The sequence below is a fragment of the Streptomyces sp. NPDC058701 genome (assembly GCF_042715295.1).
GTDB lineage: Bacteria > Actinomycetota > Actinomycetes > Streptomycetales > Streptomycetaceae > Streptomyces.
Genome location: NZ_JBHXSY010000002.1, coordinates 1 through 57,671, shown reverse-complemented (window position 1 = coordinate 57,671; position 57,671 = coordinate 1). Strand labels below are relative to the sequence as shown.

44 protein-coding genes (1 of these 44 running past the window's edge) are annotated in these 57,671 nt (G+C 71.8%); 19 read left to right on the top strand and 25 right to left on the bottom strand.

The genetic code is table 11. The features are described from left to right. From ACFWW8_RS02040 to mce, 4 genes are all read right to left on the bottom strand, one after another. On the bottom strand, positions 1-162 hold the 5' portion of the coding sequence (locus ACFWW8_RS02040; RefSeq protein WP_386522350.1) for an ABC transporter ATP-binding protein. 867 nt of this gene lie to the left of the window's left edge; the window shows 162 of its 1,029 coding nt (coding positions 1-162); the start codon lies at positions 160-162; its stop codon lies beyond the left edge, outside the window. A 113-nt stretch (positions 163-275) separates the two neighbouring features. Next, positions 276-1,214 carry a cellulose-binding protein gene (locus tag ACFWW8_RS02035; RefSeq protein WP_267838814.1) on the bottom strand — a complete coding sequence of 313 codons (939 nt, stop codon included), beginning with the start codon at positions 1,212-1,214 and terminating at the stop codon, positions 276-278. A gap of 195 nt (positions 1,215-1,409) precedes the next feature. Continuing rightward, a complete protein-coding gene (scy, locus tag ACFWW8_RS02030) occupies positions 1,410-5,846 on the bottom strand; it encodes a polarized growth protein Scy (protein ID WP_386522347.1) in 4,437 nt (1,478 codons plus the stop codon). 182 nt (positions 5,847-6,028) lie between these two features. After that, on the bottom strand, positions 6,029-6,457 hold the full coding sequence (gene mce, locus ACFWW8_RS02025; RefSeq protein WP_386522346.1) for a methylmalonyl-CoA epimerase: 429 nt from the start codon (positions 6,455-6,457) through the stop codon (positions 6,029-6,031). Positions 6,458-6,594: 137 nt separating this feature from the next. Here mce and ACFWW8_RS02020 point away from each other — a divergent pair, with 137 nt between their 5' ends. Further along, the gene (locus ACFWW8_RS02020) at positions 6,595-7,794 is read left to right on the top strand and encodes an acetyl-CoA C-acetyltransferase (protein WP_386522344.1); all 1,200 of its coding nucleotides are present in this window, start codon (positions 6,595-6,597) and stop codon (positions 7,792-7,794) included. Between the two features lie 110 nt (positions 7,795-7,904). Beyond that, positions 7,905-8,867 (top strand): methylmalonyl Co-A mutase-associated GTPase MeaB, encoded by a 963-nt coding sequence (gene meaB / locus ACFWW8_RS02015; RefSeq protein WP_386522342.1) that lies wholly within the window; start codon positions 7,905-7,907, stop codon positions 8,865-8,867. Between the two features lie 108 nt (positions 8,868-8,975). Here the strand turns inward: meaB and ACFWW8_RS02010 are convergent, their stop codons facing one another. The 4 genes from ACFWW8_RS02010 to ACFWW8_RS01995 all read right to left on the bottom strand — a co-directional run bounded on the left by ACFWW8_RS02010 (position 8,976) and on the right by ACFWW8_RS01995 (position 11,658). Continuing rightward, positions 8,976-9,479 (bottom strand): MarR family winged helix-turn-helix transcriptional regulator, encoded by a 504-nt coding sequence (locus tag ACFWW8_RS02010; protein WP_386522974.1) that lies wholly within the window; start codon positions 9,477-9,479, stop codon positions 8,976-8,978. Positions 9,480-9,554: 75 nt separating this feature from the next. After that, positions 9,555-10,358, bottom strand: a complete 804-nt coding sequence (locus ACFWW8_RS02005) for an AIM24 family protein (RefSeq protein ID WP_386522971.1) — start codon at positions 10,356-10,358, stop codon at positions 9,555-9,557. Between the two features lie 11 nt (positions 10,359-10,369). Further along, positions 10,370-11,020 carry an AIM24 family protein gene (locus ACFWW8_RS02000; RefSeq protein ID WP_386522340.1) on the bottom strand — a complete coding sequence of 217 codons (651 nt, stop codon included), beginning with the start codon at positions 11,018-11,020 and terminating at the stop codon, positions 10,370-10,372. Continuing rightward, positions 11,020-11,658: an AIM24 family protein gene (locus ACFWW8_RS01995; protein WP_386522337.1), complete on the bottom strand. Its 639-nt coding sequence runs from the start codon at positions 11,656-11,658 to the stop codon at positions 11,020-11,022. Before ACFWW8_RS01995 ends, ACFWW8_RS02000 begins: the two co-directional genes overlap by 1 nt. A 185-nt stretch (positions 11,659-11,843) precedes the next feature. On the opposite strand from ACFWW8_RS01995, the gene ACFWW8_RS01990 reads away from it, so the two are divergent. Both ACFWW8_RS01990 and ACFWW8_RS01985 read left to right on the top strand, forming a co-directional pair. Next, positions 11,844-12,188: a DUF3817 domain-containing protein gene (locus tag ACFWW8_RS01990; RefSeq protein ID WP_386522335.1), complete on the top strand. Its 345-nt coding sequence runs from the start codon at positions 11,844-11,846 to the stop codon at positions 12,186-12,188. Next, on the top strand, positions 12,185-12,481 hold the full coding sequence (locus tag ACFWW8_RS01985; protein ID WP_386522333.1) for an MTH1187 family thiamine-binding protein: 297 nt from the start codon (positions 12,185-12,187) through the stop codon (positions 12,479-12,481). Before ACFWW8_RS01990 ends, ACFWW8_RS01985 begins: the two co-directional genes overlap by 4 nt. Positions 12,482-12,594: 113 nt before the next feature. Here ACFWW8_RS01985 and ACFWW8_RS01980 read toward each other — a convergent pair whose 3' ends face one another. Continuing rightward, entirely contained in the window at positions 12,595-13,593 is a 999-nt protein-coding gene (locus ACFWW8_RS01980) for a DUF5937 family protein (protein WP_386522330.1), read from the bottom strand. Between the two features lie 544 nt (positions 13,594-14,137). On the opposite strand from ACFWW8_RS01980, the gene ACFWW8_RS01975 reads away from it, so the two are divergent. From ACFWW8_RS01975 to ACFWW8_RS01960, 4 genes are all read left to right on the top strand, one after another. After that, complete coding sequence (locus ACFWW8_RS01975) at positions 14,138-15,412, top strand: MFS transporter (RefSeq protein WP_386522328.1); 1,275 nt, start codon at positions 14,138-14,140, stop codon at positions 15,410-15,412. A 21-nt stretch (positions 15,413-15,433) separates the two neighbouring features. After that, entirely contained in the window at positions 15,434-15,943 is a 510-nt protein-coding gene (locus tag ACFWW8_RS01970; protein ID WP_386522326.1) for a MarR family winged helix-turn-helix transcriptional regulator, read from the top strand. Between the two features lie 85 nt (positions 15,944-16,028). Next, positions 16,029-16,361: a DUF3817 domain-containing protein gene (locus ACFWW8_RS01965; protein ID WP_386522323.1), complete on the top strand. Its 333-nt coding sequence runs from the start codon at positions 16,029-16,031 to the stop codon at positions 16,359-16,361. A 96-nt stretch (positions 16,362-16,457) separates the two neighbouring features. Further along, positions 16,458-18,158, top strand: a complete 1,701-nt coding sequence (locus ACFWW8_RS01960) for a methylmalonyl-CoA mutase (protein WP_386522321.1) — start codon at positions 16,458-16,460, stop codon at positions 18,156-18,158. A gap of 294 nt (positions 18,159-18,452) precedes the next feature. Here ACFWW8_RS01960 and ACFWW8_RS01955 read toward each other — a convergent pair whose 3' ends face one another. Next, positions 18,453-19,097, bottom strand: a complete 645-nt coding sequence (locus ACFWW8_RS01955; RefSeq protein ID WP_386522318.1) for a TetR/AcrR family transcriptional regulator — start codon at positions 19,095-19,097, stop codon at positions 18,453-18,455. A 237-nt stretch (positions 19,098-19,334) separates the two neighbouring features. Here ACFWW8_RS01955 and ACFWW8_RS01950 point away from each other — a divergent pair, with 237 nt between their 5' ends. From ACFWW8_RS01950 to ACFWW8_RS01935, 4 genes are all read left to right on the top strand, one after another. Beyond that, complete coding sequence (locus ACFWW8_RS01950; RefSeq protein ID WP_386522315.1) at positions 19,335-20,336, top strand: tetratricopeptide repeat protein; 1,002 nt, start codon at positions 19,335-19,337, stop codon at positions 20,334-20,336. Positions 20,337-20,965: 629 nt separating this feature from the next. Next, on the top strand, positions 20,966-21,610 hold the full coding sequence (locus ACFWW8_RS01945; RefSeq protein ID WP_386522313.1) for a DUF6230 family protein: 645 nt from the start codon (positions 20,966-20,968) through the stop codon (positions 21,608-21,610). Between the two features lie 102 nt (positions 21,611-21,712). Beyond that, positions 21,713-22,279, top strand: a complete 567-nt coding sequence (locus ACFWW8_RS01940; protein WP_386522311.1) for a DUF6114 domain-containing protein — start codon at positions 21,713-21,715, stop codon at positions 22,277-22,279. After that, positions 22,269-23,624, top strand: a complete 1,356-nt coding sequence (locus tag ACFWW8_RS01935) for a hypothetical protein (protein ID WP_386522309.1) — start codon at positions 22,269-22,271, stop codon at positions 23,622-23,624. Before ACFWW8_RS01940 ends, ACFWW8_RS01935 begins: the two co-directional genes overlap by 11 nt. 63 nt (positions 23,625-23,687) lie before the next feature. Here the strand turns inward: ACFWW8_RS01935 and ACFWW8_RS01930 are convergent, their stop codons facing one another. The 7 genes from ACFWW8_RS01930 to pta form a co-directional block, all read right to left on the bottom strand. Further along, positions 23,688-24,245 (bottom strand): hypothetical protein, encoded by a 558-nt coding sequence (locus tag ACFWW8_RS01930; protein ID WP_386522307.1) that lies wholly within the window; start codon positions 24,243-24,245, stop codon positions 23,688-23,690. Further along, positions 24,242-24,940 (bottom strand): hypothetical protein, encoded by a 699-nt coding sequence (locus ACFWW8_RS01925; RefSeq protein WP_386522304.1) that lies wholly within the window; start codon positions 24,938-24,940, stop codon positions 24,242-24,244. Before ACFWW8_RS01925 ends, ACFWW8_RS01930 begins: the two co-directional genes overlap by 4 nt. Further along, positions 24,897-26,108 (bottom strand): hypothetical protein, encoded by a 1,212-nt coding sequence (locus ACFWW8_RS01920; protein WP_386522302.1) that lies wholly within the window; start codon positions 26,106-26,108, stop codon positions 24,897-24,899. The genes ACFWW8_RS01925 and ACFWW8_RS01920 overlap by 44 nt, the downstream gene beginning before the upstream one ends. 337 nt (positions 26,109-26,445) lie before the next feature. Then, entirely contained in the window at positions 26,446-26,847 is a 402-nt protein-coding gene (locus ACFWW8_RS01915) for a hypothetical protein (RefSeq protein ID WP_386522299.1), read from the bottom strand. 319 nt (positions 26,848-27,166) lie between these two features. Beyond that, positions 27,167-28,597, bottom strand: coding sequence for a pyruvate kinase (gene pyk, locus ACFWW8_RS01910; RefSeq protein WP_386522296.1), 1,431 nt, complete (start codon positions 28,595-28,597; stop codon positions 27,167-27,169). 63 nt (positions 28,598-28,660) lie between these two features. Further along, positions 28,661-29,875, bottom strand: coding sequence for an acetate kinase (locus ACFWW8_RS01905; RefSeq protein WP_386522294.1), 1,215 nt, complete (start codon positions 29,873-29,875; stop codon positions 28,661-28,663). Positions 29,876-29,911: 36 nt separating this feature from the next. After that, the gene (gene pta, locus ACFWW8_RS01900; protein WP_386522291.1) at positions 29,912-31,996 is read right to left on the bottom strand and encodes a phosphate acetyltransferase; all 2,085 of its coding nucleotides are present in this window, start codon (positions 31,994-31,996) and stop codon (positions 29,912-29,914) included. 356 nt (positions 31,997-32,352) lie between these two features. Between pta and ACFWW8_RS01895 the strand changes: the two genes are divergently transcribed. Next, a complete protein-coding gene (locus ACFWW8_RS01895) occupies positions 32,353-33,378 on the top strand; it encodes an ATP-dependent 6-phosphofructokinase (RefSeq protein ID WP_386522289.1) in 1,026 nt (341 codons plus the stop codon). Between the two features lie 159 nt (positions 33,379-33,537). On the opposite strand, the gene ACFWW8_RS01890 is transcribed toward ACFWW8_RS01895, so the two are convergent. After that, entirely contained in the window at positions 33,538-34,230 is a 693-nt protein-coding gene (locus ACFWW8_RS01890) for an XRE family transcriptional regulator (protein WP_386522286.1), read from the bottom strand. A 236-nt stretch (positions 34,231-34,466) separates the two neighbouring features. Here ACFWW8_RS01890 and ACFWW8_RS01885 point away from each other — a divergent pair, with 236 nt between their 5' ends. Then, positions 34,467-34,889 carry a MerR family transcriptional regulator gene (locus tag ACFWW8_RS01885; protein WP_386522284.1) on the top strand — a complete coding sequence of 141 codons (423 nt, stop codon included), beginning with the start codon at positions 34,467-34,469 and terminating at the stop codon, positions 34,887-34,889. A 29-nt stretch (positions 34,890-34,918) separates the two neighbouring features. Further along, positions 34,919-35,275 (top strand): thioredoxin family protein, encoded by a 357-nt coding sequence (locus tag ACFWW8_RS01880; protein WP_386522281.1) that lies wholly within the window; start codon positions 34,919-34,921, stop codon positions 35,273-35,275. On the opposite strand, the gene glgB is transcribed toward ACFWW8_RS01880, so the two are convergent. The 4 genes from glgB to ACFWW8_RS01860 form a co-directional block, all read right to left on the bottom strand. Then, on the bottom strand, positions 35,265-37,553 hold the full coding sequence (gene glgB / locus ACFWW8_RS01875) for a 1,4-alpha-glucan branching enzyme (RefSeq protein ID WP_386522279.1): 2,289 nt from the start codon (positions 37,551-37,553) through the stop codon (positions 35,265-35,267). The two genes, ACFWW8_RS01880 and glgB, sit on opposite strands and share 11 nt — an antisense overlap. Next, positions 37,550-38,995 (bottom strand): maltokinase, encoded by a 1,446-nt coding sequence (locus ACFWW8_RS01870; RefSeq protein ID WP_386522276.1) that lies wholly within the window; start codon positions 38,993-38,995, stop codon positions 37,550-37,552. Before ACFWW8_RS01870 ends, glgB begins: the two co-directional genes overlap by 4 nt. A 171-nt stretch (positions 38,996-39,166) precedes the next feature. After that, positions 39,167-40,888 carry a maltose alpha-D-glucosyltransferase gene (gene treS / locus ACFWW8_RS01865; protein WP_386522273.1) on the bottom strand — a complete coding sequence of 574 codons (1,722 nt, stop codon included), beginning with the start codon at positions 40,886-40,888 and terminating at the stop codon, positions 39,167-39,169. After that, positions 40,885-42,879: a maltotransferase domain-containing protein gene (locus tag ACFWW8_RS01860; RefSeq protein WP_386522272.1), complete on the bottom strand. Its 1,995-nt coding sequence runs from the start codon at positions 42,877-42,879 to the stop codon at positions 40,885-40,887. Before ACFWW8_RS01860 ends, treS begins: the two co-directional genes overlap by 4 nt. Positions 42,880-43,696: 817 nt before the next feature. Here ACFWW8_RS01860 and glgP point away from each other — a divergent pair. Beyond that, positions 43,697-46,333, top strand: a complete 2,637-nt coding sequence (glgP, locus tag ACFWW8_RS01855; protein WP_386522270.1) for an alpha-glucan family phosphorylase — start codon at positions 43,697-43,699, stop codon at positions 46,331-46,333. A gap of 106 nt (positions 46,334-46,439) precedes the next feature. Here glgP and ACFWW8_RS01850 read toward each other — a convergent pair whose 3' ends face one another. Further along, the gene (locus ACFWW8_RS01850) at positions 46,440-47,975 is read right to left on the bottom strand and encodes a nitronate monooxygenase (protein WP_386522268.1); all 1,536 of its coding nucleotides are present in this window, start codon (positions 47,973-47,975) and stop codon (positions 46,440-46,442) included. Between the two features lie 246 nt (positions 47,976-48,221). Beyond that, positions 48,222-50,489, bottom strand: a complete 2,268-nt coding sequence (locus ACFWW8_RS01845) for a M4 family metallopeptidase (protein WP_386522266.1) — start codon at positions 50,487-50,489, stop codon at positions 48,222-48,224. 382 nt (positions 50,490-50,871) lie between these two features. On the opposite strand from ACFWW8_RS01845, the gene ACFWW8_RS01840 reads away from it, so the two are divergent. Further along, positions 50,872-52,347 (top strand): sugar transferase, encoded by a 1,476-nt coding sequence (locus ACFWW8_RS01840; protein ID WP_386522263.1) that lies wholly within the window; start codon positions 50,872-50,874, stop codon positions 52,345-52,347. Between the two features lie 18 nt (positions 52,348-52,365). Here the strand turns inward: ACFWW8_RS01840 and ACFWW8_RS01835 are convergent, their stop codons facing one another. Next, positions 52,366-53,310, bottom strand: coding sequence for a GDP-L-fucose synthase family protein (locus ACFWW8_RS01835; protein WP_386522261.1), 945 nt, complete (start codon positions 53,308-53,310; stop codon positions 52,366-52,368). A 239-nt stretch (positions 53,311-53,549) separates the two neighbouring features. On the opposite strand from ACFWW8_RS01835, the gene gmd reads away from it, so the two are divergent. Both gmd and ACFWW8_RS01825 read left to right on the top strand, forming a co-directional pair. Beyond that, positions 53,550-54,563, top strand: a complete 1,014-nt coding sequence (gene gmd / locus ACFWW8_RS01830; RefSeq protein WP_386522258.1) for a GDP-mannose 4,6-dehydratase — start codon at positions 53,550-53,552, stop codon at positions 54,561-54,563. A gap of 246 nt (positions 54,564-54,809) precedes the next feature. Next, the gene (locus ACFWW8_RS01825; protein ID WP_386522255.1) at positions 54,810-57,593 is read left to right on the top strand and encodes a LamG-like jellyroll fold domain-containing protein; all 2,784 of its coding nucleotides are present in this window, start codon (positions 54,810-54,812) and stop codon (positions 57,591-57,593) included. Positions 57,594-57,671: the final 78 nt, after the last annotated feature.

Genomic DNA, 57,671 nt, shown 5'->3' with positions numbered 1-57,671 from the left:
GGTCGGGTTGTCGAGATCGAGCATCATGCGCATGGTCGTGGACTTCCCCGCCCCGTTGGGGCCGAGGAAGCCCGTCACCACCCCCGGTCTGACCTGGAAGCTGAGGTGGTCCACGGCGGTTTTCGCGCCGAATCGTTTCGTAAGGCCCTCAAGCTCGATCATGCCGCCACGCTAGAACGCCGAAGGGCCGTACGCCACCTCATACAGGGGACATACGGCCCTCAAGCGTCACGACGCCGCATCGTGCGTGCCATCAGCGCCTGGACGGCTGCGTTCTAGCGGCTCTGCTGCGCCGGAACCCCGCGCGAGACCGGCTCGTCGTCGACGATCGGGGTGGCCGCCGCGACGGCCGCACCGGTCAGCGTCGCCAGCATCTCGCGGACGTTGGTCAGCTGCGCGTTGATGGAGTCGCGGCGGTTGGTGAGAGCCGCCAGCTCGCGCTCGGACTCGCTGCGGATGCGGTCCGCCTTGGCGTTGGCGTCGGCGACGATGTCCTCGGCCTGGCGCTGCGCGGTCTCCACGGTCTGGCGGGCGCGGCGCTCGGCGTCCGTACGGAGCTTCTCGGCCTCCAGGCGCAGCTGCTCCGCGCGGTGCTCGATCTCCGCGAGGCGCTTCTCGGCCTTGGCCTGACGGCCGGCCAGGTCACGCTCCGACTGCTCGCGGCGCTTGGCCAGGTTGGTCTCGAAGTCCGCGGCGGCCTGGGCGGCCTTGGCGCGGGTCTCCTCGAAGAGGGCGTCTGCCTCCTCGCGCTTGGAGGCCGCGTCCTTCTGTGCCTCGGTGCGCAGGGCGGAGGCGTCGCCCTTCGCCTTCTCGACGATCCGGACACCTTCGTCCTCGGCCGTCGACTTCCGGTCGGCGGCGAACGACTCGGCGTCGTTGCGCACCTGCTGAGCGGCCGACTCGGCCAGCTCGCGGTGCTGCTCGGCCGCGCGACGGGCCTCCTCGCGCAGGTCCTTCGCCTCCTCCTCGGCCAGCCGCAGGATCTTCTCGACCCGGGCACCGAGGCCGGCGTACGACGGCTCGGCGTCGTTCACCTGGGCCTGGGCGTTCTGCGTCTCGAGGTGTAGTTCCTCGATCCGCTTTTCCAGAGAGTTGATACGTCCAAGGGCGCTGTCGCGGTCGGAGACCAGCTTGGTAATGCGGTCGTCCACCTGACCACGGTCGTAACCACGCCGCACGAGCTCGAAGCCGAAGGGGGAGGAAGTGTCGCTCATGGGGTTCCTGTCGAATGAGACCGATGAGGTGCTACGTGAGGTGTTAAGGGGAATCCTAGGCGCCCGGACGGCGTGTCATCGAGTCAATCCGCGTTTGATCCGGACAATGACACCCCTTTTGAGTGGCAAGGCGACAGAATGCTTGTCACTCGTTCGCCTGAACCTCCATCAGGAGCACACGTCACAGGGCCTTGGCTAGCTCTCTGACGTCTTGCCACCCGAACGATTCGATCCCGCCGCCGCTCCGGCCTTCACGCCCCCCGCACCCTGGCCGCCGATCACGGGCTTCCCGCCGCCCGAAGGCGCCTCGAATGATTCCAACGCCTCAAGAACGTCCTGGACACGGGAGATCTCCGCCTGAATGTCCTCGCGCCTGCGCACCAGGACCTCCAGCTCGCGGCGGCCCTCGTCGACGAGCCGTTCGGCCTCCGCCTTCGCCTCCGCGAGCGTCTTGTCGGCCTCGCGGGACACCTCGGCCTTCTTCTGCTCGGCCTCCTTCAGGAGCGCCTCGGCCTTGCGCACCGCGGCGATGCGGACCTTGCTCGCCTCGCTGCTCGCGTCCGACACCAGCTCCTTGGCCTTCGCCTCGGCCTCGACGCTCTGCTCGGTCGCCGCCCGCACCAGCTTGTCCACGCGCTCGCCGGCCGACTTCATCTGCTCGGCCGACTCCCGGCGGGCCCGCTCGTGCAGTTCCTCGACCTCCGCCTCGACCCGCCCGCGCAGTTCCTCCGCCCGCTCCCTTATGGCCGACGCGTCCGTACGCGCCCCGACCAGCAGTTCGTTCGCGTCCGTACGGGCCTTCTCCACGAGGGAGTTGCCCTCGACGGTCGCCTCCGAGGTGATGCGCGCCGCCTCCTTGCGGGCGGCGTCGACCATCGCGTCGGCCTGCTCCTCGGCCGCCGTGGTGGCGGCGAGCGCCTGCTTCTGGGCGTCGGTCGTGAGCTTCTCGGCTTCCGCGAGGGCCTCGGTGACGAGCCGGTCGACCTGCTCCGCGGCCTCGCTGCGGCGCTTGTTGCCCTCCTCGCGGGCCTCGTCCAGGACGCGCTCGGACTCCGTACGGGCCTCCGACCGGATGCGCTCGGCCTCGTTCGCCGCCTCCGCCTTGACCCGCTCGGCCTCCGAGCGGGTGCGCGTCGCGTGTTCCTGCGCCGAGGACAGCGCCTGCGCCGCCTCCGTGCGCAGCCGCTCGGCCTCGTTCGCGGCCTCGCCGACCGTGCGTTCGTTCTCCTTGCGGGTCCGCTCGGTGAGCTTCGCCGCCTCCGCCCTCGCCTCCGCGACGAGCCGGTCCGCCTGCTCGGCGGCGTCGCCGCGCAGCCGGTTCGCCTCGGCGCGCGCCTCGTCCCGGGTCTGCTCGGACTCCCGTTCGGCGCTCGCCAGCGTCTCGTTGGCCGCGACCGTGACGCGGTCCGCCTCCGCGGTGGCCTCGCCGATGATCCGGCCGCCGTCCGCCCGGGCCTCGTCCAGGACCCGGGCCGCGTCGGCCCGCAGCCGCTCGGCCTCGGCCGCGGCCTCGCCGACGGTGAGTTCGTTGGCCGCGCGGGTCTCCTCGACGAGCCGGTCGCCCTCGGTACGGGACTCGACCAGGATCCGGGTCGCGTCCCGCTCGGCGCCGGCCAGGGTCTCGGCCGCCTGCGCCGTGAGCTTCTCCGCCTCCGACGCCGCCTCGCCGATGAGCCGGTCCGCCTGCTCGGCCGCCTCGCCGCGCAGCCGGTTCGCCTCGGCGCGCGCCTCGTCCACGGTCGTCGCGGCCTCGGTGCGCAGCGCCTCCGCCGCGGCCTCGGCCTCGGCGACCGTGACGGCGTTCGCCGCGCGGGTCTCCTCGGTGACGAGCTCCGCCGCCGCCGTCGCCTCGGCGGCGATCAACGCGGCCTCGGCGCGGGACGCCTCCAGGGCCTCCGCCGCCTCGCCGCGGATTCGGTTGGCGTCGTCGCGGGCGTCCGCCCGGGTCCGGGCCGCGTCCCGCTCGGAGGCCGCCAGGGCGTCCGTGGCCTCCGTACGCACCCGCTGCGCGTACTCGGCGGTGTCGGTGCGCAGCTGCTCGGCCTCGGCGATGGCGTCGCCGACGGTGCGCTCCGCCAGCGCCTTCGCCGCGTCCGTCTCGGCCCGCGCCTCGGTGCGGATGCGCAGGGCGTCCGCGGTGGCCCGCTCGCGCTCCTCGTGGGCGTCGGCGCGGACGCGCGACGCCTCCTCCTCGGCCTCGGTCCTCGTCCGCTGCGCCGCGTGCTCGGCGGCGCTGCGCAGTCCGGCGACCTCCTCCTCGGCCTGCTCGTGCAGCCCGGCCACCGCGTCCCGTACCTGCTGCGCGGTGGCCTCCGCCGCCGCCACGACCTCCGACGCGCGCCGCTCCGCCTCCTCCGTGAGCCAGACCGCCTCGGCCTGCGCCTCCTCGGAGCGCTTGCGGGCCTGCGCCAGCAGCTCTTCGCTCTCCTCGCGGGCCTGGGCCCGCTCGCTCTCGGCGTCGGTCCGCGCCGACGCCAGGGTCTCCTCGGACTCCCGGCGGCGCCGGGCCGCCTCCTCCTGCGCGGCGGCCAGCGCCTCGGCGGCCTCCGCGGCGACCCGCTCGGCCGCGGCCTTCGCCTCCGCGCGCAGCCGGTCCGCGGTCTCCTGGGCCTCGGAGCGCACGCGCTCCGCCTCGGCCTCGGCCTCGCCGCGCAGCCGCACGGCGATCTGCTCGGCCTCCGCGCGCACCCGCCCGGCGTCCTCCGCCGCCTCGTCACGCAGTTGGTCGGCCTCGGCCTCGGCCTGCGCCTGGAGGGCGCGGACGCGCTCCGCCGCCTCCGCGCGCAGCCGGTCGGCCTCCTCGGCGGTCTCCCGCCGGACGGCCTCCGCCGCCGTGCGGGCGTCGCGCAGCGTCTGCTCGGCCGTGGTCAGCCGGCCCTCGGCGTCCGTGTGCAGCCGTACGAGCTCCTCGTCGGCCTCCGCCCGCTTCGCGGCGAGCGCCTGCTCGGTCTCCTCGCGCCGCGCACGGGCCGCGGCGTCCGCCTCGGCGCGGACGGCCTCCGCCTCCTCCTCGGCCTCCGCGCGCAGCCGCTCGGCCTCGGCGCGGGTCCGGTCCAGCGTCTCCTCGGCCTGCTTGCGCAGCGTGGTGGCGCGTTCCACGGCCTCGCTGCGGACCCGCTCGCTCTCGGCGGTGGCGCTGCCGCGCACCTCGTCCGCGTCGGCCCGGGACTTGCCCAGCAGCTCCTCGGCGGTCCGGGCCGCCTCCTCGATCTGCTGCACGGCCTCGCGGCGGGCCTCGCCGCGGATCCGCTCGCCCTCGGCGACGGCCTCGGCGCGCAGCTGCTCCGCCTCGCCGCGCAGCCGCCGGGCCTCCTCCTGGAGTTCGACGGTGCGGGCCCGGTACTCCTCGGTGTCGTCCTTCGCGGCGCCCTTGAGCTCGTCGGCCGTGGTCGCCGCCTGGAGGCGCAGCCGGTCGGCCTCCGTCTCGGCCTCGCGGCGGATGCGCTCGGCCTCCTCGGACGCGGCCCGGGTGGTGGCGCGGGCGTCCTCCGACGCCTTGGTCAGTACGTCCTCCGCGGTGCGGGCGGCCTTCGCCAGCTGCGCCGCCGTGTCCTCGGCCGCGGCCGTACGAGCCTGCTCGCCGGCCTCGGCGCGCAGCCGCTCGGCCTCGGCGCGGGCGTCGGCGAGCGCCTGCTCGGCCTCCGCCTTGAGGGCCTCGGACTCCTTGGTGGCCTCGCCGACGAGACGGGCGACCTGCTCCTTGGCGGTGCGGGTGCGCTGTTCGTTGACCGACTCCGCCGACGCGAGCTGGCGGGCCGCGCTCTCCTTCGCCTCGGCGAGGACCTTCTCGGCTTCGGCGCGGGCCGCGCGCAGCGCGCTGTCGGCCTCCTGCACGCGGGACTCGGCCACCCGGCCGAGGTCCATGGTCTGCTGCCGGGTCTGCTCGGCCTCGGCGGACGTGCTGGAGCGCAGCCGCTCCGCGTGCTCGGTGGCCTCCTGGGCCTGTGCGGACGCGGCGCCGAGCAGCCGCTCGGCCTCCTTGCGGGCGCGCAGCAGCGTGGCCTCGGCCTCGGCGCGGCCGGCCTCGGAGGCCTCCGCGAGCCGCCGGCGGGTCTCCTCGGTGATGCGCGCGGCCTCGGCGCGGGCCGCGTTCAGGGACTGCTCGGCCTCGGCGCGGGACTCCTCCATGAGCCGGCGCGCCTGGGACTCCGTACGGGCGCGCAGCTGCTCGGCCCAGGCCACGTTCTCGTTGACGTGGGCCTCGACGGTCTGGCGCCGCTCGCCCAGCTCCTGGTCCAGGCGCTGGCGGCGGTTGACGGCCTCGGCGTGCAGTTCGGCCTGCAGGCGCGCCTGGTGCTCGGCGTGCTCCTGGAGGATGCGCTGGGTCTGTGCCCGGGCGTCACGCAGCTCCCGCTCGGCGTCGGAGCGCATCTGGTCGGCCTGGATCTGGGCATTGCGGAGCAGCTGCTCCGCCTGGTAGCCCATGTCCGCGCCGTCGTAGGCGGGGCGGGACGCCAGAGACCGGCGTACCTCGTGGAGCTTGGCGCGCAGCACCTCGACCTGGTATCCCAGGTCCTCGGCGTGCTGGACGGCCTTCCCGCGTTCCTTCTTCAGCCGCTCCATCTCGGCTTCGAAGAGCGAGAGATGGTCGGCCTCCGCCTGATGGCTCTCCTGGCTTTCGTAGCCCCGCACAGCGCGGTCCCATCCGTCCCCTGGTCGCAAGCTCATTCCCAAATGAGCATCGTCCGCCCGCTGAACGACGCCCCCGGGGAATGGTGTCAGATACCGGGGCAGGGGTCACAGGCCCCGACCCCGTCTCCGCACCGAAACCCCGGCCGAGCCATGGCCACTGTACCGGCCGGGGAATCGGGACATCAGTGCTCAGGGTGGGAGGTGACGAGTTCGGTGAGAACGCCCCCGCAGTCCTTGGGGTGCAGGAAGGTGATCCGGGAGCCCATCGAGCCGGTGCGGGGCTGGTCGTAGAGCACGCGGACGCCCTTGCCGCGGATGGCCTCCGAGTCGCCGAGGACGTCCTCGGTGCCGAAGGCGATGTGGTGGACGCCCTCGCCGTTCTTGGCCAGCCACTTGGCGACCGTGGAGTCCTCGCGGGTGGGTTCCAGGAGCTGGAGGTACGAGGCGCCGCCGTCGGACGTCTCGTTGATCTTGAGCATGGCCTCGCGCACGCCCTGTTCTTCGTTGATCTCGGTGTGGAACACCTCGAATCCGTACGTGGCACGGTAGAACTCGACGGTCTTGTCGAGGTCGAAGCAGGCGATCCCGATGTGGTCGATCCTTGTCAGCATGGGACCAGTGCACCGCCCCGAGGGGTGGTCACGCAACGTGCCAGCGATCACACCCACAGCCCGGTGACGGCGCCGGTACCGCTCAGTACATTCAGGTAAACCCTCGTTCACTCCTCATCCTCAAGGGGCTGTGCCTCATGTCCGGATCGAACAACACCACCTCAGTGATCGTCGCCGGGGCCCGCACGCCCATGGGACGGCTGCTCGGCTCGCTCAAGTCCTTCTCGGGCGCCGACCTCGGCGGTTTCGCCATCAAGTCCGCGCTGGACCGGGCCGGGATCTCCGGCGACCAGGTGCAGTACGTGATCATGGGCCAGGTGCTCCAGGCCGGCGCGGGCCAGATCCCCGCCCGCCAGGCCGCCGTCAAGGCCGGCATCCCCATGAACGTGCCCGCGCTCACCATCAACAAGGTGTGCCTCTCGGGCCTGGACGCGATCGCTCTGGCGGACCAGCTCATCCGCGCCGGGGAGTTCGACATCGTGGTCGCGGGCGGCCAGGAGTCCATGACCAACGCACCGCACCTGCTGCCCAAGTCGCGCGAGGGCTACAAGTACGGCGCGATCGAGATGCTCGACGCGATGGCCTACGACGGCCTCACCGACGCCTTCGAGAACATCGCGATGGGCGAGTCCACGGAGAAGCACAACACCCGCCTCGGCATCGAGCGCGCCCCGCAGGACGCGTTCGCGGCCACCTCCCACCAGCGGGCCGCCGCGGCGCAGAAGAACGGCGTCTTCGAGGCCGAGATCGCCCCGGTGGAGATCCCGCAGCGCAAGGGCGACCCGGTGGTGTTCTCGCAGGACGAGGGCATCCGCCCGGAGACCACGGCGGAGTCCCTCGGGAGGCTGCGCCCGGCCTTCGCGAAGGACGGCACCATCACCGCCGGTACGTCCTCGCAGATCAGCGACGGCGCGGCCGCCGTGGTCGTGATGAGCAAGGCCAAGGCCGAGGAGCTGGGCCTGGAGTGGCTCGCGGAGATCGGCGCCCACGGCAACGTGGCCGGCCCCGACAACTCCCTCCAGTCGCAGCCGTCCAACGCGATCCGGCACGCCCTGGGCAAGGAGGGCCTGGACGTCTCCGACCTGGACCTCATCGAGATCAACGAGGCCTTCGCCGCGGTCGCCGTGCAGTCAATGAAGGACCTCGGCGTGACCCCGGAAAAGGTGAACGTGAACGGCGGCGCCATCGCCCTCGGCCACCCGATCGGCATGTCCGGCGCCCGTGTGGTCCTGCACCTGGCGCTGGAGCTCAAGCGCCGCGGCGGCGGGGTCGGCGCGGCCGCGCTGTGCGGCGGCGGCGGGCAGGGCGACGCGCTGATCGTGCGCGTTCCCCGGTAGGAGCGGCTCGGGCGCGGGGCCGGGTCCCCGGCCTCCGCGCCCCCGCCCGACCGCGTTCGTACCCGTACCCGTACCCGTACCCGTAGCGAGATCCGAGGAGTGCAGCACGTATGACGGCGGTGGACGTCCCCCAGCTGGTGGCCCAGGCGCGTGAGGGCCGGCCGAGAGCGGTGGCCCGGCTGATCTCGCTGGTCGAGGGGGCGTCCCCGCAGCTGCGCGAGGTGATGGCGGCGCTGGCACCGCTGACGGGCGGGGCGTACGTGGTGGGGCTGACGGGCTCGCCCGGCGTCGGCAAGTCGACCACGACCTCGGCGCTCGTGACCGCGTACCGCAAGGCGGGCAGGCGCGTCGGGGTCCTCGCCGTCGACCCGTCCTCGCCGTTCTCGGGCGGCGCGCTGCTCGGCGACCGGGTGCGGATGTCGGACCACGCCGGCGACCCGGGCGTGTACATCCGGTCCATGGCCACCCGGGGCCACCTGGGCGGGCTGGCGTGGGCGGCGCCGCAGGCGATCCGGGTGCTGGACGCGGCCGGCTGCGAGGTGGTCCTGGTCGAGACGGTCGGCGTCGGGCAGTCGGAGGTGGAGATCGCCTCCCAGGCGGACACCTCGGTGGTGCTGCTGGCCCCGGGCATGGGCGACGGCATCCAGGCCGCCAAGGCGGGGATCCTGGAGATCGGCGACGTGTACGTGGTCAACAAGGCCGACCGGGACGGTGCCGACGCGACCGCCCGTGAGCTGAACCACATGCTCGGCCTGGGCGAGGCGCGGGGCCGGGACGACTGGCGGCCGCCGATCGTCAAGACGGTCGCGGCCCGCGGCCAGGGCATCGACGAGCTGGTCGAGGCGCTGGAGAAGCACCGGGCGTGGATGGACGGGCGGGGCGTGCTGGCGGAGCGGCGCGCGGCCCGGGCCGCGCGCGAGGTGGAGACCATCGCGATCACGGCCCTGCGGGCGAGGCTCGCGGACCTGCACGGGGACGCCCGGCTCGACGCGCTGGCGGTACGGGTGGCCGCCGGAGAGCTGGACCCGTACGCCGCGGCCGACGCGCTGCTGGAGAGCCTGACGGAGGGCTGAGGGCCTGCTCCCGGCCCGGAACCCGTCCTCCGGAGCCGTCCGGGGCGGGTCCAGGGGTGCGTGCGGCCCCCCGGACCCGCCCCGGACGGGTGTCCGCGGGGTCCCGTGTCAGGCCTTGCCGCGGTTCTCCCGCAGGTGCTCGGCGACCGGGCGCAGGGACGCGCGCAGCGCCGCCAGGGCCTCCGGCGGCAGCAGGTCGATGAAGTGCCGGCGGACGGACGCCACGTGGTGCGGGGCGACCTTGCGCATCGTCTCCATGCCCTCGTCCGTGAGCACCGCGTACAGGCCGCGGCGGTCGGACTCGCAGTTCACCCGGGTGACCAGGCCGGCCGCCTCCATGCGCGTGATCTGGTGGGAGAGGCGGCTTTTGGACTGCAGGGTCGCGGTCGCGAGGTCGCTCATCCGCATCCGGTGCTCGTCCGACTCCGAGAGGTTCACGAGGATCTCGTAGTCGTTGTTGGTGAGTCCGAAGGGCTGGAGGTCCTTTTCCAGCTGGTGCATCAGCAGTCGGCTGACGTCCAGGTGGGTGCGCCAGGCGCACTGCTCGGATTCGGTCAGCCAGGGGGTCTCCTCGGACGGGGTCCGGGGGATCGCGGCCGTCTGGGTCTCCATGGTCTCCATGAATGAACTCTACCTAAAAAGTTGAATTGCGTACAAAGATCGGGCGTACGGGACGGGTCCCGCGGGTCACAGTCCGAAGCGGCGCTGGAGATCACCCAGCTGCCCCGGCATCCGTGGCACGCCCACCTGTCCCGGCGGGCCCTGGCCGGCCCCGGGGACGCCCTGGGCGTTGCCCGTGGCCGCGCCGGCGCCGACCGCGCCGACCGCCTTCTCCGCCATCAGCATCTCGGACGACTGGAGCAGCACCGTGCCGGCCCCGACGAACTCGAACTGGTGCTCCTCGCCCGAGGTGCCCCCGATGCCGGTCAGCGAGCGCAGCCCGCCCATCACGCCCGACATGTAGGCGTGGTCGTAGTGGTGGCACGGCGACGGGCAGTCCGCCCAGCCGACCAGCGCCTGCGGGTCCACGCGCAGCGGCGGCTCCATGAACACCACCGGGCCGTTGGACGCCGCCACGAACTTGCCCGTCCCGATCAGCGTCAGGAACCCCGGGACGATCGACTGCTTCAGCGCCAGGGTGGGCTGGTACGCGAGCAGGTTGCCCGACCGGATCGTCAGGTTCCCCTTGTCCAGGTCGAACGAGTTCACGTCGAAGGCCCGGTCGGCCAGCAGCATCTTGCCCTGGCCCTCGGCCACGACCCAGTCGGCGGCGTGCAGCGGCGAATGGAAGCTGGTGCGCAGCAGCCGGTCGAAGCGGCCGTTGCCGACGCCGTTGAACTCGATGCTCCCGTAGTAGGAGATCATCTTGCCCTTCTGCAGGAACCACTGGCTCCCCTTGAGCTCCACGCAGAAGGTGTACGGGTTCACGTTGTCGTCGGAGGGCAGGGTGTACGGGTCGAAGACCGTCGGCCCGCCGGGTCCGCCCGTCACGGGGCCAAAGTTCACAGCTTCTCCTCCGAGGCCTGTACGTACACCGCGCCCTGGCCGGACAGCTCCAGCTGGAACGCCTCGCCCGAGCCGCGCCCCACCATGTCCCGCCAGCCGAGCGCGGCGGAGAGCTTGTTGCGCACGTCGCCGTAGTGGGCGACGTACGCCTGCGGGTCCACGTGGATCGGGCGCTGGGGGGTGATGGGGAGCTCGATGACCCCGCCGTGGGCCATCACGGCGACCGAACCGTGCCCCTTGAGGGTCGTGGTGAACAGGCCCTGGCCCGACACCTGGCCGCGCACCATGCCCATGACCCCGCCCTGCGAGCCCATGAACATCGTGCCCTGCTGCAGGGTGCCGTCGAAGGCGAGCAGCCGGTCGGCCTCCACATAGAGGGTCTCGCCGGTCAGGTTGACGACCTGGATGTGGTGGCCGCCGTGGCCGAACATCACGGTGCCGCTGCCCTCGACCGACATCAGCGGGGTCTGCTCGTTCGCGACCCGGCGCCCGATCATGCCCATGACCCCGCCCTGACCGCCGGTCAGGCTGGGGGTGAAGGAGACCTCGCCGCGGTAGGCGAGCATCGCGCCGCGCTGGCTGTACATCTTCTGCCCGGGGAGGATCTGGGCCTCCACCATCTTGGAGTTAATCTCGCGGAACGGCATCAGACGTCGCCCCCGACGGTGTTGCGCTCGCTGGGCTGCACGTACACCAGGCCCTCGCCCTCGAAGCGGATCTGGAACGCCTCCCCGGAGCCCTCGCCGATCAGCGTGCGGAAGTTCACACCCGACTGGAAGGACTGCTGCAGGTTCCCGGTGTGCGCGATGTACGCCCCCGGGTCGACGGAGAGCGGGTACTGGGCGCTGACGCGCAGCACCACGGCCGGACCGTCGGACGTGATCGCCGCCTGGCCCGAGCCCTCGACGGTCGTGGTGAACAGGCCGTTGCCCGACGTGGCGCCGCGCAGGCCGGTGAAGGTCGTGCCGGTGCGCAGACCCGCGTCGGTGCACAGCAGGTTGCTGGACTCGACGTAGAGCTTCTCGCCGCGCAGACCGACCAGATTGATCTCGCTCGCGCGGTCGGCGAAGAAGCAGGTGCCGTGCCCCTGCACTTCCATCACGGTCATCTGCTCGCCGGTCAGCCGCCGGGTCACCATTCCGCGGAGGCCTTCGCCGCCGCCTGTCATCTTCTTGAAGGCCACTTGGCCGTCGTACGCGACCATGGAGCCGTTCTTCGCTTTGACGGCGTCCCCGGTCAGGTCGACGGCGAGCACCTTGCTGCCTTGGAGTCGGAACTGAGCCACGGGATGACGTTATCCGCAGCGGCCGTGCCCGAGAAGGGCCTGGTGGCCGATATACGCCACACTGCGGTCTTGGTGACGTCATGGCGCCGCTCCCGTGACGTGCCGGTGGCGGGCACCCGGGTCAAGATCCCGCAATGCGGCTGAGACACTGGGACCGACCCTGGCCTCCACCCCGAAGGTTCCACGTGGACATCAAGACCGCCTCCGCCCTGCACCGGCTGCGCCTCATCTCCGTACCCGAGGCACTGTCGTTCCCGGCCCTGCTGATCTTCGGCTCGCTCCTGAAGCGGACGACGGACATCGACTACCTGATGCCGCCGCTCGGCGCCCTCCACGGGATCCTGTTCGTCATCTACGTCGTCTTCCTGCTGGACGTGTGGCACAAGGCGAAGTGGCCGCTGAAGAAGGTCGCCCTGTTCTTCGTGCTCTCGCTGATCCCCTTCGGCGGGCTCTACGGCGACAAGCTGCTCAAGCGCGACGAGGCGGACAGCGTGCTGGCGGCGCGTGCGCGCCAGGCGGCCCAGGCGTGATCGTCGCGTTCTCGGTGACGCCGCTGGGAGTCGGCGAGGAGGTCGGCGCGTACGTGGCGGACGCGGTCCGCGTGGTGCGCGAGTCGGGCCTGCCCCATCGCACCGACGCCATGTTCACCACCGTGGAAGGCGAGTGGGACGAGGTGATGGACGTGGTCCGGCGCGCGGTGGCCGCCGTGGAGGCACGGGCGCCCCGGGTCTCCTTCATCCTCAAGGCCGACATCCGCCCCGGGGTCACCGACGGCATCACGTCGAAGGTCGAGACGGTCGAACGCCACCTCGCCGAGGGCTGAGCCGGGCGGTCGGCCGGGCCGGCGGGCGTGCTGCGGGCCCGGGCGGGCTGCGGGCCCGGGTGTTCGGCGGGCCCGGCCCGACGGGGGCCGGGCCCATCGTGAGCCCGGCCCGCTCATCGGGTGGCGGGCTCGCCCGTGGTGAGGGCGAGGGCCAGCGGGGTCCGCTCGTACAGGACCTGGCGGCCGTGCCGGGCGGAGACCAGCAGGCCCGCCGCGTGCAGCACCCCCAGGTGCGCCGAGACCGTGGACGGGGCCAGGCCCAGGCGGTGGGCCAGCGCCGTGGTGGAGGCCGGCTCGTCCAGGGCGCACAGCACCTCGGCCCGGGCCGCGCCCAGCAGCCGCGCCAGGGCCTGCGGAGCGGGTCCCGCCGAGGCGGTCCACAGCCCGCCGACGCCGCGCGCCGGGTACACGAGCGTCGGCTGCCAGGGCGGGTCGTAGCCGCCGACCACCTGCGGCCAGACGAACGCGCTCGGCATCAGCAGCAGCCCCTGCCCGTCCAGCGAGCGGTGGTGGTGCGCGGACCGCTCGATGGTCAGGGTGTCGCTCTCCCCGTACCAGCGCAGCTCCGGGTGCAGCCCGTCGAACAGCGCCTCCAGCCCGCCCGCCGCGAGCCGCCGGGAGTGGAACAGGATGTCCGCCTCCAGCAGGGCGCGCAGCCGAGGCCAGTGCGGTTCGACCAGCGCATGCCAGGCCCGCTCCGTGAGGTCGGCCAACTCCCGTACGGCGCGCGCCGGATCGGCCATCATCCGCTGCCCCGCGTCGCTCTCCAGGGCGCCCGGGGTGCAGACCAGCGAGAGCCGCAGGTCCTCGCGGGCCGCGTCGGGGTCGGCGGCCCGGACCCGCGCCATCTCCTCCTCGAAGGTGACGGAGGGGCCGAGGGGCGGCGGGCTGAGGAAGTCCGGATGGTGCCCGGCGCGGGGCATCAGCAGCCACAGCGGACGCAGGTCCAGCCCCTCGGCGGCGGCCCTCGCCTGCCGGAGCCACGGGAGGTGGTAGGCCTGCCGGTGCGGTGACAGCAGGACCCGTACCGCTTCCTGGGTCTCCCAGCGGGGGGAGAGCGAGAACCGGCACCGCAGCAGGTCGCCCGGCCCGAAGCGGAAGTGAAACCCCACGCCGCCCACCCCTTCCCGTGCCGTGCCGTGCCCGTGCCGTGCCCTTGCGGTGCCCGTGCCCGTGCCGTGCCCATTTCCGGGCTCGTTTCCGTGCCTGTTTTCGTGCTCGGCCATCGGCTGCCCTTGCGCTGGCGGCGTCTCCCGGCGCCCGTCCGCCCGTATCCGTCCGCCGTCCGCCGTCCGCCGTCCCCGGTCCGCCGTCCGCCGTCCGCCGGTGTGGCGTGGTGGCGCTCGGCGGTGCGGTATCCGGGCGGCCGGCCGCCGGTCCGCCCGGTGCTGCGGTACGACCCGGCTCCCGGCCCACCGGTCTGCCCTGATGGTGCCGCCGGGCGTTCCCGGCTGCCGTCCGGGCGTCCGCCGGCCGCGCCCGCGGTCGCGCCGGCGTCCGACGCTACGTCATCCGGGGCGGCAGCCGCTCGGGCGGTGGCCGGGCGGAGCCGGGGGAGGCGTATGCGGCTCCGCCGCCCCGGCCGGGGCGGGCGCGGTGGATTCGGGTCACGGCGAATCGTTACAGCCGCCGCGCCGGGCGGGACAGGCTGCCGTCATGTCCACCCTCACCCCGGCCGCCGGCCCCGCCCCGGATCCCTCCGGCCCGGCGTCCGCCGGATACCGCTCCGTCTTCCGGGTCCGGGAGTTCCGGCCCGTCTTCGCCGCCCACCTGCTGTCCGTGCTCGGCGTCGTCGTCGCCGAGATCTCCCTCACCGTCCTCGTCTACCGGGCCACCGGCTCCCCGCTGATGAGCGCGCTCACCTTCGCTCTCGGCTTCCTCCCGTACGCCCTCGGCGGCACCCTCCTCGCCGGGATCGCCGACCGGCACCCCGCCCGGCGGGTGCTCGTCGGGTGCGACCTGGTCTGCGCGGCCTGCGCCGCCGCCATGGCCCTGCCCGCCAGCCCCGTCGCCGTGCTCCTCGTGCTCCGCTGCGCCATGGCCTTCGTCGCGCCGCTGTTCCAGGGCGCGCGCAGCGCCTCCCTCGCCGACATCCTCGGCTCCGGCGACCGCTTCGTCCTGGGGCGCTCGCTCCTGCGCATGGTGGCCCAGAGCGCCCAGCTCATCGGCTTCGGCCTCGGCGGCCTGCTCCTCACCGTGCTGGCGCCGCGCGGAGCCATCGCCCTCACGGCCGCCGGATTCCTCGGCTCCGCGCTCCTGCTGCGACTCGGCACCCGCGCCCGCCCCGCCCGCGCCCCCGCCGCCCGCACCTCCCCGCTCGCCGGTATCCGCGCGGTCCTCGGGAACCGCCGGCTGCGCGCGCTGACCCTTCTGTTCTGGCTGCCGCCCGCCTTCGTCGTGGTCCCGGAGGCGCTCCTCGCCCCGTACGCCGACCGCATCGGCGCCGGCACCGTCGCGCTCGGGCTGCTGATGTGCGCGCTGCCCGTCGGCACCATCGCCGGGGAGATCTGGGCCGGTTCCGCGCTCACCGCCCGAACGCGTTCGCGGATCGTGGCCCCGCTCGCCGCCGTCGCACCGCTGCCGCTCCTCGTGTACGCCGTGCGCCCCGGCCCGTACGCCGTGTTCGCCGCCCTGCTGCTCGCCGGGCTGGCCCAGGCACACACCCTCGGCCTCGACCAGTGGTACGTGGACGCCGTCCCCGACGAGCTGCGCGGCCGCGCGATGACCCTGCTCGGCACCGGCCTGATGACGCTCCAGGGCGTCGGCATGGCGCTCGCCGGTCTCGCCGCCGAGTTCCTTCCGGTCCACGCCGTCGTCGCCGGCGCCGGGACCCTCGGTACGGCGGTCGTCCTGCTGCTGCTCGCCGCACTGCGGTCGGCCGCCCCGGGGGAGGAGGGGCCGAAGTATGAGACGGGGCCCGCCGCCAAATGACCGCCCGGTAGGGTCGGACGCGTGCCCAAGCCGCTCAGCCTTCCCTTCGATCCCATCGCCCGTGCCGACGAGCTCTGGCAGCAGCGCTGGGGTCCGGTGCCCTCAATGGCCGCGATCACCTCGATCATGCGGGCGCACCAGATCCTGCTCGGCGAGGTCGACGCGGTGGTCAGGCCGTACGGACTGACCTTCGCACGGTACGAGGCGCTGGTGCTGCTCACCTTCTCCAAGGCCGGCGAGCTGCCGATGTCGAAGATCGGCGAGCGTTTGATGGTCCACCCGACGTCGGTGACGAACACCGTCGACCGGCTGGTCCGGTCCGGGCTCGTGGACAAGCGCCCCAACCCGAACGACGGCCGCGGCACGCTCGCCTCCATCACGGACAAGGGCCGGGAGGTCGTGGAGGCCGCGACCCGGGACCTGATGGAGGTCGACTTCGGTCTCGGCGCGTACGACGCCGAGGAGTGCGGGGAGATCTTCGCCCTGCTCCGTCCCCTGCGGGTGGCGGCCGCGGACTTCGACGAGCGCTAGGCCGCCTCTTTCGGATCGTGCCGGGTCCGCCCCCGGTCCGGGCCCCGGTCAAGATCGCGCAAAGCGGACGGTTAGGCTCGACGCCATGAAACGCAGTGTGCTGACCCGCTACCGGGTGATGGCTTTCGCGACCGCCGTGATGCTGCTGGTGCTCTGCACCTGCATGGTCTTCAAGTACGGCTTCGACAAGGGCGCCGATCTGACCTTCGTGGTGTCCCAGGCCCACGGCGTGCTCTTCATGATCTACCTGGCCTTCGCCTTCGACCTGAGCTCCAAGGCCAAGTGGTCCTTCGGCAAGATGCTCTGGATCATGATCAGCGGCACCATCCCGCTGGCCGCGTTCTTCGTCGAGCGCACGGTCCGTGCCGAGGTCGAGCCGCTGATCGCCGACGACCGGATGGCGACCGCCAAGGCGTAGGCGGCACCACCCCCGCGGCGCAACCGCGACCACCCCCGGGCGACTCCCCGGGGTTTGCCATCGACATTTACTAGGACGTCCTAGTAAATTGGAGTCATGGACGCTGACGCCATCGAGGAGGGCCGCCGCCGCTGGCAGGCCCGTTATGACAAGGCCCGCAAGCGCGACGCCGATTTCACCACGCTCTCCGGCGATGAGGTCGATCCGGTCTACGGGCCGCGGCCCGGCGACGCGTACGAGGGATTCGAGCGCATCGGGTGGCCGGGTGAGTACCCGTACACCCGCGGTCTGCACGCCACCGGCTACCGGGGGCGGACCTGGACCATCCGGCAGTTCGCCGGGTTCGGGAACGCCGAGCAGACCAACGAGCGCTACAAGATGATCCTGGCCGCGGGCGGCGGCGGGCTCTCCGTCGCCTTCGACATGCCCACCCTCATGGGACGGGACTCCGACGACCCCCGCGCACTCGGCGAGGTCGGGCACTGCGGGGTCGCCATCGACTCCGCCTCCGACATGGAGGTCCTGTTCAAGGACATCCCGCTCGGCGACGTCACGACCTCCATGACGATCTCCGGCCCCGCCGTCCCCGCCTTCTGCATGTACCTGGTCGCCGCCGAACGGCAGGGCGTGGACCCCGCCCTCCTCAACGGCACGCTGCAGACCGACATCTTCAAGGAGTACATCGCCCAGAAGGAGTGGCTCTTCGAACCCGAGCCGCACCTGCGCCTCATCGGCGACCTGATGGAGTACTGCACCAAGGGCATCCCCGCCTACAAGCCGCTGTCCGTCTCCGGCTACCACATCCGCGAGGCCGGGGCCACGGCCGCGCAGGAGCTGGCGTACACCCTCGCCGACGGCTTCGGATACGTGGAGCTGGGTCTCTCCCGCGGCATGGACGTGGACCACTTCGCGCCCGGCCTGTCCTTCTTCTTCGACGCGCACCTCGACTTCTTCGAGGAGATCGCCAAGTTCCGCGCCGCCCGCCGCATCTGGGCCCGCTGGATGAAGGAGGTCTACGGCGCCAAGAGCGACAAGTCGATGTGGCTGCGCTTCCACACGCAGACCGCCGGCGTCTCGCTCACCGCGCAGCAGCCCTACAACAACGTCGTGCGCACCGCCGTGGAGGCCCTCTCGGCCATCCTCGGCGGCACCAACTCCCTGCACACCAACGCCCTCGACGAGACCCTCGCGCTGCCCAGCGAGCAGGCCGCCGAGATCGCCCTGCGCACGCAGCAGGTGCTGATGGAGGAGACCGGCGTCGCCAACGTGGCGGACCCGCTGGGCGGTTCCTGGTACGTCGAACAGCTCACCGACCGCATCGAGGCCGACGCCGAGAAGATCTTCGACCAGATCAAGGAGCGGGGGCTGCGCGCCCACCCGGACGGGCAGCACCCGATCGGACCGATCACCTCGGGCATCCTGCGCGGCATCGAGGACGGCTGGTTCACCGGCGAGATCGCCGAGTCGGCCTTCCAGTTCCAGCGGTCGCTGGAGAAGGGCGACAAGCGGGTCGTCGGCGTCAACGTCCACCACGGCTCGGTCACCGGCGACCTGGAGATCCTCCGGGTCAGCCACGAGGTGGAGACCGTCCAGGTGCGCGAGCTGGCCGCGCGCAAGGCGCGGCGCGACGACGCGAAGGTGACGTCGGCGCTGGACGCCATGCTGGCGGCGGCCCGTGACGGGTCGAACATGATCCCGGCCATGCTGGACGCCGTGCGGGCCGAGGCCACCCTCGGCGAGATCTGCAACGTGCTGCGCGAGGAGTGGGGCACCTACACCGAGCCGCCCGGCTTCTGACGGGGCCGGCCCCCTCCGGGCCGCGCACCACGGCCGGTCGCGGTCCCCGCCGGGGGCGCCGCGACCGGCCGTTCGCGTTTCCGTGCGGGGGCCGGCGTGCGCGGTGGCGTGCGCGGCGGAACCAGGTCAGGCCTAGGCCGTGTCTTTCGGATCATGGCGGGCCCGGGGTGTCCGGCACCGCGCCTCGCGGCGTTCTCGTCGGTCGCCGACACACCACGTCGGCTCCCTCCTCGGCCTTGCGATGCACGGCACCGGACACCCCGGGCCGATCCACCCTGATCCGAAAGACACGGTCTAGGAGGGGCCGAGGAGGCCGTGCATCAGCAGGGCGGTGAAGGTGGCCACCCAGCACTCGTCCACCGGCTCGGAGCTCACCAGCGCCCGGTGCACCACCGTGCCGGCGATCACGTCGAAGATCAGGTCCGTGGTGCGGCCGGTGAGGGCCTCGTCCTCCTCGTAGGGGAGTTCGCCGCGGGCCTGGGCCCGCTCGCGTCCCAGCACGACGAGACGTTTCTGCCGGTCCACGATCGCCGACCGGATCCGGTCGCGCAGGGCCTCGTCGCGGGTGGACTCGGCGACCACCGCCATCAGCGCCGTACGGGCCTCCGGGCGCCGCAGCAGCTCCGCGAACTGCAGGACCACGTACTCGATGTCGGCTTCCAGCGATCCCCGGTCGGGCAGTTCGAGCGCGTCGAAGAGCTCCGCGACCGCGTCCACGACCAGTTCGTTCTTGCCCGCCCAGCGCCGGTACAGGGTGGTCTTGGCGACTTTGGCCCGGACCGAGACGTCGCTCATGGTCAGCTTCGACCAGCCGAGTTCGACCAGCGCGTCCCGGGTCGCCGCGAGGATCGCGGTGTCGGCGGCGGCGCTGCGGGGGCGGCCCGTGCGGCCGTGCGTCGCGCCGGTGGTGGTGTCGGGGCCGGGGCCGGGGTTGCGCATGGCCGAGACCATACCCGTCAGTAGCCAGGACGCCCGGTGCCCTCGCGGTGTGGTTCAGATCACGCGGACCGGGGGGCCGGGAGGAGTTACGCTACGGGTCGTAGCGTAAGAGCGGCAACCACGCGAAGAGCTACCGGCGCCAGGTGGGGACCCGGCGCCACCCGCACGGTATCGCGAGGATCGGCGAATTCACGCGATCCTTTTCGTCGGCGCGCGCACTCGGGGGAGGATGTACGCATGCAGCCCAGAAACATGTCCATGAGCGGCGTCGTCGACCTCGCCGCGGTGAAGGCGGCCGGCGAGGCCAAGGCCAAGGCCGAGCAGGCCCGCGCCGAAGCGGCCCGGCAGAGCGCCCAGGGCGGTGGCGCCGGTCCGTCCGCCGGCGCCCTGCCGCCGTCCGCGCTCGTCATCGACGTAGACGAGGCCGGTTTCGAACGCGATGTCATCCAGCTCTCCGCCGAGGTCCCGGTCGTCCTGGACTTCTGGGCCGAGTGGTGCGAGCCGTGCAAGCAGCTCAGCCCGCTCCTGGAGCGGCTGACCGTCGAGGCCAACGGCCGCCTCGTGCTCGCCAAGGTCGACGTCGACGCCAACCAGACGCTGATGCAGCAGTTCGGCATCCAGGGCATTCCGGCCGTCTTCGCCGTCGTCGCCGGCCAGGCACTGCCGCTGTTCCAGGGCGCGGCCCCCGAGCAGCAGATCCGCGAGACCCTCGCCCAGCTGGTCCAGGTCGCCGAGGAGCGCTTCGGGATCATCGGCGTCGAGGTCGATCCCGCCGCCGAGGGCGCCGCCCCGGAGCCCGCCGAGGCGGGGATCCCGGCCGGCCCGTACGACGCCCTGCTGGAGGCGGCCGTCGTCGCGCTCGACGCGGGCGACCTGGGCGGCGCGGTGCAGGCGTACAAGAACGTGCTCTCCGACGACCCCGGCAACAGCGAGGCCAAGCTGGGCCTGGCCCAGGCCGAACTGCTCGTGCGCGTCCAGGACATGAACCCGCAGGCGGTGCGCGCCGCGGCCGCCGCGAACCCGCGCGACCCGGCGGCGCAGATCGCCGCGGCCGACCTCGACCTGGTCGGCGGGCACGTCGAGGACGCCTTCGGGCGGCTGGTGGACACCGTGCGCGTGACGTTCGGTGAGGACCGGGACGCCGTACGGGTGCGGCTGCTGGAGCTGTTCGAGGTCATCGGCGCCGACGACCCCCGGGTCTCCGCGGCCCGTACGGCGCTGGCGCGGGTGCTCTTCTAACCGGGCTCCGCGGCCTGCCCCGGTGCCTGCTCCGGGGCGGGGCGCGAAGGGCCTCCGGATGCCTGAGGTCCACCGGCGATTTGTTGTCATGGAGATAAACAGCGGCCGCGCTTTGCCAAAACTTGGTAATCACGGCCGCTGTTACTCGTAGTAAGTCGAACACCGTGAACTGTCCGGTGTATTCACATTTCCCCCGTTCTGTCGTGGCCCTTGGTGACACCCTGTGTTGCCGCCCGGCGGCGCCGGGTGGACCCCCGGTTATCTGGCCGTTACCCGCCAGTAACGAACCCCCTTGTGCCCCGGCCGGGAATGGACCACGATCGGCGACGCTCGGTCCTTCCCGCAGAGCCGCTCATCCGGAGCCGCGGTGGAGGGTCCCCACCGAGCCGGTCGGTGGCAGTGGCACCGTCCGTGGGACAGGGGGGTCCCTGCCGTACGGCAGGGCCTGTCCTCCAGGTTGCGCGAACGCGTGGCCCAGTGGTTGTCGCTCGGGGGTGATCGCCGGTGTTCCGGACACGGCTCTGCCGCAGCCCGGCCGCCTGCGCTCCTTCCCGAGGACGTAGCACTTCTCCCATCCCAGGACGGGCACGGCCCGGACCGGAGATGTACGTCCGAGAAGGAGGAACGACATGAGTTCTCAGGTTCGTACCAGATGGAAGCGTTTCGCGCTCGTCATGGTGCCGAGCATCGCGGCCACGGCCGCGGTCGGTGTGGGTCTGGCGCAGGGTGCCCTCGCGGCGTCCTTCAGCGTCTCGGGCCAGGACTTCAAGGTTTCGGCCGACTCACTCGTCGGCGAGGACCTGATCCAGTACGGCAGCATCTCGAAGGGTGCCGTGCTGGGCCAGCCCGGCAAGGAGACCGGTCACCCGGTCACCATCTCCGGCTTCAGCCAGGCCAAGATCACCAACATGTGCCAGTCCCTGGTGACGCCCACCCCGCTCGGCAACATCACGTTGCAGCTGCGGACGGGCAACAAGGGCGAGCCGGCCGTCGCCAAGAACATCTACCTCGACGTCGCCGAGCTGGACGCGGACGCCGAGTTCACGGACCTCGACATCGGTGTCGCGGTCGGTGACGGCAGCCACACCACCAAGCCGAAGCCCGGCACGGTGGCGGACGGTGCGCTGTTCTCGCAGCGTGCCAAGACCGCGAAGCTGACCAAAGTGAAGCAGAAGGCCTGGGCAACGACGGCGGGCACCTTCACGCTGCCGGACCTCAAGCTGCGCCTGCTCAGCGGCGACAAGCCGTGCTACGAGGACTCCGAGGTCAAGTAGTCGGGCCCCGGTGCGTGACCGGGCGGGCGGGCAGCTGCCGTCGCCGGCCCTCCCGGTCACCACACAGTTTTCCGTACCACCGTTTCCAGGGAGCTGTTGTCCATGAACGCCGAGGCCCCGGTTCGCTCCTCAGACGAGCACTGGCTCACCGTGGTGCGCCACCGCTTCCGTGACTGGAGGGGTAACCGTCCCTTCTGGGCCGGACTCCTCATCGTCTTCGGGGGCTTCCCGATCGCGTACTTCCCTTACGCGGACCTCCGGTTGGGCAATGTCACGCTCGCCATGGCGACCACCGCCGGCGCGGGCTCGCTGATCATCGGCGTCCTGCTGATGACGCTCGGCATCACCCTCTGGTTCCAGCAGAACATGCGGGTCTTCGCCGGGATCGCCTCGATCCTGCTGGCCCTGGTGTCGCTGCCGGTCTCCAACCTCGGCGGCTTCTTCATCGGCTTCCTCTTCTCCCTGCTCGGCGGTGCCCTCGCGCTCTCCTGGGCGCCAGGCAAGCCGGCCGAGGCGGACGAGCCTGCCGAGGTAGCGCCGGTCACGGACAAGGGCGACGCACTCGCGGACGGTCCGTACCTGGCCGTTCCCGGCCCCCGGGGCACCGAAACGACGTACGCGACAGAGACGACTGCCCACGCCGATGGCGGGAGGAACAGTGCGGGGTGACGAGACGCGCCGGGGTGTGGCCCCGAACGCGGAGTCCCGTGAAGTAAAGGGCCCGCGGCACGCGGCGCCCAGGAAGTCGCTGCTGACCAAGTTCCAGATACCCGTCGGCAAGACGATGGCCCTGGCGGCCATGCCGACCGCCGTCTTCGTCGGGATGGGCATGGCGCCGAAGCTGGCCCTGGCCGACGAGAAGGACATCCCCTTCGCGCCCGGACCGTGCGTGACACAGTCCGACGAACCCGCGGAGTCGGCTTCCCCGAGCCCGTCGAAGTCGCCTTCACCGAGCGCGAGCACTTCGCCCACCGCGACCCCGTCGCCCGGTGCGAGCGTGGCGCCCAAGCCCGGTACCACGCCCTCGGCACCGAAGCCGGAGTCCAAGCCGGCCGAGGAGTCGAAGGCCGCAAGGCAGAGCTCCCCGGCGGCCACCCCGTCCACGGGCGCGAGTGCCTCGCCGTCCGCCTCCAAGACCCCGAACCCGCTCGACCCGCTGGGCGTCGGCGACAAGGTCAAGGAGTTCTTCGACGAGCTCGGCAGGCCCCTCAAGGACGCGCAGAAGCCGGACACCCCGGCGCCCTCCACGTCCACGGCGCCCACCCCCGACCCGTCGGCCGACGCGATCCGCGAGGCGGCGAAGACGGCCGGCGCGAAGGTCGAGGAGCTGCCCCAGGACGTCAAGGACACCACGGCGAAGCCGAAGGACGAGACGGGCAGGGCGACCGACAAGGCGACCGACAAGGACAAGGCCGCCAAGGACGAGGCGGAGAAGGAGAAGAAGGACGAGGACGAGGACGAGGACAAGACCTCGCCGTCCCCTTCTCCCTCGGCCTCGGCGAGCAAGGACGCGAACGGGAAGAAACCCTTCCCCTGTCCGACCCTCGACGCCAAGGCCCTGGCCGACGCCAAGCTGGAGCCGGGCATCCCGCTCCTGCCCGACCAGCCCTGGTACCTCGACAGTTCCCTGCTGACCCTCTACGGCCTGGACTACCACGGCATCGTCGAGGTGAAGACGGGGAGCGGCAAGATCAAGAAGGTCCTGAAGTTCACCGCGGACTCGCTGGACATCAAGGACCTGTATCAGACGGTGGGCAAGGAGGGGAACGTCGCGCACCTGAAGTCCCGTCCCGGCTCCACGTCCAAGATCCGCGGCGGCACGGTGACGATGTACACCGAGAGCCTCAAGGGGAACCTGTTCGGGCTGATCCCGATCGAGTTCACCCCGAACAGTCCGCCGCCCCTGAACGTCCCGTTCGCGTTCTTCACGGACGTCAAGGTCGTCCAGGCCGGCCAGTTCGGCGGCACCCTCACCGTCCCGGGCCTCAAGAACTACATCGGCCCGCCGGAGTAGTCTGCACGCACGACGAAGCTCCCGGCAGCATCCGCTGCCGGGAGCTTCGTCGTTCACCGCGGGTTACGCGGTCCAGACGTACTCGCGGACCGGTCCCGCGGACTCGGGGCGCTCTCGCACCTCGCGGAGCCAGCGCTCGTAGGCACCCGCGCCTTGGAGCCGGACGCCCCAGGGATAACTGGGGTCAATGAAGAGCCGCTCCTTGTTGTGGAACTCGAACTCGGCGCACCGCACGGTGGCCAGCGCCGGGTCGGACTCGCTGTTGAGGGCGTAACGGATCGTGACGATCCGCTGGGGAACCGCGTCGTCACCGAGGAAGTGCCCGCGGCAGGAGGACAGGGAGAACTCGTCGGCGTCCTCGTCCCGCAGCTCGTCCGGGAACTCGACCTCGCCGACCAGCCGCAGGGACAAATGTCCCAGGTCCCCGGAGGGCCCCATCCGCAGGTAGCCTCCGCTGTCCAACGCCAGGTAAACGGTGCGCCCCAGCGGCTCGAACCGTGGAACCCTGCCTTCCCGGTCGAGGTACCCCGGGATCTGTACGTCCCAGACGCTGTCCCCTCGCAGGGGGGCGAAGAGGTTCTCGTAGACCCGTGCCGCGTCGGTCCCCATGTCGTCGTTCACATCCCTCCCGACAGCCACTGGAAGTCATTCGGGTTCATACCGCCGCCGTCCTGCAGGAAGGTCCAGAAGGTGCCGTCCATCTGGAGGACCAGGGTATGGCCGTTGTAACGGAAGATCAGGCCGGGGTCGTGGTCCTTCTTGATCGTCGCGATGCCCTTGAACTCGAACCGGCCGTCACGGATCATCTCGAACCAGTCGTTGAGCAGCTCGGCGCCCTCGTCGTCCTTCCACTTCGGGTACTTCTTGCCGAGGAGCTTTTCCATCATCGGCTTCTTGGATGTCCAGTGCGCTTTCCAGGTCTTCGGGTTGAACCCGACCTTGGTGAGGCAGGGGGGCTTCACCGGGTCGGCCGCAGCCGAGAGGGCACGGGAGGAGCCGGTCCCCGGGGTCGCGGAGAACGCGGCGAAGGAGGCTGCGGACTTGGACTTGCCGGGAATCGGGCAGAAGGACGGCAGCTTGCCGCCGTTCTTGCGCGCCTTCTCGACGATGCCGTTGAGCCGCTTGAGGGCGCGTGCCCCCGCCTCCGCCGCGTCGAAGAACTTCGCGACGCGGCTGACCACCTTGTAGATGGCCTCGATGACATCGACGATCTTCTTGGCCGGAATCAGCGCGCTCGCGACGTCGAACAAGGCCCACAGGCAGCTCTCGATGTCACGGGTGGCGAAGCAGGCCTTGATGTTGTCCAGGCCGAGCATGGCGATGAGGATGTCGGCACCGTTGGCCTTGATCCAGTCGATGATGCTCGCCCCGACGGCGGCCTGGGCGGCGCGGTACTCGTCGACGCAGGTCTGGCCGCACTCGGCCATCAGGATGGCTTCGGTTCCGCCTTCTGCACCTCCTCCCAGGCCGTCGCCACGGACCCCCCTGTGCGGCGGTACGCGCGTGCCCTGCCGTCTCCCGCTCGTTCGCCGCGCGTTGCTCGGCCGCCTGGGCCTTGACGCGTTCGGCAGCGGCCTTCTGGCGCTCCGACGCCGCGGTGGCCTTCTCCTTCTCGGCCTTCGCGCGCTCGGCCTTGGCCGTTCCCGCGGCCTGACGCGCGATCTCCTGCGCGGTCTCGGCCTTGGTCTGCGCGGCCTTGGCCTTGGTGGCGTTGTCCGCGGCCTCCTTCGCCTGGACGGCGGCCGAAGCCGCGGCCGCCTTGGCCTGTGCGGCGGCCTCCTGGGCGGCCACCCGGCGGAACCCGGTGTTCAGGGCGTGCGACTGGGTCTGCGCCAGCGCGTAGAGGGTCTTGCTGTCGGCGACGGTGGCCTTGGCGGCGTTCGACGCGGTCAGCGCCGCCTTCGCGGCGGCCTCGGTCGCGGCGGCGGAGGCCTTGGCGACCTGGACGGACTGCTGTGCGAACAGCAGACCGCGGCCCCGGGGGTCTTCGCGCCGTCCGCGATGGTCCACGCACTGGTCTGCGCGGCCCCGGCCTTGTCCGAGGCGGACTTGGCCGCGATCGAGGCGGTGGAGGAGATCTTCGCCTGGTCGGCCGCCTGATGCGCGCGGACGCGAGGTCGGTGTTGGCCTTGGGGACACGGCGGCCGCGGGACGACCCGAGGCGTTGGCGGGCTTGGCGGCCCAGTACTTCTGCCAGGTCAGGATCTGATCGGCGAGCCAGGCCTGCCCCAGCGATTCGATCATCGCCTCGGTGGCCTTGCGGGCCTCGGCGGCCGCGGCGACCTCGGCGTTGACGATGTCGGTGCGCGGCTTGGCCTGGGCGGCGTACTCCTGCTCCCACTCCATGTGCGCCGTGACGACGATCGGAGTCATGACCCGGTAGAAGTCGTCGGGGTTGCGGCTGTCGCACGCGCCCCAGGCGACCTTCATCACCTCGACCTCAAGGCGGAACTCGACCGAGTCCTCGGCGGGCGCCGCCTTCATGTAGCCGCCGAGCCGCCGAGCCGCCGAGCCGCAGGAAGCGGGCGATGTCGCTCGCCGTCGGGGAGCGGTAGTTGCTGCTCTCCGCATACCGCAGTGTCGAGTTGGTGACGAAGTCGTTGTTGGCGTCCTGGCCGTTGAGCTCGGCGGCGAGAGCCTTCGCCTTGTCCAGGGCAACCTTGGAGGGAACGGCGTGGCCGTCCGAGCCGAGCTGGTTGTAGAGGTCCCGCTGGGGGCCCAGGGTGAAGGCGATGACGTCCTTGTCGAACTGCGGGGCGTACTGGGAGAGGCCCGCTCCGGTTCCCGAGATCCAGTACGGGTGGTTGCTCGCCTCCCACCGCTAACGCCGGTCCGCGGATGCGACGGGCGAGCCCTCGTAGGAGTCGCGGTCCTTGACCCGTGCCTGGTGGAGCGGGTCCATGCCGGTCGTGATGTCGGTCGCCGAGGCGAGGTCGGCGGGCGGGCCCGTCAGGGCCTTCGCCGCCGTCTTCTTCATCTCCGGCCCGCCGATGTGCAGGGCGAAACCACCCGAGCACCGGTCGAGACGGGCCTGCTCGCCCAGGCTGATGGGCCGGTACGGCGGATCGGTGTCCGGCGGGACGTCGACCGCGCCGGCCGGGGCGGCCTGGATCAGACCCACGAGGACCGCGGACGCGGTGAGCAGGGCGGTGCCTGCCAGACCGCGGCGCAGGGCGTCGCGTCTGGCGCGCCGGCCCCCTCGCAAAAGGTTGGTTCGTTGCACGTACTTGCCTGTCTTCGGAGCGTGGTGGTCAGCCCGAAGGAAGGCGTGCGGAACTCACCGCGCGTACGGCGCGACGGTGCAGGTGTGGTGTTCCCCCATGTGCGTGCGCGGTCAGGCGCACACCCCCGTTCGCCCTCCCCCAGGGCACTCCGAGAGTTACATGATCGCGTTACCGTCGGTAGTGCCGATCGAGCCAGAAGCGATCGTTTTGAGCCGAACTACTCGCCGGTAGGTAGAACACGCCGAGGGCGGCACCCCAGTCGGAACGGGGTGCCGCCCTCGGCCTCTGTGCGGCAGAGTCAGGCAGGTGCGGGCCGGGTCAGGCGCTCGCGGCGCCGCCCAGGTGGTGGACCCGGACCATGTTGGTGGTGCCCGGGACGCCGGGGGGCGAGCCAGCCGTGATGATCATGGTGTCGCCCTGGTTGTGGCGGTTGAGCTTCAGCAGCTCCGCGTCGACGAGGTCGACCATCGCGTCGGTGTTGTCCACGTGCGGGACGACGTACGACTCGACGCCCCAGCTCAGCGTGAGCTGGTTGCGGGTGCCCTGGTCGGTGGTGAAGGCCAGGATCGGCTGGGACGCGCGGTAGCGCGAGAGCCGGCGGGCGGTGTCACCGGACTGCGTGAAGGCGACCAGCGACTTCGCGTCGAGGAAGTCCGCGATCTCGCACGCGGCACGGGCGACGGCGCCGCCCTGCGTACGGGGCTTCTTGCCCGGGACCAGCGGCTGCAGGCCCTTGGAGAGGAGCTCCTCCTCGGCCGCCGTGACGATCTTCGACATCGTCTTGACGGTCTCGATCGGGTACGCGCCCACGGAGGACTCGGCGGACAGCATGACCGCGTCCGCGCCGTCGAGGATCGCGTTGGCGACGTCGGACGCCTCCGCGCGCGTCGGGCGGGAGTTGGTGATCATCGACTCCATCATCTGGGTCGCGACGATCACCGGCTTGGCGTTGCGGCGGCACATCTCGATGAGCCGCTTCTGGACCATCGGGACCTTTTCGAGCGGGTACTCGACGGCCAGGTCGCCACGGGCCACCATCACCGCGTCGAAGGCGTCGACGACGGCCTCCATGTTCGCGACGGCCTGCGGCTTCTCGACCTTGGCGATGACGGGGACCCGGCGGCCGACCTCGTCCATCACCTTGTGGACGTCCTTGACGTCGTCGGCGTCGCGGACGAAGGACAGGGCGACCATGTCGCAGCCCATCCGCAGGGCGAAGCGGAGGTCGTCGACGTCCTTCTCCGACAGTGCGGGGACGTTGACGGCGGCACCCGGCAGGTTGATGCCCTTGTGGTCCGAGATGACACCGCCCTCGATGACGATGGTCTTGACGCGCGAGCCGTCGACCTCGGTCACCCGGAGCTCGACGTTGCCGTCGTTGATCAGGATCTGGTCGCCCTTGGAGACGTCGCCCGGCAGGCCCTTGTAGGTCGTGCCGCAGATGGACTTGTCGCCCGGGACGTCCTCGGTGGTGATGGTGAACTCGTCACCGCGCACCAGCTCGACGGGCCCCTCGGCGAAGGTCTCCAGGCGGATCTTCGGGCCCTGGAGGTCGGCGAGGACGCCCACGGCGCGGCCGGTGTCCTCGGACACCTTCCGGACGCGGTCGTACCGCTCCTGGTGCTCTGCCTGGGAACCGTGGCTGAAGTTGAATCGGGCCACGTTCATACCTGCCTCGATGAGCAGCTTCAGCTGGTCATACGAGTCGACGGCGGGGCCCAGCGTGCAGACGATTTTGGAACGGCGCATGAAGCGGATCCTATCGGTTTGTTTCGCAGCGGAATATTCCGTCTGGCGGAAAGTCCAAAGTGACTACTGAGTAACCAGCGCGTACGCCTGGGTGGCGATCTCCAGTTCCTCATCCGTCGGAACCACGGCCACGGCCACCCGGGCGTACTCCGCCGAGACCAGCCGCGGCTCCGGGGAGCGCGCGGCATTGGCCCCCAGGTCCAGCGCGAGGCCCAGCTCCGCCAGGCCGTCCACCGCAGCTTCGCGGACCTGGTGGGCGTTCTCGCCGACCCCGGCCGTGAAGGCCACCGCGTCCACCCGGCCGAGCACCGCCGCATAGGCCCCGATGTACTTCTTCAGCCGGTGCACGTACGCGGCGAAGGCCAGGGCCGCGGCCTCGTCGCCCTCGCCCGCCCGCCGCAGCACCTCGCGCATGTCGTTGTCGCCGCACATGCCCAGCAGACCGCTCTTCTTGTTCAGGAGCGAATCGATCTCATCCACCGAGAGGCCGCCCACCCGCGCCAGGTGGAAGACGACCGCCGGATCCAGGTCGCCGGAGCGCGTTCCCATGACCAGGCCCTCCAGCGGGGTCAGGCCCATCGAGGTCTCCACGCAGACCCCGCCGCGCACCGCCGACGCGGACGCGCCGTTGCCCAGGTGCAGCACGATCACGTTGACCTCCTCCGGCGCCTTGCCGAGCAGCCCGGCCGTCGCCCGCGAGACGTACGCGTGCGACGTGCCGTGGAAGCCGTACCGCCGGATGGCGTACTTGTCGGCGGTCGCGGCGTCGATCGCGTACCGGGCCGCGTACTCCGGGATCGTCGCGTGGAAGGCCGTGTCGAACACGGCCACCTGCGGGAGGTCCGCGCGCAGCTCCCGCGCCACCTCGATGCCCGTCACGTTCGCCGGGTTGTGCAGCGGGGCCAGCGGGATCAGGCTGCGGATCTCCGCCAGCACCGCGTCGTCGATCACGGTCGGCCGGGTGAACTTCGTACCGCCGTGCACCACCCGGTGGCCCACGGCGGCCAGTTCCGGAGAGTCCAGCCCCAGCCCGTCGGCCGCCAGCTCCGCCGCCACGGCCCGCAGCGCCGCCCCGTGGTCGGCGATCGGTCCGAGCTGCTCGCGCTTGCCGCCGGCGGCGCCCGGACCGGTCAGCGGTTCGTGGACGAGGCGCGAGGTCTCCTCCCCGATCCGCTCCACCAGGCCGACGGCGAGGCGGGACCGGTCCGCCATGTCGAGGAGCTGGTACTTGACCGACGAGGAGCCGGAGTTGAGGACGAGTACGCGCGATGCGGTCACGGTGGGGTCTTTCCTTGTCGCGGACGGGGGGGGAGGTCAGACGACGGGCGCCGGTGCGCCCTGCGCCTGGATGGCGGTGATGGCCACGGTGGTGACGATGTCCTGTACGAGGGCGCCGCGCGAGAGGTCGTTGACCGGCTTGCGCAGACCCTGGAGCACCGGGCCGACCGCGACGGCGCCCGCCGAGCGCTGCACGGCCTTGTACGTGTTGTTGCCCGTGTTGAGGTCGGGGAAGATCAGCACGGTCGCGCGCCCGGCCACCTCCGACCCGGGCAGCTTGGTCGCGGCGACCGAGGGCTCCACGGCCGCGTCGTACTGGATCGGACCCTCGATCAACAGGTCCGGGCGCTGCGCCCGGACGAGCTCGGTGGCCTTGCGGACCTTGTCGACGTCCGCGCCCGAGCCCGAGGTGCCGGTCGAGTACGAGAGCATCGCGATCCGCGGCTCGACGCCGAAGGCCGCGGCGGTGGCCGCCGACTGGACGGCGATGTCGGCGAGCTGCTCGGCGTCGGGGTCCGGGTTGACCGCGCAGTCCCCGTAGACGAGGACGCGGTCGGCCAGGCACATGAAGAACACCGAGGAGACGATGGACGCCTCCGGCTTGGTCTTGATGATCTCGAAGGCCGGGCGGATGGTCGCGGCGGTGGAGTGCACCGACCCGGACACCATGCCGTCGGCCAGGCCCTCCTGCACCATCAGGGTGCCGAAGTAGTTCACGTCGGTGACCACGTCGTGGGCGAGCTCGACGGTCATGCCCTTGTGGGCGCGAGCCCGGGCGTAGTACGCGGCGAACCGTTCCCGCAGAGGGGACTTCGCCGGGTCGATGAGCTGCGCGGCCGAGATGTCGATGCCGAGGTCGGCGGCCTTCTTCAGGATCGCCGGCTCCTCGCCCAGCAGGGTCAGGTCGCACACCCCCCGGCGCAGCACCACGTCCGCGGCGCGCAGGACGCGCTCCTCGGCCCCCTCGGGGAGGACCACGCGGCGACGCTCGGAGCGGGCCCGCTCCAGCAGCTCGTGCTCGAACATCATCGGTGTGACGCGCTCCGAGCGGGCCACCGAGAGCAGGTCGCGCAGCTCGGAGGTGTCCACGTGCCGCTCGAAGAGGCCGAGCGCCGTCTCCAGCTTGCGCGGGGTCGCCGAGTTCAGCCGGCTCTGCAGCGAGAACAGCTCGGCCGCGGTCGGGAAGCTGTTCCCGGCGACCGAGACGACCGGGGTGCCCGGGGCCAGCTTGGAGGCCAGGGTCAGGATGTCCTTGCCCGGACGCTCGTTCAGGGTCAGCAGGACGCCGGCGATCGGCGGGGTGCCCGAGGTGTGGGCGGCCAGGGCGCCGATGACCAGGTCGGAGCGGTCTCCGGGGGTGACGACCAGGCAGCCGGGCGTCAGGGCGTTCAGGAAGTTCGGCAGCATGGCGCCGCCGAACACGAAGTCCAGCGCGTCGCGGGCCAGCCCCGCCTCGTCGCCGAGGAGCACCTCGCCGCCGAGCGCCCGGGTGATCTGGGCGACGGTCGGCGCCGACAGCGACTTGTCGTCCGGCAGCACGTAGCAGGGGACCGGGAGGCGGGCGGCCAGCCGCTCGGCGATCGGCTCGCGGTCCGCGGCGGCCACCCGGTTGACGATCATCGCGACGACGTGGCAGCCCAGCGACTCGTACGCGCGGTAGGCGTTGCGCGCCTCGGCGCGGACGGCCTCGGCGGCGTGCTTGGTCCCGCCCACGACGGGGACGACGACCGCGCCCAGCTCGTTGGCGAGGCGGGCGTTCAGGGCGAGCTCGTCGGGCAGGTTCGTGTCGGCGTAGTCGGTGCCGAGGACCAGCATGACCTCGTAGTCCCGGGCCACCCGGTGGTAGCGGTCCACCAGCTGCGAGACCAGCTCGTCGGTGCCCTTCTCGGCCAGGATGGCCGAGGCCTGCTGGTACTCCATGCCGTAGGCCGTCGAGGCGTCCTGCTCGATCCGGTACCGGGCCTTGAGCAGGTCGAAGAGCCGGTCGGGGCTGTCGTGGAGCAGGGGGCGGTAGACGCCCACCCGGCCCGTCTGCCGGGTCAGCAGCTCCATGATCCCCAGCTCGACGACCTGACGGCCGTCCCCCCGCTCGATACCGGTCACGTACACGCTGCGCGTCACGCGTGCTCTCCGTCCATGTCTGTGGCTGGTCCGTCCGGAAGCGGATGCGGACGCTGGTGCGGGCGCCGCCCGACCGCGGCGGCCGGGCGGCGGGTCGAGCGGGTCCAGGGCGTGATTGACCCGGTTGACAACGGCTTGCCCCCTTGACAATACCTCTGCGGATGGATAGGGCGCCCGCCGGGAAAAAGGCCTGCCCAGAGGGGTCGAAAGGCCCCCGGACCGGAGTGGCACACAGCGCGTCACACCCCCCGCACGTGGAACAATCGGACAGGCTTCACCCATACGCCCTTCAGATGTACGGCCGTCCGCCCGCACGCGGAAGGCCACGTACGACCAGGAGCAGGAGACACAGCACGATGCGTATCGGAGTTCTCACCGCAGGCGGCGACTGTCCGGGCCTCAACGCTGTCATCCGGTCGGTCGTACACCGCGCCGCCGTCGGGCACGGAGACGAGGTCATCGGCTTCGAGGACGGCTTCAAGGGCCTCCTCGACGGCAACTTCCGCCCCCTCGACATCAACGCCGTCAGTGGCATCCTCGCCCGCGGCGGCACCATCCTCGGCTCGGCCCGGATGGAGCGCGCCCGCCTCCACGAAGCCGCCGAGAACGCCCGGGAACTGGCGACGCGGTACGGCATCGACGCCCTCATCCCGATCGGCGGCGAGGGCACCCTGACCGCCGCCCGGATGCTGTCGGACGCCGGGATGCCGGTCGTCGGCGTACCCAAGACCATCGACAACGACATCTCCTCCACCGACCGCACCTTCGGCTTCGACACCGCCGTCATGGTCGCCACGGAGGCCATCGACCGCCTCAAGACCACCGCCGAATCGCACCAGCGCGTGATGGTCGTCGAGGTCATGGGCCGCCACGCCGGCTGGATCGCGCTGGAGTCCGGCATGGCCGGCGGCGCCCACGGGATCTGCCTGCCCGAGCGCCACTTCGAGGTGGACGCCCTGGTGAAGATGGTGGAGGAGCGCTTCGCCCGCGGCAAGAAGTTCGCCGTGATCTGCGTCGCCGAGGGCGCGCACCCGGCCGAGGGCTCCATGCCGTACGAGAAGGGCGCGATCGACCAGTACGGCCACGAGCGCTTCGCCGGCATCGGCAACCGCCTCGCCGTCGAGCTGGAGCGGCGCCTGGGCAAGGAGGCCCGCCCCGTCATCCTCGGCCACGTCCAGCGCGGCGGCACGCCGACCGCCTACGACCGCGTCCTCGCGACCCGCTTCGGCTGGCACGCCGTGGAGGCCGTCCACCGCGGCGAGTTCGGCAACATGACCGCCCTGCGCGGCACCGACATCGTGATGGCCCCGCTGGCCCACGCGGTCACCGAGCTGAAGACCGTGCCCGAGAACCGCATGTACGAGGCCGAGTCGGTCTTCTAGGCCGCCCGGTCCCGCCCCGCGGCCCCCGGTCCCGTCGCCCCGCGGCGCGGGACCACCCGGGACCTCCGGCCCCACGTGCGCGGCCGAACGGCCCCGGTCCCTCCCTCCCGGAACGGACCGGGGCCGTTCGCCGCAGGCCCGGGGCCGTCCCGATGTGTCCTACGCCGCACGCCCCGCGAGGTCCCAGAACCGCCCCACGATCTCGGCGAGGAACTCCCGGCCCGCGTCGCCCGCCCCGGCCGAGCCCTCGGCGCCGCCCCAGCTCAGGGTCGCCACCATCCGGGACTGGTAGTCCCCGTGCAGCCGCTCCAGTACCCGCTCCAGGTGGGGCCGGGGGATCGGCAGCAGTTTCGACAGCGGTTTCACGTACGCCTGCCAGCGCGTGGTGACCGCGCTGCGCAGCACCTCGGCGAGCTCCTCGTCCTTGCCCGTGGCCGTCACGAACTGCGCCAGCGTCAGCCCCAGCACCAGGGCGAGGGCCGCGGACTGGCGCTCGTTGCCCTTCCAGCGTCCGGCGTCCTCCATCTTCTGGTACGCGTTCGCCTCCAGGCCGACCCGCCGGGCCAGCTCCTCGGCGGCCAGCCCCCTGGATATCCGGTGCTCGCGAAGGCTGACCGGCTCTGCGATCAGCTCGCCCGGGGAGCACCACAGGACACCGGCGAGAGCCGTCAGCTCGGCGGAGGTGGGCGAAATCTCGCCACGTTCCCAGGCCATCACGGTCTCGGGCGCGACAAGCAGTCCGTACTGGGCGCGCAGGCCGTAGGCGACGTGGCCGGGCGCCATGCCCAGGGCCGCGCGGAGACGACGCGCGGCGGGGGCATTGAAAGGGGGGCTGGAGTGCACACGGCACACCGTAGAAGTGGCCAGGCCGCTGCGCCTACAGACCAAACAAACAAGCCCATAACTCGTAGGAAAGTCCTAGGAAGTTAAGGGCATTCGTCGGGTTTCGCGGCGACTGTCCGGTAATCGGTGCAGCGTAAGATCCACTGTCACCACAAGGTTTCAGCCAGCGCCCGCCGAAGCAAGCCCGCGACTCCCCCCGCCCCGGCCCTTGCCCTGACGTCGGCGTCAAGGAATACGGTCGCCCCATGCGCATCGGCGAACTGGCGGAGCGGGCCGGGACCAGCACCCGGACCCTGCGGTACTACGAATCCCGGGGGCTGCTGACCGCCCGGCGGGCCGACAACGGCTACCGCACCTACGACGAGGACGACCTGCGGCTGCTGCGCGAGATCCGCACCCTCCAGGACTTCGGGTTCGAGCTGGAGGAGACGCGGCCCTTCGTGGACTGCCTGCGCGCCGGGCACCCCGCGGGGGACGCCTGCCCCGCCTCGCTCGTCGTCTACCGGCGCAAGCTCGCCGAGCTGGACGCCCTGATCGGCCGGCTGACCGGCGTACGGGACCAGGTGGCCCGCCAGCTGGCGACGGCCGAACGGGCCACCGACGGGCCCGGGGCGGGCGGGCCGGGGACGGCCGGGCCGACGGCCCCGCGCTGCGAGATGACCGGATGACGACGACGGACAGGAACGGGGGACCCGGCATGAGGGCTCACGGCGTGGACCAGGTGACCGACGCGGACTTCGACGCCCAGGTGCTCGGAGAGCGGGGCAGGACCGTCCTGGTGGAGTTCACGGCGGACTGGTGCGGCCCCTGCCGCCAGCTCGCCCCCGTGCTCTCCGCGATCGCCGCCGAGGAGGCGGACCGGCTCAAGGTGGTGCAGGTCGACGCGGACACCAACCCCGCGACCGTCACGCGGTACGGAGTGCTGTCCATGCCGACCCTGATCGTCTTCCGGGACGGCGAGCCCGTACGGCAGATGGTCGGGGCCCGGGCCAAGCGCAAGCTGCTCCTGGAGCTGGAGGAGCACCTGGCCGGGGCCCCCGCGGCTACGGCCTGAACCAGACCGTCGCCAGCGGCGGGAGGGTCAGCCGCAGGCTGGCCGCCCGCCCCTGGGCCGGCACCGGCTCCGGGCGCAGCGGCGCCGTGTGGTGGATGCCGCTGCCCCCGTAGCGCTCCATGTCGGTGTTGAGGACCTCCCGCCACTGCGGGACCTCCTCCGGCACCCCGAGCCGGTACCCGTGGCGGACCACCGGCGAGAAGTTCGACACCGCCAGCAGCTGCGAGCCGTCCTGCGCGTACCGCAGGAAGGCGAAGACGTTGTCCTCGGCGGCGTCGGAATCCACCCAGGCGAAGCCCTCCGGGACGCTGTCCCGCTCCCACAGCGCGGGCGCCGCCGCGTACGTGCGGTTCAGGTCGCCCACGAGCCGGCGCACCCCCTGGTGGTCCTCGGCCGCAGGATAGGAGCTGTCCAGCAGCCACCAGTCCGGCCCGTACGCCTCCGACCACTCCGACCCCTGGGCGAACTCCTGTCCCATGAAGAGCAGTTGCTTGCCGGGGTGGGCCCACATGAAGCCCAGGTACGCCCGGTGCGCGGCCCGCTTCTGCCACCAGTCCTCACCCGGCATCTTCGACACCAGCGACGCCTTGCCGTGCACCACCTCGTCGTGCGAGATCGGCAGCACGTAGTTCTCGCTGAACGCGTAGACCATCCCGAAGGTCATGTCGTTGTGGTGGTACTTGCGGTGCACCGGCTCCTTCGACATGTACCGCAGGGTGTCGTTCATCCACCCCATGTTCCACTTCAGCCCGAAGCCGAGCCCGCCCGCGTCGGTCGGCCGGGTCACCCCCTCCCAGGCCGTGGACTCCTCCGCGATCGTCACCACGCCCGGGCAGCGCCGGTACACGGTGGCGTTCATCTCCTGGAGCAGCGCCACCGCGTCCAGGTTCTCCCGCCCGCCGTGCTCGTTGGGCGCCCACTCGCCCTCGGTGCGCGAGTAGTCGAGGTACAGCATCGAGGCGACCGCGTCCACGCGCAGCCCGTCGACGTGGAACTCCTCGCACCAGTACACGGCGTTCGCGACGAGGAAGTTGCGGACCTCCTTGCGGCCGTAGTCGAACTCCAGCGTCCCCCAGTCCGGGTGCGCGGCCCGCCGCGGGTCGTGGTGCTCGTACAGCGGGCGGCCGTCGAACTCGGCGAGCGCCCAGTCGTCGCGCGGGAAGTGCGCGGGCACCCAGTCGACGATCACGCCGATCCCGGCCTGGTGCAGCGAGTCCACCAGGAAGCGGAAGTCGTCCGGCGAGCCCATCCGGGAGGTGGGCGCGTAGAAGCCGGTGACCTGGTAGCCCCACGAACCGCCGAAGGGGTGCTCGGCGACCGGCATCAGCTCCACGTGGGTGAAGCCGAGATCCTTCACGTACGCCGGGAGCTGCTCCGCGAGCTGCCGGTAGGAGAGCCCCGGCCGCCAGGACGCCAGGTGCACCTCGTACACCGAGAACGGCGCCTGGTGCGGCGGCCGCGCACCGCGCCCGGCCATCCACCCCGCGTCGTTCCACTCGTACGCCGAGACCGTGACGACGGAGGCGTTCGCCGGCGGGACCTCGGCGGCCCGGGCCATCGGGTCGGCGCGCAGGGTGTGGCTGCCGTCGGGCCGCGTGATGTCGTACTTGTACAGCGTCCCGGCGCCGACGCCCGGCAGGAACAGCTCCCACACACCGGTCGAGCCGAGCGAGCGCATCGGGTAGGCGACGGAGTCCCAGTACGCGAAGTCCCCGGCGACGCGGACGCCCTGGGCGTTCGGCGCCCACACCGTGAAGCGGGTGCCGGCCACCCCCTGGTGCTCCATCGGCCGGGAGCCCAGCGCCGTCCAGAGCTCCTCGTGCCGCCCCTCGCCGATCAGGTGCAGGTCCAGCTCGCCCAGCGCCGGCAGGAACCGGTAGGGGTCGTGCACCTCGATCTCGTCGCCGTCGTACGCCACCAGCAGCCGGTAGTCCGGCACCTCGGCGAGCGGCAGCAGCCCCGAGAACAGCCCGTCCCCGTCGTCGAGGAGCTCGGCCCGCAGCCCCTTGGCGACGATCGTGACGGCCTTGGCGTACGGGCGCAGCACCCGGAAGGAGACGCCGCCCCGCTGCGCGCGGGCGCCCAGCACCCCGTGCGGGTCGTGGTGGCGGCCCTCCAGCAGCCGGGCCCGGTCCCCGGCGTCCAGCGGGGGCGCCGGCCGGACCCCGTGCGCGGGGGCGGCCCGGCGGGCGCGGGGGGTGCGGGGCTTTCTCGCGGCCGGGGCGGGGGCCCCGGACTCGTCGCGGACGGTCGGTGACGGCTGTCGTGCGGCGCTCACGCGAGCGGCCTCCTCGGGGGCTTCTGATGGGGGTGCGGGGAGAGGGAGCCCGGAGCGGCCGGGGTGGGCGGCACGCGGTGGGCGGGACGGGCGGGTTCCGAGAGCCGCCGGATCGCGGCCATCGGGACGTGCAGCCAGTCGGGGCGGTGCCGGAACTCGTAGCGGGCCTCGTACACGGCCTTGTCGGTCTCGTACGCCCGCAGCAGCACCGGGTCCTCGCGGGGGTCGCGGCCCGTGGTGCGGGCGTACCCCTCGCAGAAGGCCGCCCGGCAGTCGTCCGCCCACGCGGGGGCGAACGGCCGGTGCGAGCGGGCGGCGTAGTCGAAGGAGCGCAGTATCCCGGCGATGTCGCGCACCGCCGGTTCGGGACGGCGCCGGTCGGCCAGCGGCCGGGCCGGTTCGCCCTCGAAGTCGATCAACGACCACGAACCGTCGAGGGTGCGCAGCGTCTGCCCCAGATGAAGGTCCCCGTGGATCCGCTGGGCGGACACCCCGGCCCCCCGGGAGGCGGCCAGCGCGTCGAAGGCGCCGCGCAGCCCCGCCTCGAAGGTCCGCAGCGCGGGCACCTCCCGGGCGGTGGCGGCCAGCCGCGCCGTCATCCCGGCGGCCAGCCGGGCGGTCTGCTCCGGGCCGAGCGCCACGGTCGGCAGGGCGGAGGCGAGCGCGCTGTGCACCTCCGCGGTGGCCCGGCCGAGCGCGTGCGCCTCGGCGGTGAAGTCGGCGCCCGCGCCGAGCCGGCGCAGCGCGAGCTGCCAGCCGTCGTCGGAGCCGCGCAGGTACGGCTGGAGGACGCCCAGGGTCAGCGGCTCGCTGCCGGCCAGGTCGGCCTCGTACCAGGCGACGGGCGCCGGGACGCGGGCGCAGCCGGCGGCGGCCAGCGCTCTGGGCAGCTCCAGGTCCGGGTTGACTCCGGGCCCGACCCGCCGGAACACCTTCAGGATGTACGCATCCCCGTAGATCAGGGAGGAGTTGGTCTGCTCGCCGGACAGCGGCCGGGGCGTCAGCCCGGCCGGGATCGGCGCGTCCGGGTCCCGGTCGAAGCGCAGCGGGCCGAGCGCGCCGGGGGCGCGCAATCGTTCCAGCAGCATGCTCGCGAGGCGGGGGTCGCCCAGTGCCTCGTAGACCGCCCTGCCCGCGTACGGGCCCTCCTCGGCGTGGCCGATCAGCGCGGGCGCGAGCGCGGGCGGCAGGGACGGGCGTACGCCCAGCAGCAGTTGGTAGCAGTCCCCGTCCACGTCGAGGAGCAGGTGCAGCAACCCGGGGGCGGACCCCGGGGGGAGCAGCTCGGCGGCCGATACGGCCCTGAGCCTGGTGATGGACCGGCCCTTGCCCGCGAACCAGCGCTGCGCGGGCAGCCAGGCCCTGAGCATCGGTTCCAGCGGGCCGATCCCGTCGGCCCGGTCGGCCGTCAGCCGACTCCGGGCGGATGCTGCCTCCGACATGGCGTCGCGTCCTTTCCCCGGGCCGTCACAGAATGCGCAGTGTCCCGGATGTGCGGCAGTTGCTTCTCCGGTATGTGCGAGTGTCGGGTCAGGATGATCCGTACAGGGGCGGGCGATTGACCCATTCGCGTGCGCCCGCCCCGTTCCCGGGCTCGGTTCGCCCGTGTCCGGCTACTGCTCGGCGCGCAGTTCGGTGCGCGTTTCGTTCCGGAGGCGGAACCAGTAGAAGCCGTGTCCCGCCATGGTCAGCAGGTACGGCCATTCGCCGATCGCCGGGAAGCGCACGTCTCCCGTGAGTTCCACCGGGATCCGTCCGTTGAACGACCGCAGATCCAGTTCGGTGGGCTGCGCGAAGCGCGAGAAGTTGTGCACGCACAGCACCAGGTCGTCCCCGTGTTCACGGAGGAATGCCAGGACCGCCGGGTTCGACGACGGCAGTTCCGTGTACGAGCCCAGTCCGAAGGCGGGGTTCGCCTTGCGGACTTCGATCATCCGGCGGGTCCAGTGCAACAGCGACGAGGGCGATGCCATGGCCGCCTCGACGTTGGTGACCTGGTACCCGTGGACCGGGTCCATGATGACCGGCAGGTTCAGCCTGCCCGGATCGCAGGAGGAGAAACCGGCGTTGCGGTCCGGGGTCCACTGCATGGGCGTGCGCACGCCGTCGCGGTCGCCGAGCCAGATGTTGTCGCCCATGCCGATCTCGTCGCCGTAGTACAGCACCGGAGAGCCCGGCAGCGACAGGAGCAGGGCGGTGAACAGCTCCATCTGGTTGCGGTCGTTGTCCAGGAGCGGGGCGAGCCGGCGCCGGATGCCGATGTTGGCCCGCATCCGCGGGTCCTTGGCGTACTCGGCGTACATGTAGTCGCGCTCTTCGTCCGTGACCATCTCGAGGGTGAGCTCGTCGTGGTTGCGCAGGAAGATGCCCCACTGGCAGCGCTCCGGGATCGCCGGGGTCTTGGCCAGGATTTCGGAGACCGGGTAGCGGGACTCCCGCCTTACGGCCATGAAGATGCGCGGCATGACGGGGAAGTGGAACGCCATGTGGCACTCGTCCCCGCCCTTGGAGAAGTCGCCGAAGTAGTCGACGACGTCCTCGGGCCACTGGTTGGCCTCGGCGAGCAGCACGGTGTCCGGGTAGTGCGCGTCGATCTCGGTGCGGACCCGCTTGAGGAGGGTGTGGGTGCGCGGCAGGTTCTCGCAGTTGGTGCCCTCCTCGGCGTACAGGTAGGGCACGGCGTCGAGGCGGAAGCCGTCGATGCCGAGGTCGAGCCAGAACCGGAGCGCCGAGACGATCTCCTCGACCACGGCCGGGTTCTCGTAGTTGAGGTCCGGCTGGTGCGAGAAGAAGCGGTGCCAGTAGTACTGCTTGCGTACGGGGTCGTACGTCCAGTTCGAGGTCTCGGTGTCGACGAAGATGATGCGGGCGTCCTGGTACTGCTTGTCGTTGTCGGCCCACATGTAGTAGTCGCCGTACGGGCCCTCCGGGTCCTTGCGGGACTGCTGGAACCACTCGTGCTGGTCGCTCGTGTGGTTCATGACGAAGTCGATGATCACCCGCATGCCGCGCTGGTGCGCGGCGTCCACGAACTCCACGAAGTCGGCGAGGTCGCCGAATTCGGGGAGCACGGAGGTGTAGTCGGAGACGTCGTAGCCCCCGTCGCGGAGGGGTGAGGCGAAGAACGGGGGGAGCCAGAGGCAGTCGACGCCGAGCCACTGGAGGTAGTCCAGCTTGGCGGTGAGCCCCTTGAGGTCTCCCACGCCGTCGCCGTTGCTGTCGTGGAAGGAGCGGACGAGGACCTCGTAGAAGACCGCCCGTTTGAACCAGTCGGGATCGCGGTCCTTGGCGGGGGTGTCCTCGAAGGTGTCGTGGACGGGATCGTTGATCATCATGTGGTGGGTGACCCTCCGGTGGGCGGGGACGGTCGCAGAGCGGCCAGCACGTGCGCGGGCGTGCGGCCCGGCTCTAGCCGCACGTAGTTCGCCCTGCCCCAGTGATAGGTCTCGCCGGTGAGCTCGTCGCGCACCGCGAGGGACCCGTGCCAGTCGAGGCCGAGTACCGGCATGTCCAACGACACCGTCGCCTCCTGGGTGTGGTGCGGATCGAGGTTGACGACCACCAGTACGGAATTGGCTCCCGCGTGCTTCGAATAGGCGATCACCTGTTCGTTGTCGGTCGAATGGAAGTGGATGTCGCGCAGCTGCTGGAGAGCGGGGTTGCGCCGGCGGAGCCGGTTGAGCGCGGTGATCAGCGGGGCGATCGTGGTGCCGTCGCGGTCCGCGGCCGCCCAGTCGCGTGGCCGGAACTCGTACTTCTCGGAGTTCAGGTACTCCTCGCTGCCCGCCCGCACCGGGGTGCCCTCGCAGAGCTCGTACCCGGCGTAGACGCCCCAGGCGGGGGAGAGGGTGGCGGCGAGGACCGCTCGCACCTCGAAGGCCGGGCGGCCGCCGTGCTGAAGGTACTCGTGGAGGATGTCGGGGGTGTTGACGAAGAAATTCGGCCGCATGACGGAGGCCGACCGGGTGCCCGACAGCTCGGTCAGGTACTCGGTGAGCTCGGCCTTGGTGTTGCGCCAGGTGAAGTACGTGTACGACTGCTGGAAGCCGACCGCCGCGAGGGCGCGCATCATCGCGGGGCGGGTGAAGGCCTCGGCGAGGAAGATCACGTCCGGGTCCGACCTGTTGATGTCCGCGATCACCTTCTGCCAGAAGACGACAGGCTTGGTGTGCGGATTGTCGACGCGGAAGATCCGGACACCGTGCTCCATCCAGTGCCGGAGGATCCGCACCGTCTCCTGCACGAGGCCGGCCATGTCGGTGTCGAAGTGGATCGGGTAGATGTCCTGATACTTCTTCGGCGGGTTCTCCGCGTACGCGATCGTCCCGTCGGCGCGGTGGCGGAACCACTCCGGGTGCTTCTCCACCCACGGGTGGTCGGGGGAGCACTGGAGGGCGAAGTCCAGCGCGATCTCCAGGTCCAGCTCTCGGGCGCGCGCCACGAAGGCGTCGAAGTCCTCGATCGTGCCGAGGTCGGGGTGGACGGCGTCGTGCCCGCCCTCGGTGGAGCCGATCGCCCACGGCACGCCCGGATCCCAACTACCGGCCGACAGCGTGTTGTTGGGCCCCTTGCGGTAGGTCGAGCCGATCGGGTGGATCGGTGGCAGGTACACCACGTCGAAACCCATCCCGGCGATCGCCGGCAGCCGCTCGGCGGCCGTGCGGAACGTTCCGCTGACCGGAGCCGTGTCCGGCTCGACCACGGCTCCCTCCGAGCGGGGGAACATCTCGTACCAGGAGCCGAAGAGGGCCCGCTTGCGTTCGACCAGCAGGGGGAGCGGCTTCGCGGCGCTCACCAGCTCGCGGTACGGGCGCTTCGCGAGCGCGGCGTCCACGGCGGGGTCGAGGGCGGCCGCGTACCGCTCGGCGACGGGCCGGTCCTCGTCCCGCAGGACGTGGGCGGCGCCCAGTACGGCCAGTCGGCCGTCCCGCTTGGGGATCTTGGCGCCGGCCCGCGCGAGGAGCTCGGCGCCCTCCAGCAGCACCAGCCCGGTGTCGATCCCGGCGGGGATCTTGATCGCCGCGTGGGCCCGCCAGGTGGCCACCGGGTCGCTCCACGCCTCGACGGTGTACGTCCACCTCCCCTCTACCTCGGCGGACACCCGGGCCCCCCACCGGTCGGTGCCGGGGGCGAGCTCGCGCAGGGGCACGGGGGGCCGGAGCCGCCCGCTCGGATCTCTCAGGACGACGTGGGCTGCCACGGCGTCGTGTCCCTCGCGGAACACGGTGGCCGAGATCTCGAAGACCTCGTCCACCACCGCCTTGGCGGGTCTGGCGCCGCAGTCGACGGCGGGGCGGACGTCCAGCACGGGAATGCGACCGATCATGATGGGATCACCTGGGGGCAGTTCGCAGGGCTCGGTGACAACAGGCCAGCCGGTATCACGGCTGGTAGTGCACGCTCTGTTCGCTCTGTTTCTAGCCGCTCGGAAGACGGCTGGGCTGCGGGCATGGCCGCTCCTGTCCGCGTTCACTCGGGTGGCGGGAGAGGTTGGGGGCGGGTGCGCCGTGCGGGTACCACACGTACCCGGGGAGCCCTTCCCACTCTGACCCCGCCCAACCCGGGTCGCTGGTTAACTACTCGTTCGTAGTGGCACGGGGGTGCGCGGGCGCCGGACCGGTATCCGCCGATGCCCCGTCAGGCCGCGGGAGGACCTGCGGTGCACGGTGCGGAACCATCCGTCAGACCCGTCTCACACGTCGCGTACGCCTCTGGTGCGGGCGGGGTGACGGTACGGTGATCGCCGATCTCGTGGGCGGCATCGTGGGTGCCCTCCTCCCCGACCCGATTGCCTGGAGCCGCGAGCGGCACGTGCGGCGGGCGTGGGCGTCGGGCGCGGAGGTGGCCTTCGAGGCCTGCGTGCCGGGTGACCGGTCCTGCTGCCGCGACGACGCCCCGGTCCTCCTTTCGGTTTCCCCGCCGGGGACCGTGCATTCGTCCCCGACGCAATTCACCTCCGCGTACGGGCGCCCGCTGCCCGCGGGAGCGGCCGGGCGGGCAGGGGGCGGCGGCGGGCCGGGGGAGGGGCGGCCGAGGCGGCATGGCCGGGAGGCGTCCGGCTCGCTAGCCTTCCCGGGGTGATGCGCGGGTGCACAGCGTGGTGCGGCCGCTCCGATCCGCAATCCCCTGCGAAGGTGGAACGTGTGAAGGCTATCCGTCGGTTCACCGTGCGCCCCGTCCTCCCGGAGACCCTGCTGCCGCTCACCGACCTCGCGCGCAATCTGCGCTGGTCGTGGCATGCCGAGACCCGCGAACTCTTTCAATCCGTCGACCCCGAGGGCTGGCAGGCCGCCGGCGGCGACCCCGTCCGGCTGCTCGGCGCCGTCTCCGCGGCCCGGCTCGCGGAACTGGCGGCCGACCGCCGGTTCCTGCGGCGCCTCGCCGTCGCCGCCGCCGACCTCGACGACTACGTCAACGGCGGGAGGTGGTACCAGGGGCAGGAGTCCGCGGGCGGACTGCCCGCCGGGATCGCCTACTTCTCCCCCGAGTTCGGAATCACCGCCGCCCTGCCCCAGTACTCCGGCGGCCTCGGCATCCTCGCCGGGGACCACCTCAAGTCCGCCAGCGACCTCGGCGTCCCGCTCATCGGCGTGGGACTGCTCTACCGTCACGGCTACTTCCGCCAGTCGCTCTCCCGCGACGGCTGGCAGCAGGAGCACTACCCCGTACTCGACCCCAACGAGCTCCCCCTCGACCTGCTGCGCCAGGACGACGGCACCCCGGCCCGGGTCTCGCTGACCCTCCCCGGGGGCCGGGCCCTGCACGCGCACGTCTGGCAGGCCCGCGTCGGCCGCGTACCGCTGCTGCTCCTCGACTCCGACGTCGAGGACAACGACGTGGCGGCCCGCGAGGTGACCGACCGGCTCTACGGCGGCGGCAGCGACCACCGCCTGCTCCAGGAGATGCTCCTCGGCATCGGCGGCGTGCGCGCGGTGCGCGCGTACTGCGCGATCACCGGACACCCCGACCCCGAGGTCTTCCACACCAACGAGGGCCACGCCGGCTTCCTCGGGCTCGAACGCATAAGGGAACTGGAGCGCGAGCAGGGCCTCGGCTTCGACGCCGCCGTCGAGGCGGTGCGCGCGGGGACCGTGTTCACCACGCACACCCCCGTCCCCGCCGGCATCGACCGCTTCGAGCGGGGCCTGGTCGCCCGGCACTTCGGGGACGGCGGGGAACTGGCCGGCGTACCCGTCGACCGGATCCTGGAACTGGGCGCCGAGTCGTACCCCGGTGGCGACCCCGGGGTGTTCAACATGGCCGTCATGGGGCTGCGCCTGGCCCAGCGGGCCAACGGGGTGTCCACCCTGCACGGCGCGGTCAGCCGGGAGATGTTCGCCGGCCTGTGGCCCGGCTTCGACCCGGCCGACGTGCCCATCACCTCGGTCACGAACGGGGTGCACGCCCCGACCTGGGTGGCCCCCGAGGTGGTCCGGCTCGGCGCCCGCCAGATCGGCGCCGGCCGCACCGAGGACGCCCTGTCCGTCGGCGGCTCCACCCGCTGGGACGCCGTCGCCGAGATCCCCGACCAGGACGTGTGGGACCTGCGCCGGGTGCTCCGCGAGCAGCTGGTCCAGGAGGTGCGGGACCGGCTGCGGGCGTCCTGGCGCCAGCGCGGCGCGGCCGAGGCCGAGCTGGGCTGGGTGGACTCCGTGCTCGACCCGGACGTGCTCACCATCGGCTTCGCCCGGCGCGTGCCCTCGTACAAGCGCCTGACGCTGATGCTGCGCGACCCGGACCGGCTGCGCAGGCTGCTGCTGGACCCGGACCGGCCGGTGCAGATCGTGGTCGCGGGCAAGGCGCACCCCGCCGACGACGGCGGGAAGCGGCTGGTCCAGGAGCTGGTGCGGTTCTCCGACGACCCGCGGGTGCGCCACCGGATCGTGTTCCTGCCCGACTACGGCATGGCCATGGCGCAGAAGCTCTACCCGGGCTGCGACGTCTGGCTGAACAACCCGCTCCGCCCGCTGGAGGCCTGCGGCACGAGCGGGATGAAGGCCGCCCTGAACGGCTGCCTCAACCTGTCCGTGCTGGACGGCTGGTGGGACGAGTGGTTCGAGCCCGACTTCGGCTGGGCCATCCCGACCGCCGACGGCCTGGGCGCGGACGAGGACCGGCGCGACCAGCTGGAGGCCGGCGCCCTCTACGAGTTGATCGAGAGCCGGGTCGCGCCCCGGTTCTACGACCGGGTCGGACGCGGCGGCCTTCCGGTGCGGTGGATCGAGATGGTCCGGCGCACGCTGGTCTCGCTCGGCCCGAAGGTGCTGGCCGGCCGGATGGTCCGGGAGTACGTGGAGCGGCTGTACGCCCCAGCCGCGCTTGCCCACCGGGCCCTGAACCCGGAGGCGGCGCGGGACCTCGCCTGGTGGAAGGGGCGGGCCCGCGCGGCCTGGCCGGGGGTGGCCGTCGAGCACGTGGAGGCCGTCGCTGAGGCCCCCGTGAACGGCACCGCCGAACTCGGGGCCACCCTCACCCTGCGCGTGCGGGTGGCGCTGGACGCGCTCACGCCCGAGGACGTGGAGGTGCAGGCGGTGGCCGGGCGGGTCGACCCGCAGGACGTGATCCGCGACGGGCGGGCCTTCCCGCTCAAGCCGGCCGCGGGACCGGACCTGGAGGGCCGCTGGGTGTACGAGGGCCCGCTCGCCCTCGACCGTACGGGGCCCTTCGGCTATACGGTGCGCATCCTGCCGTCGCACCCGCTGCTGGCGGTCCCGGCCGAACTCGGCCTGGTCGCCGGACCCGTGGACACGGACGCGGGGGGCGGCGTACTGCTGCGCTGACCCCGCTCCCACCGGGAACGCACGGCGGGCTCGGGGGCGGCCGCCGGGGCGGACCGGCTGACCGCGGAGGCTCCCGCCCGGAGCCGGCCCGGGCCCGTCCCGGGGGTCAGCCCGTCCGGTCCGGCCGCGCGGCGCCGCCACCGGCGCCCGCCGCCAGCCGGCGCACCACGTCCGCCGCCGTGTACGGACCGGCGTCGGGGGAGAGGCGCGGCAGGAACGACAGGTCCTTGCCGATGGTCACGATCGGCGGCTCCACCCGGCCGCCGGGCCGCCGCTGGGCCAGCCCGATCGTGGCCAGCAGGCCGTTGCACAGGCACTGCCTGCCCCTGGTGTCGGCGGCGTCCCCGCCCTTGCGCACGTACGCCGCCACCGGCTCGGCCGCACACCGGTAGGCCGTCCCGCGCGGGCCGCGCACCGGCGTACGCAGGAAGCCCAGGTCGCACACCCGGCGCCGGGCCGCGGCCACCCCGGGGTCGGAGACCGTACCGGCGAGCTCCGCCACCTTGAAGGGGAACGAGGTGGGCGAGGCCTCGGGGTCGTTGCGGACCACGAGGGTGCCCGCGCGGGCCCGCTCCAGCAGGTCCTCGCGCAGGTGGCGGGCCATCCCCGACTCCTCGCACAGGGCGAAGGCGCTGCCGACCTGGACCCCGGCCGCCCCCCGGGCCCGGGCGGCGGCCACCGCCTCGGGGCTCGCCTGGCCGCCGGCGAGCCAGAACGGCAGCCCGAGCGCCGCCATCCTGGCGAGGTCCGGGTCGTCGCGCGGCCCGTAGACCGGCTCGCCGCGCTCGTCGAGCCGCATCGGCCCGCGCGGCGGGGCACTGTGGCCGCCGGCCCCGCTGGTCTCGATCACGAAGCCGTCGGGGCGGGTCGCCCCGTCGCGGGCCAGGTAGGCGGCGAGCACCGGCAGCGAGACGATGGCCAGTACCTCCGGACGGCGCAGCGGGCCCGGCAGGTGACCGGCCAGCAGCGCCCCCGGGTCGAAGAGGTGGTCGAGCGGCTCCTCCGATCCCTCTACGGAGACCCGGGTGACGCAGCGTTCGTAGCGCGCCAGCCGCGTGGCGAAGGCAGGGATCTGACCGGGGACTCCCGCGCCCACGAGCACGTGGCCGACGCCTGCCAGGATCGCGCCGAACATGGCGGGGGCGGTGGCCAGCTGGATCTTCTCCAGGTAGTTGACGCCGACGAGGCCATCGTGTCCCTCCTTCGCGAGCCACACCTCGGCGAAGTTGCCGAGGACGGTGAGGATCTCCGCCTGCGCCCCGCCCGCCGCCCGCAGTCGCGGAGCGGTCCGCATCGCGGCGCCCGCGTCGAGCCCGCCCTCGCGGAAGTAGCAGTCGAGGGCGGTCTGCGCGAGTTCGGGGAGCGGGAAGGCGGCCAGGGCGCGGCGGGCGTGCCCGCCGGGGTCGCCTGTCTGCAGGACGCGGGCCAGGACGACGTCCAGCGCCGTTCCGGAGACCACGCCCAACTGGCCCTCCAGCGACACCGCCCTGGCCAGCCGCCACCCGGAGACCCCGACGCCCATGCCGCCCTGGATCAGCCAGGGCCGCCGCACGGCGGGGAGGGGCGCGGGGGCCGGCGGAGCGGGTACCGACGGGGCGGGCGTCAGCGGCACGGGCGTCAGCGGCACGGGGGTCAGCGGCATGGGGCACGTCCTCGGAATCACCCGAACCTACGCTTCCGTAGGTTCGCTGGACTCCACTATCCCCCCGCCGCGGCGGCGCGCTCGGCGCCGAAGGTCCCGGCCGCCAGGGGCGCAGGTCCCGCGGCGACGGGCCGACGGGACGGGGCCCATGGGACAGGGCCGCCCGGGGAGGTTTCCTCCCGGGCGGCCCCGTGTCTAACGGTGCGGCTCGCGCCGCTCAGCTCGTACTGTCCGGCCCCGGAGGGGTCAGAAGGTGAGCTTCCAGCTGTCGATCTTGCCGACGTCCGCGCTGGCCAGGTCCGCGACCCGCAGCTTCCAGACACCGCTGGCGACCTCGGAGGAGGCGTTCACGGTGAAGGACTGGACGATGTTGTCCGCGCTGCCGCCGGTGCGGTTGCGCAGGTTGTAGAGGGTGCCGTCCGGGGCGACGAGGTCGACCTTCAGGTCACCGACGTAGGTGTGCAGGATGTTCACGTCCACCTTGAGGGTGCTCGGGGCGTTGCCCGTGCGGTTCACGGTGATCGGGGACTCGACCGTCGCGTTGTCGGCGATGGCGTAGTCGGTCGTGTTCTCGAAGACGCTCGGCTGGCTGGTGCCGACGGTCCAGGTGAAGGACGCCGTACCCGTCTTGCTCGCCGAGTCGGTCACCGTGACGGTCACGTTGGACGTGCCCGCGGTGGTGGCCGTGCCCGAGATCAGGCCGGTGGAGGAGTTGATCGACAGACCGGCCGGCAGGCCGCTCGCCGCGTAGCTCAGCGCGCCCGGGTTGGTGCTGGTGGCCTGGACCTGCAGGCTCACCGCGCCGCCCACCTGGGTGTTCTGGTTGGCGATCGGGTTGACGGTGACGCCGGAGACGATCCGGGGACCGACGTTGACGCCGGCCCAGGCGTTGGCCACGTTGTTGTAGATGGTGGAGCCCTGGCCGTACAGGTCGGCCGCGGCCTTCAGCGTCTGGACACGGGCGTCCGCGTAGTTGGTGTTCGACTTGAAGTAGCCGACCGTCAGTGCGCGGAACCAGATCTTCGAGGCGGCGTCGCGGCCGATCGCGGTCACCGGCAGACCGTCGGAGGTCGGCGAGTCGTAGCTCACGCCGTTGACGACCTTGGCGCCCGAGCCCTCGGAGGCCAGGTAGTACCAGTGGTTGGCCGGACCCGAGGAGTAGTGGACGTCGATCGAGCCGATGCCCGAGTACCACGCGTCCTTGGACGAGCCGTCCTTGCTCGGCTTGTCCATGTAGCGCAGCGGGGTGCCGTTGCCGCGGATGTCGATCTTCTCGCCGACGTTGTAGTCGCCGACGTCCTGCGGGTTGTTGGCGTGGAACTCGACGGCCGCCGCCATGATGTCGGAGGTCGCCTCGTTGAGGCCGCCGGGCTCGCCGCTGTAGGTCATGTTGCCGGTGACCGAGGTCAGGCCGTGCGTCATCTCGTGCGCGGCCACGTCGGTGGAGGTGAGGGGCTTGGCGTTGCCGTCACCGTCGCCGTACGTCATGCAGAAGCAGGAGTCCTGCCAGAAGGCGTTCACGTAGTTGTTGCCGTAGTGGACCCGGGTGTACGGGGCCACGCCGTCGTTGCGCAGGCCGTTGCGGCCGTGCACGTTCTTGAAGTAGTCCCACGTGGCCGCCGCGCCGTAGTGGGCGTCGGCGCCGGCCGTCTCCAGGTTGGCCGGCAGCCCGTTGCCCCAGACGTCGTCCGGGCCGGAGAAGAGCGTGCCGGTGCCCGAGGAGCCCCGGTTGAGGTTGTACGTCTTGTGGTTGCCGCGCGCCGCGTCGGTCAGGGTGTACGTGCTGCCCGACTGCGTGGTCCCGAGCGTCACCTGGCCGCTGTACATGGTGTTGCCGGTGCCGGTCTCGACGGCCTGCCACTCGGTGATCTTGGCGCCCGTCTTGGCGTTGGTCACCACGTGCAGCTCGTTCGGCGTCCCGTCGTGCTGGAGGCCGCCGACGACCGTCTCGAACGCGAGGACCGGAGCGCCCTCGGCCGCCCAGATCACCTTGCGGGCGCCCTTGGAGGCCTTGGCCTCCTTGGAGCCCTCGGCGTTGGCGGCGGCGACCGCCTGGCCCTCGGCGGCGGCCGGGGTGACCGTGGCGGTGGTGTCCGCGACCTTGATCTCGTGGTGGGTCGCCTTGGTCACGCTCTGGGTGACGCCGCCCTTGGCGTGGACGGTGAGGTCACCGCCGAGCACCGGAAGGCCGTCGTAGGTGCGCTCGTACGAGGTGTGCGTGGTTCCGTCCGCGTCCTTGACGACGTCGCGGACGATCAGCTTCTCGCCGCTTCCGAGGCCGAGGGCCTTGGCGGCCTGCGCGGTGGTGGAGTTGGCCTCGGCGAGGAGCGTCGCACGCTCCGAAGCGCTGAGTTCGACGTTCGCCGCGCCCGGGTTGGGCTGGGCGGCCGTACGTGCCTGCGACGCGGTGGCGTCGGCGGTTGCGGTGCCGGTCTGTATACCGACGGCGAGCAGGGCTGCCGCGGCCACGAGCGCGCCGGCCGCGGTGGCACGCCTCTGGGGGGTGGACCTCAACGCAGACTCCTTCTGCAAGGGGGGTTCCGGACGGCTGGGTGGGCCTCCGGGCAGATCAGGGCTGGTGCGATGAACGGTCGAAGAGTGACACCTACGGCGCGCGATGTCAGGGCCGCGTCAAAAGGTTGGCTGGAAACGGTTCGTTGTCCGAAGTGACGTATCCGGTATCCGAACCATTCACCTTCGTGTGCCGAGGAAAGCGTCCGGCATTCGGAACGGTTGGTACCGGTTGCTAACGCTTGGGCAACAAGAGGTCTCGTTGAGGCAAACGGCATTTACCGTACGGGCGTTTGTCGTACTGTTTCCCGGTGCGGCAGATGTCCGTTGCCAGGGGAAGCCATGGACAGCCGTCACTGTCATAGACCACGTGCCAGGGGGGCCCATGAGGCATGTCCATTTTCCTGCGCAAAGAGTGGCCAGGACGGCCCAGGAGTCCGCGGTGCCCGTCAGGCGGCTCGGTGACAAGGCCCGCTGGTACCTGCCGGCGGCCGTCTCGGCCGACGTACTGGGTGCGGCCGTTCCCGTAGGGCTCGTCTTCGCGGCCGCCGAGCAGGTCCGGCCGCTCTACTGCGCCCTCGGCGCGGCGCTCGCCTGGACCGGGGTACAGGCGTTGCGCCGCCGCTACACCGCCCGCTCGCTCGGAGAATCGCGCGGAGTCCTGCCGGTCGTACACGACTGGCTGATTCTCATCGGAGTCCTGGCCGTGGCACGCGTGGTGACCGAGGAGGACACCCCCCGGCTGTCCGCGCTCGGGGCCCTGCTGCCCGCGCTGCTCGTCACCGTCGCCTGCCACAAGCTGACCTACCGCCACCTCTCCGCGGCCCGGCGCGAGGCCCAGGCCGTCAGCCGGGTCCTCGTGGTGGGCGAGCCCGACGCGGCCGAGGACGTCATCGCCCACCTCGCCGCGCGCACCGACCACCCGTACGTCGTCGTCGGCATGGTCCCGGTCGGCGCCGGCGACCTGGCCAGCGGAGTCCCGGTCGCCGCCCGCCTCGGCGAGACGATGCCCGAGGCCTCGCGCGGGGACTCCTCCGCCGTCCTCGGCGCCGTCCGCAGCCACCACGCCGACCTGGTGCTCGTCGCCCCCGGAGCGCGCTTCGCGGGGGAGCGGCTGCGCCGCGTGGCCTGGGCCCTGCACGACGCGGGCCTGGAACTCGCGGTCTTCCCGGGCCTGGTGGAGGTCTCCGTCAAGCGCCTGGAGACCCTGTCCGCCGGCGGGCTGGCCATGCTGCGGGTGGTCCCGCCGGTCAGCCGCGGCGTCCAGACCGTCCTCAAGTCCGCCCTGGACCGGGCGGGCGCCGCGATCGGGCTGCTGCTGCTCTCCCCGTTCTTCCTGGGGATCGTCGTGTCGATACGGGTCGGCTCGCGCGGCCCGGCCTTCTACCGCCAGCGGCGCATCGGCCGCGACGGCGTCCCCTTCGTCATGTGGAAGTTCCGCACGATGGTCGTGGACGCCGACGCGCGGAAGGCCGAACTGGCCGGGGCGAACGAGAACGACGGCCTGATGTTCAAGATGCGCCGCGACCCCCGGGTCACCCGCGTCGGCCGGCTGCTGCGCCGCACCTCCTTGGACGAACTGCCCCAGCTGTTCAACGTGCTCACCGGCCACATGTCCCTGGTCGGCCCGCGCCCGCCCCTGCCCGAGGAGGTGGCGGAGTACGACGACGTCGAACTGCGCCGGCTCAGCGTGCGGCCCGGGATGACCGGGTTGTGGCAGATCAGCGGGAGGTCCGATCTGTCCTGGGACGAGACGATCCAGCTCGACCTGCAGTACGTCGACAACTGGTCCTTCACCAGTGACGTCGACGTCATGGGCCGCACGCTCCGCGCCGTCGTCGACGGTCGCGGGGCGTACTGAGGGGCCGACGCCTTGAGATCAGCCCTGCTCGCGCCACCACCGGTAGGTGGAGGCGATGCCGTCCCGCAGCGGGATGCCGGGCTTCCAGCCGAGCGAGGTCAGACGGGACACGTCCAGCAGCTTGCGGGGCGTCCCGTCCGGCTTGGAGGTGTCCCAGGCGAGCCTGCCCCGGAAGCCGGTCACCTCGGCGACCGTCTCGGCGAGCTCCTTGATGGTGAGGTCCTCGCCGCAGCCGATGTTGACCGGCTCGTCCCCGTCGTAGGTGTTCAGCAGCACCACGCAGGCGGCCGCCAGGTCGTCGACGTGCAGGAACTCCCGGCGCGGGGTACCGGAGCCCCACAGGGTGACCTCGTCCCGCCCCTCGGCCGCGGCCTCGTGGAAGCGGCGGACGAGGGCCGGCAGGACGTGCGAGGACTCCAGGTCGAAGTTGTCGCCCGGACCGTAGAGGTTCGTCGGCATGGCCGAGATGAACGAGGCCCCGTACTGCCTGCGGTACGACTGCACCTGGACGATGCCGGCGATCTTCGCGAGGGCGTACGCCTCGTTGGTCGGCTCCAGCGGGCCGGTCAGCAGGGCGTCCTCGCTGATCGGCTGCGGGGCCAGCTTCGGATAGATGCAGGAGGACCCCAGGAACAGCAGGCGGTCCACGCCGGCGGCGTGCGCCCCGGCGATGACGCTCAGCTGGATCTTGAGGTTGTCCTCCAGGAACTGCACCGGGTACGTGCTGTTGGCCATGATGCCGCCCACCTTGGCGGCGGCCAGTACGACGGCGTCCGGGCGGACGTCCTCCAGGTACGCCCCGGTCGCCTCCGCGTCGCGCAGGTCGAGGTCGGCGCGGCCCCGGGTCAGCACCTCGTGGCCGTCGGCGGTCAGGCGGCGGGCGACCGCGGAGCCCACGAGGCCGCGGTGGCCGGCGACGAAGACGCGGGCGTTCGGGGGCAGGAGCGGCATCGAAGGTGTCATACCGCCGATGATGCCAGTCCGCTGCCGCGCGGGTCCGCCCGGTCCACCTCCCGGCGCCCGGCCGCCGCGGGCTCCAATCCACTGCAAAGCCAGCCGGAACGGGCGTGTACGGTACCCATCCGGCCCCCGGGCGGCGGCCCGCACGCGCGGTGCGCCCCCTGCCGGGGCGGTCCGCCGCACACGCCCCGAGGCGCAGCCTCACCACGACGAACAGCACCGACCACCACCAAGGGGAACCCATGGGCAAGACCGCGCTGATCACCGGCGTCACCGGGCAGGACGGCTCGTACCTCGCAGAGCTGCTCCTCTCCAAGGGCTACACGGTGCACGGGCTCGTGCGGCGCTCCTCCAGCTTCAACACGGAGCGGATCGACCACATCTACCAGGACCCCCAGACCGCCAACCGGTCCTTCGTCCTGCACCACGCGGACCTCTCCGACGGCGTCGCCCTGGTGAACCTGCTGCGCGAGATACAGCCCGACGAGGTCTACAACCTCGGCGCCCAGTCCCACGTCCGCGTCTCCTTCGACGCCCCCCTCTACACGGGCGACGTCACGGGCCTCGGCGCGCTGCGGCTGCTGGAGGCGATCCGGGCCAGCGGGATCGACACCCGCATCTACCAGGCCTCGTCCTCGGAGATGTTCGGCGCCACCCCGCCCCCGCAGAACGAGGGCACGCCGTTCCACCCGCGCAGCCCGTACGGCGCCGCCAAGGTCTTCGCGTACTGGACCACGGTGAACTACCGCGAGGCGTACGGCATGTTCGCCGTGAACGGCATCCTCTTCAACCACGAGTCCCCGCGCCGCGGCGAGACCTTCGTGACCCGCAAGATCACCCGCGCGGTCGCCCGGATCAAGGCCGGCCTGCAGGAGAAGCTCTACCTCGGCAACCTCGACGCCGTCCGCGACTGGGGCTACGCCCCGGAGTACGTCGACGCCATGTGGCGGATGCTCCAGCAGGACGAGGCCACCGACTACGTGGTCGCCACCGGTGTGGCCGCCTCCGTCCGCGAGTTCGTCGAGGCCTCCTTCGCCCACGCCGGCCTCGACTGGAACGATCACGTGCGCTACGACCCCAAGTACGAACGCCCCAGCGAGGTCGACGCCCTCATCGGCGACGCCTCCAAGGCCAACGAGCTGCTCGGCTGGAAGCCGACGGTCCTGGTCGCGGAACTGGCCAAGATCATGGTCGACGCCGACGTCCGCCAGGTCCAGGACCAGCTCGCGGGCGTGACGGTCCGCATCGACCGCTGAGGCCGTATATTTCCCCTACGGTTTGCCGTGTTCCGGTCACGTACGCCACTCTGCGCGGGATTGACCGGGGCAAACCTGCCGTATGTCCGTAGTGCACCCTCCGTGCTGAACCCGGTTGATTCCAAGTTGGTATGCAATGGGTCAAGGGAGGTGACCGGGCCCTTGCGTGAGCCCTAGTCTGCGCCCAGTACATATGGCTGTCGGATAGTTTCAGCCATCAAACCGGGCGATTGCCCTGGGGGGCTCATGCGTAGATCCAGAGGGCTGACTGCTGCCCTCGTCCTGTCACTGGCCGGTGCCGGCACCGGCATCGGCCTGGTGCTGATGCCTCAGGCGTCCGCCATCACCGCGCCGGTGGCGTTCACCGCCGACAACCTGCCGACCTGGCAGACGAACGGCGTCGTCTGGGCGATGGCCCAGGCCAACGGCACCGTCTTCGCCGGCGGAACCTTCTCGTCGGTGCGTCCGCCCGAGGGCGCCGCGGGCGCCGAGCAGGACGCCGTCAACTTCGTCGCGCTCGATGCCGCCACCGGCAACCCGACCGCCTGCAAGCTCTCCTTCACCGTGGGCGAGGGAACCGCGACGGTCCGGACCCTCGTCGTCTCGAAGGACAACAAGACCCTGTACGCGGGCGGCTACTTCGGCGCCGTCAACGGCACCCCCGTCTCCAGCGTCGCCGCGATCGACATCGCCAGCTGCACCCCCAAGGCCTCGTTCCACCCGAGCTTCGCCGCCACCGTGCGCGGGCTCGCCGTGACCGACGACACCCTGTACGCCGCCGGCGACTTCTTCACCGTCGAGGGCCAGGGCCGCGAGCGGTTCGCCGCGGTCGACGCCTCCTCCGGTGAGCTGAAGCCCTTCAAGGCCGACGCCGACGAGCCGGGCCGTGCCGTCGAGGTCACCCCTGACGGCAAGAACGTGCTGCTGGGCGGCGACTTCTTCTCCGTCAACGGGTCCAACACGCACGCCCTGGCCGTGGTGAACTCCACCACCGGTGCGGTCACCAAGACCTACACCAACATCCCGTCGAACTCGGTCGTCAAGGACATATCCACCGACGGCACCGGCTTCTACACGGGCAACGAGGGCTCCGGCGGCGGCGTCTTCGACGGCCGCATCGGCCTGAAGCTCAGCGACTTCACCGAGAAGTGGCGCGACCGCTGCCTCGGCGCCACCCAGTTCGTCCTGCCCTACGACGGAGTGCTCTACAGCTCCTCGCACGCGCACGACTGCTCCACCGAGCAGGAGTTCCCCGACGGCAAGCGGCACTTCCTGCTGGCCCAGCCGACCGACCACCCAGGCGCCGCCCCCGCGCCCGTGGACGGCTTCGTGCGCGGTCCGGGCAAGCTCGGCTGGCACCCCACGGCCAACGACGGCATGGAGCTGACCGAGGGCATCGGCCCGCGCGTCATGGCCGTGGCCGAGAAGAACGACGTCAAGTACATGTGGGTCGGCGGTGAGTTCACCCTCATCAACGGCAAGCCGCAGTGGGGCCTGACCCGCTTCGCCTCCACCGGCGACGTCGGCGCCCCCACGACCCCCGTGGCCAGCGCCGGCAGCGTCAAGCCCGGCGAGGCCCAGGTCCGCTGGCGCACCAGCTACGACGCGGACGACAGCAAGCTGACGTACCGCGTCTACCGCAACGGTTCGGGCTCCCCGATCCACACCATGACCGCCGACTCCCTGGAGTGGCAGCGTCCCCAGGCCTCCTGGAACGACACCACGGTCAAGGCCGGCCAGTCGTACACCTACCGCGTGACCGCCACCGACGCCGCCGGCAACACCAGCGCGCTGTCGGCCACCGTCTCGGTGACGATCCCGACCTCGGTCCAGTCGTACCCGGACCAGGTCCGCGCGGACGGCGCCCAGCTGTACTGGCGCTTCGACGACACGGTCAGCCCGTACGTCGCCGACTCCTCGAACGGCGGCAACACCAGCGGCATCCAGCTGAACGCACCGGCCCTGCGCCAGACGCCCGGCGCCGTCACCGGAGCCAGCACGGCGATGGGCTTCAACGGCACCAGCCAGAAGGTCTACAGCGACCACCGCCAGACCGTCGGCGGCCAGTTCTCCGTCGAGACCTGGTTCAAGACGAACTCCTCGCGCGGCGGCAAGCTGATCGGCTTCGGCAACAACACCGAGCGCAGCAGCGGCTCGAACGACAAGCACATCTACATGACCAACACCGGTCGCCTCGTCTTCGGTGTCTACAACGGCTCGACCAGGACCATCTCCACCGGCCTGTTCGACAACTACAACGACAACAAGTGGCACCACGTGGTCGGCACCCAGAGCCCCGGCGGCCTGACGCTGTACGTCGACGGCCAGAACAAGGGCACGCTCAACGCCACCAGCACGCAGACCTACGCGGGCTTCTGGCACGTCGGCGGTGACAGCCTGTCCGGCTGGCCCACCCGCCCGACGAGCAACTTCTTCGCCGGACAGCTCGACGAGGCGGCCGTCTACCCGACGGCGCTCACCCAGGCCCAGGTCAAGAAGCACTTCGACCTGGCCAAGGCGCCGTCCGACACGGTCTCCAAGGTCACCGCGACCGAGGACACCTACATCAACCAGGGCGCTCCGAACACCGCCTACGGCACGGCGAACTCGCTCGCGGTGCGCGGCACCTCGGCGTACGAGTCGTACCTGCGCTTCGACCTCCCGGCCGCTCCGGCCGGACAGGTCCTGAAGTCCGTCTCGCTGCAGGTCAAGACCACCACGCAGGCGGGCGCCGGCACCGCCGACCTCATCTCCGTGGTCCCGGTCACCGGTACCTGGAGCGGACCGGGCACCACGTTCAACACCAAGCCGACCCTCGGCACCACCCCGCTCGGCAGCATCGCGGGCGTGCCCGACGGCTCGGCCGTGCACGGCGTGGAGCTGGACACCGCCGCGGTCTCCGCGGTCCTGGGCAGCAGCTACAGCCTGGGCCTGAAGAGCACGGGCACCGACCCGCTGTGGCTCTGGTCCTCGGAGGCGACCGCCGCGGACGCCGCTCCGCAGCTGGTCCTCACCTTCGGCCCGAAGTAACCGCCTGACGGCGTGCGGGGCCCGCTCAGCTTCTGGCGCTGCATCAACAGGTCGTTGAGCAGGCTGGAGGCGCCGAAG

Excerpts from the sequence above, each read along its gene's own strand:
- ACFWW8_RS02035 (WP_267838814.1), bottom strand. The coding sequence starts at position 1,214 with ATGAGCGACACTTCCTCCCCCTTCGGCTTCGAGCTCGTGCGGCGTGGT.
- mce (WP_386522346.1), bottom strand. The coding sequence starts at position 6,457 with ATGCTGACAAGGATCGACCACATCGGGATCGCCTGCTTCGACCTCGAC.
- ACFWW8_RS02020 (WP_386522344.1), top strand. The coding sequence starts at position 6,595 with ATGTCCGGATCGAACAACACCACCTCAGTGATCGTCGCCGGGGCCCGC.
- meaB (WP_386522342.1), top strand. The coding sequence starts at position 7,905 with ATGACGGCGGTGGACGTCCCCCAGCTGGTGGCCCAGGCGCGTGAGGGC.
- ACFWW8_RS02010 (WP_386522974.1), bottom strand. The coding sequence starts at position 9,479 with ATGGAGACCCAGACGGCCGCGATCCCCCGGACCCCGTCCGAGGAGACC.
- ACFWW8_RS02000 (WP_386522340.1), bottom strand. The coding sequence starts at position 11,020 with ATGCCGTTCCGCGAGATTAACTCCAAGATGGTGGAGGCCCAGATCCTC.
- ACFWW8_RS01975 (WP_386522328.1), top strand. The coding sequence starts at position 14,138 with ATGTCCACCCTCACCCCGGCCGCCGGCCCCGCCCCGGATCCCTCCGGC.
- ACFWW8_RS01965 (WP_386522323.1), top strand. The coding sequence starts at position 16,029 with ATGAAACGCAGTGTGCTGACCCGCTACCGGGTGATGGCTTTCGCGACC.
- ACFWW8_RS01960 (WP_386522321.1), top strand. The coding sequence starts at position 16,458 with ATGGACGCTGACGCCATCGAGGAGGGCCGCCGCCGCTGGCAGGCCCGT.
- ACFWW8_RS01955 (WP_386522318.1), bottom strand. The coding sequence starts at position 19,097 with ATGCGCAACCCCGGCCCCGGCCCCGACACCACCACCGGCGCGACGCAC.
- ACFWW8_RS01950 (WP_386522315.1), top strand. The coding sequence starts at position 19,335 with ATGCAGCCCAGAAACATGTCCATGAGCGGCGTCGTCGACCTCGCCGCG.
- ACFWW8_RS01945 (WP_386522313.1), top strand. The coding sequence starts at position 20,966 with ATGAGTTCTCAGGTTCGTACCAGATGGAAGCGTTTCGCGCTCGTCATG.
- ACFWW8_RS01940 (WP_386522311.1), top strand. The coding sequence starts at position 21,713 with ATGAACGCCGAGGCCCCGGTTCGCTCCTCAGACGAGCACTGGCTCACC.
- ACFWW8_RS01925 (WP_386522304.1), bottom strand. The coding sequence starts at position 24,940 with ATGCTCGGCCTGGACAACATCAAGGCCTGCTTCGCCACCCGTGACATC.
- ACFWW8_RS01920 (WP_386522302.1), bottom strand. The coding sequence starts at position 26,108 with ATGAAGGCGGCGCCCGCCGAGGACTCGGTCGAGTTCCGCCTTGAGGTC.
- pyk (WP_386522296.1), bottom strand. The coding sequence starts at position 28,597 with ATGCGCCGTTCCAAAATCGTCTGCACGCTGGGCCCCGCCGTCGACTCG.
- ACFWW8_RS01895 (WP_386522289.1), top strand. The coding sequence starts at position 32,353 with ATGCGTATCGGAGTTCTCACCGCAGGCGGCGACTGTCCGGGCCTCAAC.
- ACFWW8_RS01885 (WP_386522284.1), top strand. The coding sequence starts at position 34,467 with ATGCGCATCGGCGAACTGGCGGAGCGGGCCGGGACCAGCACCCGGACC.
- ACFWW8_RS01880 (WP_386522281.1), top strand. The coding sequence starts at position 34,919 with ATGAGGGCTCACGGCGTGGACCAGGTGACCGACGCGGACTTCGACGCC.
- ACFWW8_RS01870 (WP_386522276.1), bottom strand. The coding sequence starts at position 38,995 with ATGTCGGAGGCAGCATCCGCCCGGAGTCGGCTGACGGCCGACCGGGCC.
- treS (WP_386522273.1), bottom strand. The coding sequence starts at position 40,888 with ATGATGATCAACGATCCCGTCCACGACACCTTCGAGGACACCCCCGCC.
- ACFWW8_RS01860 (WP_386522272.1), bottom strand. The coding sequence starts at position 42,879 with ATGATCGGTCGCATTCCCGTGCTGGACGTCCGCCCCGCCGTCGACTGC.
- ACFWW8_RS01850 (WP_386522268.1), bottom strand. The coding sequence starts at position 47,975 with ATGCCGCTGACCCCCGTGCCGCTGACGCCCGTGCCGCTGACGCCCGCC.
- ACFWW8_RS01840 (WP_386522263.1), top strand. The coding sequence starts at position 50,872 with ATGAGGCATGTCCATTTTCCTGCGCAAAGAGTGGCCAGGACGGCCCAG.
- ACFWW8_RS01835 (WP_386522261.1), bottom strand. The coding sequence starts at position 53,310 with ATGACACCTTCGATGCCGCTCCTGCCCCCGAACGCCCGCGTCTTCGTC.
- gmd (WP_386522258.1), top strand. The coding sequence starts at position 53,550 with ATGGGCAAGACCGCGCTGATCACCGGCGTCACCGGGCAGGACGGCTCG.
- ACFWW8_RS01825 (WP_386522255.1), top strand. The coding sequence starts at position 54,810 with ATGCGTAGATCCAGAGGGCTGACTGCTGCCCTCGTCCTGTCACTGGCC.